The organism is Hydrogenophaga taeniospiralis CCUG 15921 (assembly GCF_001592305.1).
Taxonomy (GTDB): Bacteria; Pseudomonadota; Gammaproteobacteria; order Burkholderiales; family Burkholderiaceae_C; genus Hydrogenophaga; species Hydrogenophaga taeniospiralis.
This window is the reverse complement of sequence record NZ_BCWR01000003.1, coordinates 56,224-98,848: the sequence shown is the minus strand read 5'-3', so window position 1 is coordinate 98,848 and position 42,625 is coordinate 56,224. Positions and strand designations below refer to the sequence as shown.

General features: G+C 66.9%; 37 protein-coding genes and 1 tRNA gene. 14 read left to right on the top strand and 24 right to left on the bottom strand.

Annotated features, from left to right (window positions below):
• Nucleotides 1–180: hypothetical protein (locus tag HTA01S_RS25715; RefSeq protein WP_176579528.1), on the top strand; the 180-nt coding region annotated here is incomplete at its 5' end.
• A 167-nt stretch (nucleotides 181–347) separates the two neighbouring features.
• Here the strand turns inward: HTA01S_RS25715 and HTA01S_RS03990 are convergent.
• The 7 genes from HTA01S_RS03990 to HTA01S_RS03960 form a co-directional block, all read right to left on the bottom strand.
• Nucleotides 348–1,508 (bottom strand): ribonucleotide-diphosphate reductase subunit beta, encoded by a 1,161-nt coding sequence (locus HTA01S_RS03990; RefSeq protein WP_068167299.1) that lies wholly within the window; start codon nucleotides 1,506–1,508, stop codon nucleotides 348–350.
• Nucleotides 1,509–1,650: 142 nt separating this feature from the next.
• Nucleotides 1,651–4,566, bottom strand: coding sequence for a ribonucleoside-diphosphate reductase subunit alpha (locus tag HTA01S_RS03985; protein ID WP_068167298.1), 2,916 nt, complete (start codon nucleotides 4,564–4,566; stop codon nucleotides 1,651–1,653).
• Nucleotides 4,567–5,018: 452 nt separating this feature from the next.
• Complete coding sequence (gene ampD / locus HTA01S_RS03980) at nucleotides 5,019–5,639, bottom strand: 1,6-anhydro-N-acetylmuramyl-L-alanine amidase AmpD (protein WP_068167297.1); 621 nt, start codon at nucleotides 5,637–5,639, stop codon at nucleotides 5,019–5,021.
• Complete coding sequence (locus tag HTA01S_RS03975) at nucleotides 5,629–7,128, bottom strand: sigma-54-dependent transcriptional regulator (RefSeq protein WP_068167296.1); 1,500 nt, start codon at nucleotides 7,126–7,128, stop codon at nucleotides 5,629–5,631. Before HTA01S_RS03975 ends, ampD begins: the two co-directional genes overlap by 11 nt.
• Nucleotides 7,129–7,143: 15 nt before the next feature.
• On the bottom strand, nucleotides 7,144–8,961 hold the full coding sequence (locus HTA01S_RS03970) for a sensor histidine kinase (RefSeq protein ID WP_068167295.1): 1,818 nt from the start codon (nucleotides 8,959–8,961) through the stop codon (nucleotides 7,144–7,146).
• Nucleotides 8,962–8,982: 21 nt separating this feature from the next.
• Nucleotides 8,983–9,231, bottom strand: coding sequence for a PP0621 family protein (locus tag HTA01S_RS03965; protein WP_068167294.1), 249 nt, complete (start codon nucleotides 9,229–9,231; stop codon nucleotides 8,983–8,985).
• 13 nt (nucleotides 9,232–9,244) lie between these two features.
• Nucleotides 9,245–10,045: a cytochrome C assembly family protein gene (locus HTA01S_RS03960; protein ID WP_068167293.1), complete on the bottom strand. Its 801-nt coding sequence runs from the start codon at nucleotides 10,043–10,045 to the stop codon at nucleotides 9,245–9,247.
• 177 nt (nucleotides 10,046–10,222) lie between these two features.
• Between HTA01S_RS03960 and ffh the strand changes: the two genes are divergently transcribed.
• Together ffh and HTA01S_RS03950 are read left to right on the top strand one after the other, a co-directional pair.
• On the top strand, nucleotides 10,223–11,593 hold the full coding sequence (gene ffh / locus HTA01S_RS03955; RefSeq protein WP_068167292.1) for a signal recognition particle protein: 1,371 nt from the start codon (nucleotides 10,223–10,225) through the stop codon (nucleotides 11,591–11,593).
• Nucleotides 11,594–11,639: 46 nt separating this feature from the next.
• Nucleotides 11,640–12,266: a hypothetical protein gene (locus HTA01S_RS03950; RefSeq protein ID WP_068167291.1), complete on the top strand. Its 627-nt coding sequence runs from the start codon at nucleotides 11,640–11,642 to the stop codon at nucleotides 12,264–12,266.
• A gap of 179 nt (nucleotides 12,267–12,445) precedes the next feature.
• On the opposite strand, the gene mdoH is transcribed toward HTA01S_RS03950, so the two are convergent.
• The 12 genes from mdoH to HTA01S_RS03890 all read right to left on the bottom strand — a co-directional run bounded on the left by mdoH (nucleotide 12,446) and on the right by HTA01S_RS03890 (nucleotide 25,557).
• Nucleotides 12,446–14,410 (bottom strand): glucans biosynthesis glucosyltransferase MdoH, encoded by a 1,965-nt coding sequence (gene mdoH, locus HTA01S_RS03945; protein ID WP_084235838.1) that lies wholly within the window; start codon nucleotides 14,408–14,410, stop codon nucleotides 12,446–12,448.
• A complete protein-coding gene (locus tag HTA01S_RS03940; RefSeq protein WP_084235837.1) occupies nucleotides 14,407–15,978 on the bottom strand; it encodes a glucan biosynthesis protein G in 1,572 nt (523 codons plus the stop codon). The genes mdoH and HTA01S_RS03940 overlap by 4 nt, the downstream gene beginning before the upstream one ends.
• 191 nt (nucleotides 15,979–16,169) lie before the next feature.
• A complete protein-coding gene (locus HTA01S_RS03935) occupies nucleotides 16,170–17,591 on the bottom strand; it encodes a sigma 54-interacting transcriptional regulator (protein WP_068167289.1) in 1,422 nt (473 codons plus the stop codon).
• A 67-nt stretch (nucleotides 17,592–17,658) separates the two neighbouring features.
• Entirely contained in the window at nucleotides 17,659–18,351 is a 693-nt protein-coding gene (locus HTA01S_RS03930; RefSeq protein ID WP_157571967.1) for a hypothetical protein, read from the bottom strand.
• Entirely contained in the window at nucleotides 18,341–19,759 is a 1,419-nt protein-coding gene (locus tag HTA01S_RS03925) for a sensor histidine kinase (RefSeq protein WP_068167287.1), read from the bottom strand. The genes HTA01S_RS03930 and HTA01S_RS03925 overlap by 11 nt, the downstream gene beginning before the upstream one ends.
• 123 nt (nucleotides 19,760–19,882) lie before the next feature.
• A complete protein-coding gene (gene miaB, locus HTA01S_RS03920; RefSeq protein ID WP_068167286.1) occupies nucleotides 19,883–21,220 on the bottom strand; it encodes a tRNA (N6-isopentenyl adenosine(37)-C2)-methylthiotransferase MiaB in 1,338 nt (445 codons plus the stop codon).
• A 118-nt stretch (nucleotides 21,221–21,338) separates the two neighbouring features.
• Nucleotides 21,339–21,719: a hypothetical protein gene (locus HTA01S_RS03915; RefSeq protein WP_245637997.1), complete on the bottom strand. Its 381-nt coding sequence runs from the start codon at nucleotides 21,717–21,719 to the stop codon at nucleotides 21,339–21,341.
• A gap of 132 nt (nucleotides 21,720–21,851) precedes the next feature.
• Nucleotides 21,852–22,532, bottom strand: a complete 681-nt coding sequence (locus HTA01S_RS03910) for a class I SAM-dependent methyltransferase (RefSeq protein WP_218017303.1) — start codon at nucleotides 22,530–22,532, stop codon at nucleotides 21,852–21,854.
• 13 nt (nucleotides 22,533–22,545) lie between these two features.
• Nucleotides 22,546–23,106 carry a YaeQ family protein gene (locus tag HTA01S_RS03905; RefSeq protein ID WP_068167285.1) on the bottom strand — a complete coding sequence of 187 codons (561 nt, stop codon included), beginning with the start codon at nucleotides 23,104–23,106 and terminating at the stop codon, nucleotides 22,546–22,548.
• Nucleotides 23,107–23,174: 68 nt separating this feature from the next.
• Nucleotides 23,175–23,251 (bottom strand) — tRNA-Met (locus tag HTA01S_RS03900).
• Between the two features lie 84 nt (nucleotides 23,252–23,335).
• Nucleotides 23,336–24,772, bottom strand: coding sequence for a hypothetical protein (locus HTA01S_RS03895; protein ID WP_157571966.1), 1,437 nt, complete (start codon nucleotides 24,770–24,772; stop codon nucleotides 23,336–23,338).
• Nucleotides 24,769–25,557: an enoyl-CoA hydratase gene (locus HTA01S_RS03890; protein WP_068167283.1), complete on the bottom strand. Its 789-nt coding sequence runs from the start codon at nucleotides 25,555–25,557 to the stop codon at nucleotides 24,769–24,771. The genes HTA01S_RS03895 and HTA01S_RS03890 overlap by 4 nt, the downstream gene beginning before the upstream one ends.
• Nucleotides 25,558–25,722: 165 nt before the next feature.
• Here HTA01S_RS03890 and HTA01S_RS03885 point away from each other — a divergent pair, with 165 nt between their 5' ends.
• The 4 genes from HTA01S_RS03885 to HTA01S_RS03870 all read left to right on the top strand — a co-directional run bounded on the left by HTA01S_RS03885 (nucleotide 25,723) and on the right by HTA01S_RS03870 (nucleotide 28,941).
• Nucleotides 25,723–26,529 (top strand): enoyl-CoA hydratase-related protein, encoded by an 807-nt coding sequence (locus HTA01S_RS03885; RefSeq protein WP_084235836.1) that lies wholly within the window; start codon nucleotides 25,723–25,725, stop codon nucleotides 26,527–26,529.
• On the top strand, nucleotides 26,529–26,969 hold the full coding sequence (gene paaI / locus HTA01S_RS03880; RefSeq protein WP_068167304.1) for a hydroxyphenylacetyl-CoA thioesterase PaaI: 441 nt from the start codon (nucleotides 26,529–26,531) through the stop codon (nucleotides 26,967–26,969). Before HTA01S_RS03885 ends, paaI begins: the two co-directional genes overlap by 1 nt.
• Nucleotides 26,966–28,261, top strand: coding sequence for a phenylacetate--CoA ligase PaaK (gene paaK / locus HTA01S_RS03875; protein ID WP_068167281.1), 1,296 nt, complete (start codon nucleotides 26,966–26,968; stop codon nucleotides 28,259–28,261). The genes paaI and paaK overlap by 4 nt, the downstream gene beginning before the upstream one ends.
• Nucleotides 28,262–28,398: 137 nt before the next feature.
• Nucleotides 28,399–28,941, top strand: a complete 543-nt coding sequence (locus HTA01S_RS03870; protein WP_068167280.1) for a hypothetical protein — start codon at nucleotides 28,399–28,401, stop codon at nucleotides 28,939–28,941.
• 79 nt (nucleotides 28,942–29,020) lie between these two features.
• Here the strand turns inward: HTA01S_RS03870 and HTA01S_RS03865 are convergent, their stop codons facing one another.
• The 3 genes from HTA01S_RS03865 to HTA01S_RS03855 form a co-directional block, all read right to left on the bottom strand.
• The gene (locus tag HTA01S_RS03865) at nucleotides 29,021–30,892 is read right to left on the bottom strand and encodes a M61 family metallopeptidase (protein WP_407656090.1); all 1,872 of its coding nucleotides are present in this window, start codon (nucleotides 30,890–30,892) and stop codon (nucleotides 29,021–29,023) included.
• 119 nt (nucleotides 30,893–31,011) lie between these two features.
• Entirely contained in the window at nucleotides 31,012–31,725 is a 714-nt protein-coding gene (locus tag HTA01S_RS03860; RefSeq protein WP_068167302.1) for a DsbC family protein, read from the bottom strand.
• A gap of 54 nt (nucleotides 31,726–31,779) precedes the next feature.
• Nucleotides 31,780–32,964: an FAD-dependent monooxygenase gene (locus HTA01S_RS03855; RefSeq protein ID WP_068167279.1), complete on the bottom strand. Its 1,185-nt coding sequence runs from the start codon at nucleotides 32,962–32,964 to the stop codon at nucleotides 31,780–31,782.
• A gap of 84 nt (nucleotides 32,965–33,048) precedes the next feature.
• Between HTA01S_RS03855 and HTA01S_RS03850 the strand changes: the two genes are divergently transcribed.
• The 3 genes from HTA01S_RS03850 (at nucleotide 33,049) to HTA01S_RS03840 (ending at nucleotide 35,910) form a co-directional block, all read left to right on the top strand.
• On the top strand, nucleotides 33,049–33,942 hold the full coding sequence (locus HTA01S_RS03850) for an MOSC domain-containing protein (RefSeq protein ID WP_068167278.1): 894 nt from the start codon (nucleotides 33,049–33,051) through the stop codon (nucleotides 33,940–33,942).
• A 94-nt stretch (nucleotides 33,943–34,036) separates the two neighbouring features.
• A complete protein-coding gene (ychF, locus tag HTA01S_RS03845) occupies nucleotides 34,037–35,128 on the top strand; it encodes a redox-regulated ATPase YchF (RefSeq protein ID WP_068167277.1) in 1,092 nt (363 codons plus the stop codon).
• Between the two features lie 8 nt (nucleotides 35,129–35,136).
• On the top strand, nucleotides 35,137–35,910 hold the full coding sequence (locus HTA01S_RS03840) for an RNA pseudouridine synthase (RefSeq protein WP_068167276.1): 774 nt from the start codon (nucleotides 35,137–35,139) through the stop codon (nucleotides 35,908–35,910).
• Between the two features lie 9 nt (nucleotides 35,911–35,919).
• Here HTA01S_RS03840 and HTA01S_RS03835 read toward each other — a convergent pair whose 3' ends face one another.
• Entirely contained in the window at nucleotides 35,920–37,587 is a 1,668-nt protein-coding gene (locus HTA01S_RS03835; protein ID WP_068167275.1) for a tannase/feruloyl esterase family alpha/beta hydrolase, read from the bottom strand.
• A gap of 174 nt (nucleotides 37,588–37,761) precedes the next feature.
• Here HTA01S_RS03835 and HTA01S_RS03830 point away from each other — a divergent pair, with 174 nt between their 5' ends.
• On the top strand, nucleotides 37,762–38,568 hold the full coding sequence (locus HTA01S_RS03830) for a helix-turn-helix domain-containing protein (protein WP_068167274.1): 807 nt from the start codon (nucleotides 37,762–37,764) through the stop codon (nucleotides 38,566–38,568).
• A gap of 31 nt (nucleotides 38,569–38,599) precedes the next feature.
• Here the strand turns inward: HTA01S_RS03830 and HTA01S_RS03825 are convergent, their stop codons facing one another.
• On the bottom strand, nucleotides 38,600–39,079 hold the full coding sequence (locus tag HTA01S_RS03825) for a YqaA family protein (RefSeq protein ID WP_068167301.1): 480 nt from the start codon (nucleotides 39,077–39,079) through the stop codon (nucleotides 38,600–38,602).
• Between the two features lie 148 nt (nucleotides 39,080–39,227).
• Here HTA01S_RS03825 and dusB point away from each other — a divergent pair, with 148 nt between their 5' ends.
• The 3 genes from dusB (at nucleotide 39,228) to purH (ending at nucleotide 42,223) form a co-directional block, all read left to right on the top strand.
• Nucleotides 39,228–40,268: a tRNA dihydrouridine synthase DusB gene (dusB, locus tag HTA01S_RS03820; RefSeq protein ID WP_068167273.1), complete on the top strand. Its 1,041-nt coding sequence runs from the start codon at nucleotides 39,228–39,230 to the stop codon at nucleotides 40,266–40,268.
• Nucleotides 40,265–40,501 (top strand): helix-turn-helix domain-containing protein, encoded by a 237-nt coding sequence (locus tag HTA01S_RS03815; protein ID WP_068167272.1) that lies wholly within the window; start codon nucleotides 40,265–40,267, stop codon nucleotides 40,499–40,501. The genes dusB and HTA01S_RS03815 overlap by 4 nt, the downstream gene beginning before the upstream one ends.
• Nucleotides 40,502–40,624: 123 nt before the next feature.
• On the top strand, nucleotides 40,625–42,223 hold the full coding sequence (gene purH / locus HTA01S_RS03810) for a bifunctional phosphoribosylaminoimidazolecarboxamide formyltransferase/IMP cyclohydrolase (RefSeq protein WP_068167271.1): 1,599 nt from the start codon (nucleotides 40,625–40,627) through the stop codon (nucleotides 42,221–42,223).
• The last annotated feature ends 402 nt before the right edge of the window (nucleotides 42,224–42,625 follow it).

Genomic DNA, 42,625 nt, shown 5'->3' with positions numbered 1-42,625 from the left:
ACAGGTGCAGCCTTCTTGGCCGGAGCGGCCTTCTTCGCAGGTGCAGCCTTCTTCGCCGGTGCGGCGGCTTTCTTTGCCGGTGCGGCTTTCTTAGCCGGGGCTTTTTTCGCAGTTGCCATTGTTTTCTCCTTGATCAAGTTGCAAAGAGCACTTCATCCGATCTTGATGCCGGTGAAGTGATTCAGCGCCTTGGGGCCGTGTGGATGCATCCACGGCTGGCCCCAAGGTGTTGAATCCAGTGACAAAGCCCTCCCCGCAGTGCCGAGGCACCGAGAGGAGGGCTTTGAATGCTTGAAACGCATGTGATGGTTTGTAGGTGTGCAACGCGGCCCCGGGCCTTGGGAACATCAGTCCCAGGAGAGCGCCCCGCCGGACTGGTACTCGATCACGCGGGTCTCGAAGAAATTGCGTTCCTTCTTGAGGTCGATCATCTCGCTCATCCAGGGGAACGGATTCTCTTCGTTCGGAAACATGGGCTCCAGGCCGATCTGCGTGGCGCGCCGGTTGGCGATGTAGCGCAGGTAGCCCTTGAACATGGAAGCGTTGAGGCCCAGCACGCCGCGCGGCATGGTGTCCTCGGCGTAGCGGTATTCCAATTCCACGGCCTTGATGAACAGCGCCTTGATCTCGGCCTTGAACTCGGGCGTCCACAGCATCGGGTTCTCCAGCTTGATCGCGTTGATCAGGTCGATGCCGAAGTTGCAGTGCATGGACTCGTCGCGCAGGATGTACTGGTACTGCTCGGCGGCGCCGGTCATCTTGTTCTGCCGACCCAGCGCGAGAATCTGCGTGAACCCGACGTAGAAGAACAGGCCTTCCATGAGGCAGGCGAAAACGATCAGGCTCTTGAGCAGGGTCTGGTCGTCCTGCGGTGTGCCGGTCTTGAACGCCGGGTCCATGATCGCTTCGATGAAGGGGATCAGGAACTCGTCCTTGTCGCGGATCGACTGAACCTCGTTGTAGGCGTTGAAAATCTCGGACTCGTCCAGACCCAGCGACTCCACGATGTACTGGTAGGCGTGGGTGTGGATCGCTTCTTCAAATGCCTGGCGCAGCAGGAACTGGCGGCACTCGGGCGCGGTGATGTGGCGGTAGGTGCCCAGCACGATGTTGTTCGCGGCCAGCGAGTCGGCGGTCACGAAGAAGCCGAGGTTGCGCTTGACGATGCGGCGCTCGTCTTCGGTCAGGCCGTTGGGATCTTTCCAGAGCGCGATGTCGCGGCTCATGTTCACTTCCTGCGGCATCCAGTGGTTGGCGCAGGTGGCGAGGTACTTCTCCCAGGCCCACTTGTATTTGAACGGCACGAGCTGGTTGACGTCGGTCTTGCCGTTGATGATGCGCTTGTCGGCCACGTTGATGCGGCGCGCGCCCGGCGTGCCTGCGATCGCGGAAGAAACGGAGGAGAGGGGAGCGTCAGACAGTGACACTGGCACACCCGGCATGCTGGTTGCCAGGGGAAGAGGTGCGGGCTTCGATGAGGGAGTGACTTGTTCGTCCCAGGTCAACATATGTGTGTCCAATTCTGCGGATTATCGAAGTGTCGGCATGAAATGCAAAGGACTCATGCGCGACGGGCGTGCTTTGTGTTGCGGTGTCGCATCGAACGCGCGAGCTTCGACACCACAACACATCGGCACGGACGGGTTCTCATCACTGGCAGGCTTCACAACCGGGGTCGTCGATGGCGCAGAACTTGATGTCGGTTGCGGGTTCGACCATCGCTTCGCTGGTCGCGACCGGCGCACTCAAAGCGGCGTCGTTGCTGCCCATCGAAACGGCGTTGAGCTGACCGGTGCGCCCGGTCGACTTCTCGACCTGGGTGGCCGAGGTGGTGCGCAGGTAGTAGGTGGTCTTGAGACCACGCAACCACGCGAGCTTGTAGGTGTCGTCGAGCTTCTTGCCCGAGGCGCCGGCCATGTAGATGTTCAGACTCTGTGCCTGGTCGATCCACTTCTGGCGCCGCGCCGCGGCCTCCACCAGCCACAGTGGTTCCACTTCAAACGCGGTGGCGTAGAGCGCCTTCACTTCTTGCGGCACGCGGTCGATGGAGCGCAGCGAACCGTCGAAGTGCTTGAGGTCCATGACCATCACGTCGTCCCACAGGCCCAGGCGCTTGAGGTCCTTCACCAGGTAACTGTTGATGACGGTGAACTCGCCCGACAGGTTGGACTTGACCGAGAGGTTGCCGAAGCAGGGCTCGATGGAGGCGTCCACGCCGATGATGTTGGAGATGGTCGCGGTGGGCGCGATGGCCACGCAGTTGGAGTTGCGCATGCCGTCGGCGGCGATCTTTTTGCGCAGTGCGTCCCAGTCCAGGCTGCTGGAGCGGTCCACGTCCACATAGCCGCCACGCTCGCACGCCAGCAGGTCCAGCGTGTCGGTGGGCAGGATGCCCTGATCCCACAGCGAGCCCTTGTAGCTGGCGTAGCGGCCGCGTTCGCGGGCGAGTTCGGTGGAAGCCCAGTAGGCGTAGTAGCAAACGGCTTCCATCGAACGGTCGGCGAATTCCACCGCGTCGTTGGAGGCGTAAGGGATGCGCAGTTCGTACAGCGCGTCCTGGAAGCCCATGACACCCAGGCCCACCGGGCGGTGGCGCATGTTGGAGTCGCGCGCCTTTTTGACCGCGTAGTAGTTGATGTCGATCACGTTGTCGAGCATGCGCATCGCCGTCTTGATCGTGCGCTGCAGCTTCTCGTGGTCCAGAAGGCGGGAGCCTTCGGCGGAGCCGCTCTTGACGTGGTTGAGCAGGTTGACCGAGCCCAGGTTGCAGACGGCGGTTTCGGTGTCGCTGGTGTTGAGCGTGATCTCGGTGCAGAGGTTGGAGCTGTGCACCACGCCGACGTGCTGCTGCGGGCTGCGCACGTTGCAGGCGTCCTTGAACGTGATCCAGGGGTGGCCGGTCTCGAACAGCATCGAGAGCATCTTGCGCCACAGGTCGGTGGCGGGCAGCTTGCGGTAAGGCTTGATCTCGCCGCGCGCGGCTTTCTCTTCGTAGGCCACGTAGGCGCGCTCGAAGTCGGCGCCGAAGCGGTCGTGCAGGTCGGGCACGTCGTTGGGCGAGAACAGGCTCCACTCGCCTTTCTCCATCACGCGCTTCATGAACAGATCGGGAATCCAGTTCGCCGTGTTCATGTCGTGCGTGCGGCGGCGGTCGTCGCCGGTGTTCTTTCGCAGTTCCAGAAATTCCTCGATGTCCAGGTGCCAGGTTTCCAGGTAGGTGCAGACCGCGCCCTTGCGCTTGCCGCCCTGGTTCACCGCCACGGCGGTGTCGTTGACGACCTTGAGGAAGGGAACGACCCCTTGCGATTCGCCGTTGGTGCCCTTGATGTGGCTGCCCAGGGCGCGCACGCGGGTCCAGTCGTTGCCCAGGCCGCCGGCGAACTTGGAGAGCAGCGCGTTTTCCTTGATGGATTCGTAGATGCCATCAAGGTCGTCGGGCACGGTGGTCAGGTAGCAGCTCGAGAGCTGTGAGCGCAGCGTGCCGCTGTTGAACAGGGTGGGCGTGGACGACATGAAGTCGAACGAGGACAGCACCTCGTAGAACTCGATGGCGCGGGCCTCGCGGTCGATCTCGTTGAGCGACAGGCCCATGGCCACACGCATGAAGAAGGCCTGCGGCAGTTCGATGCGGCTCTTGCGCACGTGCAGGAAGTAGCGGTCGTACAGGGTCTGCAGGCCGAGGTAGTCGAACTGCAGGTCGCGCTCGGGCTTGAGCGCGGCACCCAGGCGGGTCAGGTCGAACTGCTGCAGCCGTTCGTCGAGCAGCTCGTTCTGCACGCCCTTCTTGATGAACTGCGGGAAGTAGTCGGCGTAGCGCGCGGCCATGTCGCTGGAGGGCACTTCTTCGCCGAGCACTTCCTTGACGATGGTGTGCAGCAGCAGGCGCGCGGTGGCGTAGGTGTAGTCGGGGTCCTTTTCGATCAGGGTGCGCGCGGCCAGGATGGAGGCCTTGTAGACCTCTTCGATCGGCACACCGTCGTACAGGTTGCGCTTGGTCTCGGCCACGATAGGGTCGGCCTTGACGTCTTTGCCAAGGCCCTTGCAGGCGTCCTCGATCAGGCCCTGCAGGCGGTTCAGGTCCAGGGGCACCCGCTGGCCGCCATCCACCACATGCAGCAGGGCTTCGGTGGGTTTGGCTTGCTCGGCCTGGTGGGCACGTTCCTGGGTGCGGCGCTCGCGGTACAGCACGTAGGCGCGGGCGACTTCGTGGTGGCCACTGCGCATGAGGCCGAGCTCCACGTGGTCCTGCACGTCTTCGATGTGGAAGGTGCCGCCGCCCGGACGCGAGCGCATCAACGCGCGCACCACCGTCTGCGTCAGCGTGTCCACGGTTTCGCGCACGCTGGCCGATGCGGCGCCTTGCGTGCCGTGCACCGCCAGGAAGGCCTTCATCAGGGCCACGGCGATCTTGCTGGGTTCGAAGGGGACGACCGCGCCATTGCGGCGAATGATCTGGTAGTTGGCAAACACCGGGCTGGCAGGAGCCTGCGCCGCGGCGCCGAAAGCGCCGGTGGCGGGCGTGGCAGAAGCGGAACTCAAAGGGGAGGGGGATTGGGCAGTCAGCATGGTTCCTCTTTCATTTGTTGTTGGTGGCCTGCCCCGGTGCCGTACGGCTGGGCAGGTGTGGGGCGGCCGGTTTTCAGGGCCGTATCGGGCGGTGTGCGGAGGCAGCGGACCGGGGGTCGGCGTGCCACGGCAGAAGGCCTGCGGTGTGAAATTCGCGGGTGCCGCGAAAGCACAGGGCACACTATATCTGGTGTGTAGGTGCCGTTCAAGCCACTACAGGTAGTGTTTGAAAAATAATGTGGATGCACCTGGATGGGGCTTTTCGGTGGGCGAAAAAACACCCATGACATCGGCTCGCATGTCGCAGGTTCCATGGCCCGGAACACACCGGATTTGCTGGAACCTTGTCGGAAAAACCCAGTGATTTCGAACCCTCTGGCCGGATTCCGGGCTGAAAGCCGCGTCGATGCAGACGATGAAGAATCGGCTGCGCTTGACGGTGCGCAGGCGGCTCAATCGTTGGCGGTGAGGACCCGGTCTGTGTCTTGGGGGAAACACCGAGGCGGCCAGCCCAGGCCCTGTCGCAGCCGCGCCCAGTCAAAGCCAGGCCCCGGGTCCTGCTTGCGTCCTGGTGCGATGTGTTCATGGCCCGCCACGTAGGCCACCGGATAGCGCGCGCGCAGGCTGGCGCACAGGCGGGTCAGCGTGAGGTATTGGGACGCTTCGAAGCTGTCACCCTCCAGGCCTTCGAGTTCGATGCCGATGGAGTCGTCGTTGCAGTTGTCGCGGCCCCGCCAGCACGATGCGCCGGCGTGCCAGGCGCGGGCATCGGCGTCGACGAACTGCACCAGTTCACCATCGCGCCGGATGAAAAAATGCGAGGACACTTCCATGCCCCGGATCTGCTCGAAATAGGGATGGGCCTGCCAGTCGAGCTGGTTGGTGAACAGCTGCTCCACCTGTGGCCCGCCATAGACGCCGGGTGGCAGGCTGATGGAATGGATGACGATCAGGTCGATGTGCGCGCCGTGTGGGCGCGGACCGAAATTGGGCGAAGGGCAATGCCGCGCCGCATCCAGCCAGCCACCACGCCAGTGCCACCGGGGGGGCGCGTGCCTGGCTTCAGCCCGCATCGTTGTCGTCCGAGGGCATGGCAATGCCGAGCCGCTGGATGCGGTAGCGCATCTGACGCAGGTTCAACCCCAGTCGGGCCGCCGCAGCGGTGCGGTTGTAGTCGGTTTCCTTGAGCGCCTGGAGCAACACCAGGCGTTCCTGCTGGTCCAGGTAGGTCTGCAGGTCCGTTGGAATGCCGGGGCTTGGCTGCGTGGGCGCGACGCAGGGGTCGACCTGTGACGGGGACTCGATGCTCGCCGGAATCGTGTCCAGTTCGGTGTCGCCGAAGTCGTCGGGCCCGATGGTGTGGCCACTGCTCAGCGCCAGGGCGCGCTGCAGCAGGTTTTCGAGTTCGCGCACATTGCCTGGCAGTTCACGCGACTGCAGCCATTGCAGTGCTGCAGCCGACAACCTGGGCACGGGTTGCCCGGTCTCGTCGCAGATGCGTTGCAGCAGCGCGTGGGTCAGCTCGGGCAGGTCTTCGCGCCGGTCGCGCAGCGCGGGGGTGCGCAGTTCGATCACGTTGAGCCGATAGAACAGGTCCTGCCGGAATTCCCCGGTCTTGACCAGGGCGGCGAGGTCGCGGTGGGTGGCACTGACCAGGCGCACGTCCACCGCCTCGTCCTGGACACCGCCGAGCGGGCGCACGCGGCGTTCCTGGATCACGCGCAGCAGCTTGGCCTGCATGGCCAGCGGGAGATCGCCGATCTCGTCGAGAAACAGGGTGCCGCCCTTGGCCGCCTGGAAGTAGCCTTCGCGGTCCTGCGTGGCGCCGGTGTAGGCGCCCTTACGCACGCCGAAGAACTCGGCCTCGATCAGGCTTTCCGGGATGGCGCCGCAGTTGACCGCGACGAGCGGGCCTGCGGCGCGGTGGCTGCACTCGTGCACCGCGCGTGCCACCAGCTCCTTGCCCGTGCCCGATTCGCCCAGGATCAGGACCGGGGCCATGCTGGTGGCCACCTTTTCGATGCGGCCCTTGATCTGCGCGATGCTGGGTGCATCGCCCACGATGCACGCCAGGGCGCGCACCCCAGCGGGCGGGGGTGGGGCGCTGCGCGGCTCGGCGGTGGGGGTGATCGTGGGGCGCGGGCCATCGGCCGCGGAGCCTGGCTGCAATGCCTCGGGCACATGGCGCTGGCTTTGTTGCGCGGCGGACACCGCGGCGCGCAGCTGTTTGAGGTCGACCGGTTTGGTCAGGTAGTCGAAGGCGCCGGTCTTGAGCGCTTCCACGGCGTTTTCGGCCGACCCGTAGGCGGTGATGACGATGCACTTTTCGGTACGCTGACTGGTGCTGAGTTCGCGCAGCAGTTCCAGGCCCAGACCGTCGGGCAGGCGCATGTCGGTGATGAGCACGTCGAACCGTCGCTGGGTCAGCCATTCGCGGGCCTGGGCCAGGTCCTGGGCCGAAACCACCTGGTGGCCTTCGCGCAGCAGCGTCAGCTCGTAGAGCGTGCGCAGATCGGGCTCGTCGTCGACGACCAGTACGGAGGCGGTGGCGGGGGTGGACATCTTGTGGCTCGGGTGTCAGCGGGGCGAACGGGGCGAACGGTGCGAACGGGGCAGATCACCCGGCAGGAGCGAGCCGGGCCGCGTGAGGCTGGGGAGCGAGTCGCCTGGGGGGTACGAGAGGCTTTGCTGGACCGGTTGGCGCGGCGCGTTGGCCGACGACGCCATGAGCACGTAGAACTCGTTGCCCTCGCGCTGGTCCAGCCGGCTGCGCTGGTAGGCGATCTGGGCGCCATACCGTTCGCACAGCTCGCGGCAGATGTAGAGGCCCAGACCGCTCGAACGGCTCTCGGAGGAGAAGAACGGCTCGAACAGGTGGCGCAGCACACCGGCCTCCAGCGGTGCGCTGTCGCTCCAGACCGACAGGCGGATGCGGTCGTTGCCGCTGGGCTGGGTGATGACCCGGATCGACGACGCGGTGCGGCTGGCGTGTTGCAGCGCGTTGTCGAGCAGGTTGATCAGCAGACGTCGCAGGTGATCGGGGTCGAAACCGACGTGGGCCGTGGGTGCGTGGGTGTGCACCCCCAATACGCGCTGGGCCTGGTTCTGCCGGATCCATTCGTGCGTGATCTGTCGCACCGTGTGGTCCAGCGGCAGCACCGGAGGGGCGGTATCGCCCTGGGTGGGCTGGACACGCGCGACGTTGAGGATGTCGTCCACGATGCGCGAAAGCCGCTGCGCGTTCTGTTCGATCATGCGGGTGAGCCGCTTCTGCCCGGCCTCCTGCACTTCTTCGTCCAGCAGGGCGTTGGCCTGGGTGATGGCCGAGAGCGGGTTGCGGATTTCGTGGGCCACGGCGGCCGACATGCGGCCCATGGAGGCCAGCTTCTCGGTGCGCACCCGGGCCTCGACTTCGCGCAGGTCTTCGAGAAACAGCACGCACAGCCCGCCGCGGCGCCCGCCTTGAGCGCTGGTCAGCTTCGTGCGGGCGAACAGCCGGTGGATGGTGAGTTCATCGAAGTCGATGCGGATTTCCGACTCCATCGGATGCCCGACCCGAAAGGTCTCGCTCACCAGCTTGGCCAGCCCTTCCCAGGCCGGTCGCGCCGAGAGCAGCAGCTTGGCCCCGTGCGGATAGTCCTCGCCCATGAGCATGAACTGGGCGGCTGGATTGGCGTTGCGCACCACACTGTGCGTGTCGACCACCAGCACACCTTCGCTCAGGCCTTCGATCACGAGTTCGTTGACCTGTGCCTGCGTGCGCGCCGCGGCCTGGCTGCTCAGGGCCAGGGCCTCCTCGCGTGCCAGGCGCAGCGCCAGCTGGTTGGCCAGCACGGCCACCAGAAAAAACCCGGTACCGGTCAGGCCCGATTGCAGAAAGCGCGGGGTGGACACCTCGCTGAGGACCGCAGCGCTCAGGGCGGCTTCGCCCAGCATGTACAGCGTGATGCTGGCGGCGGTCGCCAGCGCCAGCGTCAAAGACCCGAGAATGGCGGCCAGCAGCACGGGCAGCGCAAACAGAGGCGTGTAGTTGATGCCGCCTTGCTGAAAGTGCTGGAGCAGGGCGAAGGCCAGCAGGTCGACGCCGATGGTCAGCAGCCACTGCAACTGGAAAGGCTTGCCCAGCTCGGTGGGACGTGACCAGATCAGTACCGCCAGGGCGGCGCTCAGGTGCACGGCGCACACCATGACGAGCCAGTTGGGACCACCCGAGCCGGTGACCACCACGAAGACCTGCAGTGCCAACAGCACCGCCGCAATGAAAACCCGCGCCCGCATGAAGGCGCGCCAGAGCCTGAAGAAGGCGTGTTGCCGCTTCTCGCGGCTGCGTGCGCCGTGGCTCTCGAAGGCGGAAAGCCAGGAGGGCGCGAATTGGGAAGTGACGTCCCTGGCCATGTCAGTGGCCGGTGTGAGGCGTCACCGCGACGCCCCCTCGTGCAGTTGGCGGTGCTCGGCACTGCAATACGCGCCCAGCCGGCCGACGACCGCGTCGCTCTCGGGCAGGTGCGTGCCGCAGTGGGGGCACGCCACCATGACCATCGGGGTGCGCGAGGCTCTAGGTTTGGGCGGCGCGGGCGGTGTGCCCTGGTCCGACCCGATCTGGCGGTTGTTGCGCCAGATCCAGAAAGCCACGAGCAGCACGGCCAGAACGAGCAGGAATTTCATGGACAGATACCGTTCAGGCCCGCAGCAACACGACTTCGAGCACGAAGCGCGAGCCGACGTAGCCCAGCAGCAGCAAGCCCGCGGCTAGGTACAGCGTGCGCACGGCCATGCGGCCACGCCAGCCTAGGCTCCAGCGGCCCCACAGCAGGACACCCATGGTCAGCCAGGAGAGCACGGAGAACACGGTCTTGTGGTCCCAGGTCCAGCGGTGGTTGAGCGTCTCGGAAAACCAGCCGCCGGCCAGCAGCGTGGCGCTGAGCAGGGCAAAGCCGGCTGCCACGAAACGGAACGTCAGCCGCTCCAGCGTCAGCAGCGGCATGGGGGTTTCGGTGGCGGCGCCGCTGCGCATCGACTTTTCCGCCCGCTGCATTAGCCAGGCGTGCACCACCGCGGCACCGATCAGGCCGTAGGAGGCGATGCCCAGGGCCCAGTGCAGCGGCAGCCAGTTCGAGCGCAGCGCCGGGTACGGGGAGCCGGGGAACACCAGGGCGAGCAACACGGCCAGGGTTCCCAGCACGGCCAGCGTCCAGCGCGCACGCAGTTCGGGGTACAGGCGGCTCTCGACCAGGTAGACCGTGAGCACCAGCCAGGCCGTGACGGAGAGCGCTGGCGCAAAGCCAAAACGCACGGGTTGTTCGAGCAGGCCCGAGGCCAGCACCAGCAGGTGCAGCAGCCAGGCTGTCGCCAGCACGAAACGGGTCTGCCCGGGGCTCATGCGGGGGTGTGCCCAGGCCAGGACGGCGTACGACAGCGCCGCCACAGCCGAGAGCAGCGCAGCGGGGGGATTCGTCGCAAGGGCGGGCAGCAGGTTCATTGGGTCGGCGTCGGACGCAACGGGTGGGCGCAGGGCGCAGCTAAAATCAACACCACAGTTTAACGGCCCTGCCCGCAGCAGCCCCGAGGGGTTGCGGCCCACCCCCAGACACGCAGACCCCGCGGTACGACCCCGCAGCCTGCGCCACGGCGGCCCTTTTCACCACCCGAGCGCACCATGGCATCAGCCCTCTCCGACCGTCTCTCACGCATCGTCAAGGAAATGCGCGGCCAGGCCCGCATCACCGAGGCCAATGTCACCGACATGCTGCGCGAGGTGCGCATGGCCCTGCTGGAGGCCGACGTGGCCCTGCCCGTGGTGCGCGACTTCATCGCCCGCGTGAAGGAAAAGGCGCTGGGCCAGGAAGTGGTGGGTTCGCTCACTCCTGGCCAGGTGCTGGTGAGCGTGGTCAACCGGGAGCTCGCCGCCACCATGGGCGATGGCGTGGCCGACATCAACCTCGCGGCGCAACCGCCCGCCGTCATCCTCATGGCCGGCCTGCAGGGTGCCGGCAAAACGACCACCACCGCCAAGCTGGCCAAACACCTGATCGAGAAGCGCAAGAAGAAAGTGCTCACGGTGTCGGGCGACGTCTACCGCCCGGCCGCCATCGAGCAGCTCAAGACCGTGACCGCGCAGGCTGGGGCCGAGTGGTTCCCGAGCACGCCCGATCAGAAACCGGTGGACATCGCGCGCGCCGCGATCGACTACGCGCGCAAGCACTACTTCGACGTGCTGCTGGTGGACACGGCCGGTCGCCTGGCGATCGACGAGGCGCTGATGCGCGAGATCCAGGAGCTGCACGCGGTGCTCAAACCGGTGGAGACGCTGTTCGTGGTGGACGCGATGCAGGGCCAGGACGCGATCAACACCGCCAAGGCCTTCAGCGCCGCGTTGCCGCTGACCGGCATCGTGCTCACCAAGCTCGATGGCGACTCGCGCGGTGGTGCGGCGCTCTCGGTGCGGCAGGTGACGGGTGCGCCCATCAAATTCGCCGGCGTGTCCGAAAAGCTCGATGGCCTGGAGGTGTTCGACGCCGAGCGCCACGCCGGGCGCATCCTGGGCATGGGTGACATCCTCGCGCTGGTGGAACAGGTCACGGCCGGGGTTGACATGGCCGCGGCCCAGAAGCTGGCGGCCAAGGTCAAGAGCGGCGAGGGCTTCGATCTGAACGACTTCCTGGACCAGATCCGCCAGATGAAGCAAATGGGCGGACTCTCCAGTTTCATGGACAAACTGCCCAGCGCGATGGCGGCCAAGGCCAGCGAGGCCGATCTGAGCCGGGCCGAAAAGGACATCAAGCGCAAGGAAGGCATCATTTGCAGCATGACACTCAAGGAGCGCAGCCGCCCCGAGATCATCAAAGCCACGCGCAAGCGCCGCATCGCCGCCGGTGCGGGCGTGCATGTGCAGGAGGTCAACCGACTGCTCAAGGAGTTCGAGCAGATGCAGGGCATGATGAAAAAGATGAAGGGTGGCGGCCTCATGAAGATGATGAAGCGCATGGGCGGCATGAAAGGCATGCCCAAGTTGCCCGGCATGGGTTGATCGAAGTCAAACCCGATCATGGGTGCGCGGCCCATACTCGCGCCGCATGTTGTTCGCCCTAGAACTCTCGCTGGCCGTCCTGTCCCTGGGCGTGGCCTTGTGGCTGCGGCCCTGGCGCATGCTTCGCGGGCCCTTGCTGACGCCCGCGCTGGCCGCGGTGGCGCTGTTGCCCTGGCTCTGGCTGCTGCCGCAGAAGATGCCCCAGGGGCTGCAGGTGCAGCTCTCGGGCGCCTGCCTGCTGGTGCTCATGCTGGGTTGGCCGCTGGCGGTGCTGGTGTTGGCGCTGGTGGCGCTGGCGGTGGGCCTGCTGGGCCAGGCCGGCCCTGTCGCGGCGCTCTCACAGGGGGTCTGGATCGGACTGGTGCCGGCCACGCTCGCGCTGGGCATCGGGGCGGTGCTGCGGCGCTGGTTGCCCCCCAACCCCTTCGTCTACACCCTGGGCCGCGGTTTTCTGGGCACCGCCGCCGCCATGTTTCTGGCCGGCGTGGTGCGGGAGGTCGGTTACCGCCTGGCCGGCGGCGTGGCCCTGGAGCAGGCGCTGGTCGCGCGCTGGCTCATGGCCTGGGGCGATGCCTTCCTCACCGGCATGTTCACCGCGATCTTCGTGGCCTTTGTGCCGGGCTGGCTGGCCACCTGGTCCGATGAACGCTACCTGAAGCCTCCACAGAACTGAAGCATGGCCCCCGCGCTCGCTGCGGCTTCCAGGAGATGGCATCAGCGGCCGGGCCTGAGTCGTTCAAAGCCCGCACTGATGAACGAAGTGGTCCAGCCCAGGGCACCGCCGGGCCGGCTTTGCCGGACGGCCAGTGCCGCCCCTTGAGGGGTAGCGCGAAGCGCTGCGGGGGGAGTCCTCTACGCTGCAGCCAGCCGGCTGGCGTGGCGCCAGGCGCGGCGCAGCACCGCGGGGGACCACGACTCTTCGGGGATCAGCAGCACACCGCGCGAGCGCATCCAGGTGCCCAGGTCCACGTGGCTGGTGGCCACGGTCAGCGGCACCGACAGCAGCAGCGGCAGGGCCACGGGGGCGAGCCAGATCAGCGCCTCGACGTTGATGGCGGCGACACCCAGGGCCAGCAGGCCGATCACGGCGGTCATGGGGGCCAGACGCACCACGGCGTCGCGCCAGGTCACGCCGGACGCTTCGCGCGGAGGCGACTTCCATTCCAGCTTCAGGCCGGTGAGCGCCACCAACACGAACAGCGAATGCGCCAGCATGCGGATGGGCGCCTGCAGCAGGGCCAGCACGGTTTCCACCGTGGCGCTGCCCAGCAGGCCAGCGGTTCCGCCGAAAGACCGCTGCTCGCCTTTGAGGAACACCGCCAGCAGGCCCAGCACGCGCGGCAGGAACAGCATGGACAGCGTCCAGGCCCACAGGCCACGCAGTTCGGCCGGCACGGCGTGCCAGAGCGACGGTGCGCTGGAGTCCGACATCCACAGCGCGGTGCCGAAGGTCAGGAAGGCCAGCCACAGCGGCGCCGACAGGTAGGACATGGCGCCGATGGCGAACATGGTGCGGTGCACGCGGTGAATGCCGGGCTCGGCCATCAGACGGGAGTTCTGCAGGTTGCCCTGGCACCAGCGGCGGTCGCGCTGCAGCTCGCTCAGCAGGTCCGGCGGCTGCTGTTCGTAGCTGCCGGTCAGGTCGGAGACCAGCCACACGTGGTAGCCGGCGCGGCGCATCAGCGCAGCTTCCACGAAGTCGTGCGACATGATGCCGCCGGCCATACCGCCCTTGCCCTTGATCGGGGCCAGCGCGCAGTGCTGCATGAAGGGTTCGACGCGGATGATGGCGTTGTGGCCCCAGTAATGGGACTCGCCCAGTTGCCAGAACTGCATGCCCAGCGTGAACAGGCGGCCGGTCACGCGCGAGGCGAACTGCTGCGCCCGTGCGTGCAGGGTGGCGTGGCCGATGGCCTGCGTGGCGGTCTGCACGATGCCCGCGCGGGGGTTGGCTTCCATCAGCTTGACCATGGAAACCAGGCAACTGCCGCTCATGACGCTGTCGGCGTCGAGCACCACCATGTAGCGGTAGTCCTTGCCCCAGCGGCGGCAGAAGTCGGCCACGTTGCCGGCTTTGCGGTGGGTGCGGCGCGTGCGCAGGCGGTAGTACACCTCGATCTGCGGCAGCTCGGGCTGGGCGGCGAGCGCGGCGCGCAGGTCTTCCCAGGCGCTGCGTTCGGCCGCGGCGATGGCCGGGTCGTAGCTGTCGGAGAGCACGAACACGTCGAACTGCCGCGCGTGGCCGGTGCCGGCGAGCGATTCGCAGGTGGCGCGCAGGCCGGCGAACACGGTGGCCACATCCTCGTTGCAGATCGGCATGATGATGGCCGTGCGTGCATCGGGGTTCATGGGGTGGTGCCGCACCGAAGCGGCCGAGAGGGTGTGCGCGTCGCCGCGCAGCGAGACCCAGAAGCCCATCAGCGCGGTCACGAAGCCCGTGACCACCCAGGCCGAGAGCACCACGAACAGCACCAGCTGGCCGGTTTGCAGCCAGGTGTTTTCGTGCACGGGCTGGGCATCGGCGAACAGGCTGGCCGCCAGTACCGTGCTCAGCACGGTGAGCAGCACGAACACACCGCGGCGCAGGTTGGCCGCACGCTCCCAGGCCATGGGGGCGGGCACTTCCACGGCGGGCGTGGCGGGCGTGCGCGGGGGCAGCACGCTGCTGGCCGCGCTCAGCAGGGCGGTGCCGATGCTGTTCCAGAAACCCCGCCAGGGGCGCGGCACCATGGAGCCGCGGTTGATCGGTGGCGCGGTGACGGCGTTCGGGTGGCGTTCCTCGCGCAGCAGGCTGCGCGCCGACGGTGTGGCGCTCATTCGGGAAGCAGTAGATGTGTCCATGTTTCGCTCACGGTGTCGTTGTTGTGTTGGAGAAAGGCGCGCAGCTCGACCGGCTGGGTCGGGTCGATGCGCTGCACGCGCAGGGTCACGCGCCAGCTGCGCGTGGCGGGGTTGGGGTAGGCCACCTGTTCGAGCACCCGGCCGTTGGCGTTGCTGGTCACCACGGCGCGCACCGGCGCGTCGGCGGGCAGCGCGTCCAGGGCGGGGCCGGCGAAGTCGATCACGTATTGCGGTTGGCGGATCTGCTCGGCCTCGCTGAGCTTGGTGTAGCCATAGCCGCGGCGGGTCTGGGTGACCCAGGACGAGGGCGGACGCTGCTGCGCCTCGCCCTGCCAGTGCAGTTCATAGGCCCATTCCAGCGGCTGCCCGGGCGCGGGCAGGCGGGCCGGCACCCAGTACGCCACGATGTTGTCGTGCGTCTCGTCGGGCGTGGCCAGTTGCATCAGTTCGACCCGGCCGGGGCCCCAGTCGCCCAGGGGTTTGACCCAGGCGCTGGGGCGGCGCTCGTAGCGGGCCTCCACGTCCTGGTAGTTGGCGAAGCTGCGGTCGCGCTGCATCAGGCCGAAACCGCGCGGGTTGGTCATGGTGAAGGAGTTCACCATCGGCGACTTGGGGCGTTGCAGCGGGCGCCAGAGCCACTCGCCTTCGCCACTGACCATCATCAGGCCGTCGGAGTCGTGCACCTCGGGGCGGAAGTCGCCGGGCATGGGCTGGTTTTCGCCCGAGAGAAACATGCTGGTGAGCGGCGCCAGGCCCAGCGTGGCCACCGGGCCCGCGCCCTGACGCAGGAACGCCCGGGCGGTCACGGTGGTGACGGTTTCCGTGCCCGGGCGCACCACGAAGCGGTAGGCACCGGTGCTGCGCGGCGATTCCAGCAGCGCGTAGATGGTCAGTTCCTTGGCGTCGGGCGTGGGGCGCACCAGCCAGAACTCGGTGAAACGCGGGAATTCCTCGCCGCTGCCGCCCACCGTGTCGATGGCCAGGCCGCGGGCCGACAGGCCGTATTGCTGGCCCGCTCCCAAAGCGCGGAAGTAGCTCGCCCCCAGAAACACGATCAGTTCGTCCTTGTAGGCGGTTGAGTTCAGCGGGTAGTGCACGCGGAAGCCGGCGTGGCCGAGATCGCCCCAGGCCTTCGTGTCGAGCGTGTTGTGGCCAAAGTGGAAGTCTTCGCTGCGGTAGGGCAGGTGGCGCACCGCGCCGTCGGGCGCGATTTCGTGGATGCGCACCGGAGCGGTCTGGTACAGGCCGAGGTGGAAATACTGGGCCTCGAAGGGCAGAGCTTCGGCGCGCCAGGTTCCCCGGTCGGGCCGGAACCGGATGTCGCGCACCTGGTCGTAATCCAGGGCGGCGAGGTCGGCAGGCAGCTTGTCGCCATTTGACTGAAAGGGTTTCTGGGCGCGGGCCTGGGCCAGAGCGGTCAGGCTGTCCCAGTCCATGCGCTGGGCATGGGCGCAAGCCGCGGCCAGCATGAACAACAGGGCGCCCAGCGTGTTGTGCGCTCGCAGACGTCGGCGGGTGGGAATCGGGGAAATATCCAGGGGCATGCCTGAATAAGGGCAAACCCTGTGCCAACCTGAAAAAACCTTTTTAAATCAAAGGCTTTTTCGCTGAATGGTGTTTTTTGAGGCCTTCGCAGGTCTTCGGGGCCATGCAAACCCTTGGTTTTTGTCGCCGTTTGGCGACAGGTTCTCAGGGGTTAGGAAAAAAACGCAGGAAAAACAAGGGCTTGTGACTGTCACTCATCGGCGACAGCATCGCCGCCGGGGCTTGCCGACCCGGGCGCCGCGTCGCTCTTGAACAGGCCGGGCGTGAGCGCGTGTTTCTGCAGCAGGCGGTAGAACTCGGTGCGGTTGCGCTGGGCCAGGCGGGCCGCATCGGCCACGTTGCCGTCGGTCATCTTGAGCAGGCCCACCAGGTATTCGCGCTCGAAGCGCTGCTTGGCATCGGCAAAACTCAGCACCTCGACCGAGGGCGTGCGCAGCGCGCGCTGCACCAAGGCCAGCGAAACCAGCGGGGTGGTTGACAGGGCGCAGACCTGCTCGACCACGTTGTAGAGCTGGCGCACATTGCCCGGCCAGGCGGCCATGGTGAGCGCCTTGAGCGCCTCGGGTGCGAAGCCCGAGCTGCGCTTGCCGTATTTGGCGGCCAGCTTGGCCAGGAAATGGTTGGCCAGCAGGGCGATGTCTTCGCGCCGCTCGGCCAGCGTGGGCAGGGTCAGCGTGACCACGTTGAGGCGGTAATACAGGTCCTCGCGAAACTGGGCCGAGGCCATGGCGACCTCCAGATCGCGGTGGGTGGCCGAAATGATGCGCACGTTCACCGGCACCGACTGGCTCGACCCCAGGGGGCGCACCGCGCGCTCCTGCAGCACGCGCAGCAGCTTGACCTGCAGCGCCGGCGGCATGTCCCCGATCTCGTCGAGCAGCAGGGTGCCGCCGTCGGCGGCCTGGAACAGGCCCTTGTGGTTGGCCACGGCATCGGTGAAGGCGCCCTTGACGTGCCCGAACAGCTCGGATTCGAGCAGGGCCTCGGGAATGGCGCCGCAGTTGACCGCGATGAACGGCTTGCTCGCGCGCGGGCTGGCCCGGTGGATGGCGCGCGCCAGCATTTCCTTGCCGGTGCCCGAGTCGCCGCGCAGCAGCACGCTGGCATCGGACTGCGCGACCATGCGGGCCTCGGCCAGCAGGTCTGCCATGCGGTTGGAGCGGCTCACGATCTCGCTGCGCCAGGCCTCGTCGGCGAGCGAACTCGGGCTGGCCGGGGCGCCGAGCGCCAGGGCCTGGGCGATCTTGTCCAGCAGCTCTTTCGCGTCGTAGGGTTTGGTGAGGTAGGTGTACACGCCGCGTGCGGTGGCTTCCACCGCGTCGGGAATGGTGCCGTGCGCGGTCAGCAGGATGACCGGCAGTGAAGGGTGGCGCGCGCGGATCTCGTCGAACAGCGCCAGGCCATCGCGCCCGGGCAGGCGCACGTCGGAGAGCACCAGTTGCGGTCGCTCGATGTCGAGCTGGGCCAGCGCCGCCTCGGCCGAACCGACCGAGGTGACCTGGTAACCCGCCGATCCCAGCCGCATGGCCAGGAGCCGCAGCATGTCGGCGTCGTCGTCCACCACGAGCAGCCGCGCGCGCGGCGTGGCGTGATGACTCGGTCCCTGGCTCATTGGAGTGCCCTCCGTGCCGTGCACCGCGGGGCTGAGCACCTTTGCCTTTGAAACGGCCGGACGGCACTCATGGCGCGGCGGGGCGGCTGCCCGGCGGAGGTGGTGGGGGGCGTGTGGTCAGGCTGCGCTCGATGGCGCGCATGGCCTCCAGGCGCTCGTTGAGCTGCTCGATGCGGCGCTGGCTGTCGCGCAGATGCTGGCCCTGACGCTCCACCGTGTCCTCCAGCCGGCGCTGGTCCTGCAGGCGCGCGGCGAGCAGGCGGGCCAATGGTCTGAGCAGCGCGTTGTCGGGCGCACTCTGGTTGGCGACCCGTTGCAGCAGGCCCAGCGCCCGGGCGGTGTCCACGGCTTGGTGTGTGTGCATGAGAGCCAGGGCCAGGCGCATTTGGTGCGGAGCCGAGTTGCCCGGATCGGCCAGCGCGGCGATCTCGCCCGTCACTTCGGCGCCGCTCATGGAGCGCAGGCGTTCGGTGTAGAGCAGCAGCGAGGCCAGCGTGTCGGACTCGGAGGATGTGTTGGCGCACAGGCCTGGTTGCGAAGCCGGTGGCAATTCCACCGTGGGCGCCGCAGGGGGGGCGCAAACCGGCTCGGGGGCGCCAGTGCTCAGCTGGGGCGTGGACGTTGCAGGCACCGCATGGGGGGGCGGCGCCGTGCCGCAGGCGCCGAGACCCAGCGCGAGGGCGAAGGGCAGGCCACGGCGGCCCGCACCCGCGAGAAAACGGGGATGGCCATTCGTGGGGCGGAAACGATCAGGTGGCATGGGGAAGCTCGATGCGGAAGTGGGCGCCGTTGCGGTAGGGCAGCAATTCGATGCGACCCCCGTGGGCCAGAATGTACTCGTGCACGATGGACAGGCCGATGCCGGTGCCGCGCACGGCGTCCAGGGGCTGGCGTTCACCCCGGTAGAAGGGTTCGAAGATGCGATCCCGGTCCACCTCGGCCACGCCGGGGCCCTGGTCGGCAATGTCGATCGAGGCCCGGCCCGGCAGGTCCAGCAGCCGCAGCTGGATGCGCCCGCCATGGGGTGAATAACGGATCGCGTTGGACAGCAGGTTGCCCACCGCGGAAGCGATCTTTTCGCGGTCGATCTGCAGGAACACCGGCTGGCCTTCCACCTGCACCGTCAGTTGGTGGGCCTGCCAGTGCAGGCGCTGGGCGTCGATCTGGTCTTCCAGCAGCGCCAGCAGGTTGGTGTTTTCCCGCTTGAGCTGGCGCGCTTCGAAGGCAGCCGCGTTGAAACGCAGCAGGGCTTCGATCTGGTGCTGCAGCAACTGCGTGTTGTGCTGCAGGATGTTCACCACCTCGGCCTGGTTGGCGTTCAGCGCGCCGGCCACGCCGTCGCCCAGCACCGCCACACCCTCGTGCAGCGAGGCCAGCGGCGTCTTGAGCTCGTGGGAGATGTGGCGCAAAAAACGGGCCTTGTCGGCATCGAGTTCGGTCAGGCGCAGGCGCAGCCAGTCGAGCTGCTGGCTCACCCTGCGCACGTCCGACGGCCCCTGGATGTCGATCGGCGTGTCCAGTCGGTTCTCACCCAGGCCGACGATGGCCTTTTCCAGCCGCTGAAACGGCCGAGCCAGCCAGACGCCAAACGCCAGCGCCATCACCGCGGCCAGAGCGATGGAGCCGACCACCTGCTGGGTGAGCTGCTGGCGGCTGGTCTCGAAACCGGCCTGCAGCGCCTCGTTGCGCCCGCCGATGATGGCCTGCACCTTTTGTGCGATCACCGTGTTGTGGTCGTTGAGTTCGCGAAAGGCCAGCGCCACCTCACGCTCGCGGTCCAGCGCGGTTTCGGGTTCACCGTCGAGCAGCCCCGTGATGTGGGTGAGCTGCTCGCGCCAGGGGGTCGAGAATTCGGGCGGCAACTCGTTCTCTTCGAGTCGGTGCAGGATGTCCCGGGCGTTGCCGGCGGCTTCGTCGAAACGCTTGCGCAACTGGCTGTCGCGCAGCACCAGCGACTGGCGCGCCGCGCGCTCCATGGTCAGGCTGCGTTCGCCCAGCGACTGCGCCGCCGTGGACAGGGCGATCGCCTGCGCCGCGCTCTCGCGGCTCTGCGCCATCAGGCTTTCGAGTGAGAACAGGGCCCGCAGGGCGGCCGCACCCAGCAGGGCGCCGATCAGCAGAAAGGCCACCAGCAGCAGTTGCTGGAACGAGAAGCGCAGGGCTTTCACGGCAGTGCGTGGCCCGGGTTGAGCGGTCGCCCGGGGCGCCGCAGGCGTTTCGGGGCGCTCACTGGACCACTCTCCGTGCTGGGCACTGCGGGGCTGAGCGCCTTCGGAACGGCCGGGCGGCGCTCATGCGACCTCGCCGCGCAGCGAGTGTGGGAAGGCTTCGCTGATGCGCACGTCGATCATCTGGCCGACCAGGCGCGCGGCGTTCGGGCCGGCGTCAAAGTTCACCACCCGGTTGCACTCGGTGCGGCCCATGAACTCAGGCGCCTCGGGGGTGGATTTGCGCGAGGGGCCTTCGACCAGGATGCGTTGCACCGTGCCTTGCCGGCTGGCGCTGATGCGGCGCACGTTGTCTTCGATCGTGGCCTGCAGGTGCTGCAGGCGCTTGAGCTTCACGTCGTGTGGCGTGTCGTCGGGCAGGTTGGCCGCGGGCGTGCCCGGGCGTGGGCTGAAGATGAAGCTGAAGCTGGTGTCGAACCCCACGTCGGTGATGAGCTTCATCATCTTCTGGAAGTCGTCTTCGGTTTCGCCGGGAAAGCCGACGATGAAGTCGCTGCTCATGGCGATGTCGGGCCGGATCGCGCGCAGCTTGCGGATGGTGCTCTTGTATTCCATGGCGGTGTAGCCGCGCTTCATGGCCATGAGGATGCGGTCGCTGCCGTGCTGCACCGGCAGGTGCAGGTGGTTGGCGAGCTTGGGGATCTTGCCGTAGGCCTCGATCAGGCGCGGTGTGAACTCGTTGGGGTGGCTGGTGGTGTAGCGGATGCGCTCGATGCCCGGGATGTCGGCCACGTATTCGAGCAGCAGGGCGAAGTCGGCGATCTCGGCCGTGTCGCCCATCTTGCCGCGGTAGGCGTTGACGTTCTGACCCAGCAGGTTGACCTCGCGCACGCCCTGGTCGGCCAGGCCGGCGATCTCCACCAGCACGTCTTCGAACGGCCGGCTCACCTCGTCACCGCGCGTGTAGGGCACCACGCAGTAGCTGCAGTATTTGGAACAGCCTTCCATGATGGAGACGAAGGCAGTCGCGCCGTCCACGCGCGCGGGCGGCAGGTGGTCGAATTTCTCGATCTCGGGAAAACTGATGTCCACCTGTGGCCGCGCCTGCGCGGAGCGCTGGTTCAGCAGCTCGGGCAGGCGGTGCAGGGTCTGCGGGCCGAACACCACGTCCACATAGGGCGCGCGTTTGATGATCTCGGCGCCTTCCTGGCTGGCCACGCAACCACCCACGCCGATCAACACGCCTTTTTTCTTCAGGTGCTGCACGCGGCCGAGGTCGGAAAACACCTTTTCCTGCGCCTTCTCGCGCACCGAGCAGGTGTTGAACAGGATCAGGTCGGCTTCTTCGACGTCCTGCGTCTGCTCGTAGCCCTGGGCCGCGCCCAGCACGTCGGCCATCTTGTCCGAGTCGTACTCGTTCATCTGGCAGCCGAAGGTTTTGATGAAGACTTTTTTGCTCATGAGAATCGGGGCTCCGAAAGGGGCGTGCGGGGTCTGGCACGCCGGTCGGTGGGGAGCGGGGTGTCGGTGTGACGGCGTCGCTGGCGGGAGGGCGGGGCCGGGGGCGGACCCGCGGGCTTCAGTTCTTGAGGTCGGCGGCCGTGGGCCGTTTTTCTTCGGCTTCGGCGGCGGTCAGGATCCAGACCTCGTGCACCAGGCCGTGGGGCTCGCGCAGGTAGTTCACGGTCAGTTCCTGGTTCACCAGCGAGCCTGACATCACGAGCATGTTGTTGGTGCCCCGGATGCGCGCGCCGGGCGAGAGTTGCGCGGGCTGACCATCGAGCGTGATGACCGGCGGCTGCCCCACCACCATGACACCGCGCAGGGCCTGGGGCGGGAACGGGCGCTGCCCGGCGGTCTGCGCCTGGGCGGTGCCGGCCCAGAGGCCGAGCGTGATCAGACACAGTGCCAGTACCGTGGGGCGCCGACCGGTGGCTGGGGGAGCAATGCAGCGGTTCATGGTGTAGATCCAGAGGCTGTGAAACGGAAAAAACGGGAAGCCCAGCCGGGATTGGAAAGACGGAGCTGGGAAGGGGCGAATTGTCTCATGCGCCCGGTTGTTGCGTGCCCCTGGCGCCGTGGCCAGGACGGTTCAGGGCACCGGCTTGCGCATCAGGGCCACGTTGGGCGCTGGAATCTCGCAGGTCCAGCCGTGGTGGTCGGCCAGCCAGCGCAGCGTGGCCTCGCGGTAGAACACCACGTGCGTCGGGTCGCGCCGGTAGTGCCATTGGGCAAAACGCGTGTCATCGGTCTGAAAGCGTGTCATGAGCCCGAGCCAGCCGCCGGGCCTGAGCAGGCGGTCCAGGCGGCGGAACTCGTCGGCCGGATGGTGAAAGTGCTCGGCCACCTCGGTGCAGGTGATGAAGTCGTAGCGCTGCGTCAGAACCCCGGCATCGGGCTGGAAAAACGGGTCGTACAAAGCCACCGTGTGGCCGGCCTCGCGCAGCATGCCGGCCAGCGCCGGGCCGGGGCCGCAGCCATAGTCCAGGCCGGTTTGTTTGGGGGGCAGGCGCTGCAGCAGCGGGGTGCCCAGTTGCGCCAGATGCCGTCGGTAGCCCGGATCCTGTTCGTCGTTGTGGTGCCGCCGGTATTCGGCCAGTTCGGCCTCGGCGCTGGGCCACTGGTCCGGCTGCAGGAAGGTGCAATGGCAGCGCTCGCAGCGCCGGTAGCGCTGCCCGCCCACCGCCAGAAACGCGCGGCTGTCAGGGGTTTCGCACACCGGGCACGGCAGCATGGTCGGTTCGGTGTGATTCAGGGCTGGGGTGGCGCGCACAACCCGGAGGGTGTCACTTCCAGCGCAGCGGCTCGATGTGCACGCTGCCCTGCGTGCTGCTGAGCGTGAGCGCGCCTTCCTGCACCGTGGCCTGCAGCTGCATGCTGCGCTCGGCCATGCCCGCCAGAGCGGGTGCCACCTCGGTGGGCAGGCGCCAGACCTGCAGTTTGTCCAGCCGGGTCAGCTTGGTTTCGATGCCGCGCCACCACACGTCGGCCGCCGGGCCGAAGGCGTAGACGAACACCGCGTCGGCCTTGCTGCAGGCCTTGGACAGCGGTTTGTCCTCGGGCTGGCCCACTTCGATCCAGATGCGCTTGCGGCCGGTGAAATCGGTCAGGGACACATCCGGGTCGTCCGGGTCGGACAGCCCGGCACCAAAAGCCAGCGTGCCGTCGCCCTGGCAGGTGTCCTGCAGTTCGTGGGCGTGAATGGCCAGCGCCACCAGCCGCACCATCATGCGTTCGTCGGTCTCGCTCGGGTGGCGGGCCAGGGTGAGCGCATGGTCGGCGTAGTAGCCGTGGTCGATGTCGGCGATCTGCAGATTCGCCTTGAAGATGGTGGATTTGATGGCCATGGGCGGTGGGGAAACGGGCCGGGCAAGAAAAAAAGCGGACCTTGTTGCCAAGATCCGCTTCTTTTGTCTGGTGGCGATAGGTGGACTTGAACCACCGACATCAGCATTATGAATGCTGCGCTCTAACCAACTGAGCTATATCGCCGAAGCCCAGGATTATAGCCAAAGAATGGGCGTGTTTTCAAGTCAGGTGTGCTTCCGATGGCGTCGCAGCGAGACGGGGCAGGGTTTACAGGCTCAGTTCGTAGGTTCCGGGAGCGCCCAGCACGTGGCTTTTTTCCCGCAGAACGATGTACAGCTTGCGCGTCTGTGGGTTATAGGCAAATGCCTGCTGGGTGAAGACATCCCGCATGCCTTCGGGTGCGCTGGCGATGAAGCGGGTCAGCGCTTCGCCCGTCAGACCCTGGCGCCGCACTTCGATGGTCAGGCGGGTGGCGGCGGCGAGGTTGCGCAGATCGGCGATGCGGGTGCCGTAGAAGGTGTAGTCCGGAGGTTCTGAGCGGACCAGGTAACGGCCGAACGGGTTGCGTTCGTAGGGGCGGCACACATGCCACCAGGCGCCCATCCAGTCGCAAGGTTTGTCTGGCTCCACCGCCTGGGCCGCTTGCCCGTTGGCGGCGGCCAGCACGGCGGATCGATCGGCTTCAAATTTCTCTGTGAACCGGTTGACCGTGTCCACGGGTTCGTACACCAAGCTCTTGAACACGGGCGTCCAACCCATCTCTCGGGTGCGCTGGGTCGATTCACCAGACGTTTCAGAATGCGCTGCGCTCGACGCCAAGGTTCTGTAAGTTGTTTCCACCATTTGCCATTCGCCGATCATGGATCGGTGTACGGCCTGGGGCAAACCTTCGGCCGCAGATGCTATCTGCATCGCTTGGTTTGCCTCGGTGGCATCCAGCGTGGCGCTGGACCAGACGGCGGTTTGCAGGCTCAACAACAGCCGGGACAGCGTGGTCGTGGAGACCATGGATGCGATCAGATCGCCTTCCGCAGAGCGCATAGCGTCCTGGCCCGATGCCGACCATATCTCCAATGCCTCGCCACGCGATCCGTTGTGCCACTTCAATACCGCCACGGCCATCCGCCATTGATCGAGCATGCTCAGCGGACGTTGGTCGGCGGCGGGGCTGAAAAACACGGTACCCAGGCGACGGTCGCCTCCGTTCCAGACGGTCTGTGCCCGCACGAGCAGTGTCGGATCCGGCGTTTCCCTGCCGAGCTTCAACCAGTCTTCAAGCGCCCAGGAGGGCGCCGCCTTGGCATCGGCGACGGTGGCGGGCAGGGCCAGTGGCGGTTGACCTTTCAGGCATTTCTCCTGAAGCAGCGGGTCTTCTTCTCTTGGAGAATATTCGGCAAGATCGCCAGCCAGCGCCGCTCGCTCCCGTTCTTCGGCATCCGGGAACAGGCAGCGCCCGACATCCAGCGGATCCTCACCTTGAGGCGCCAGCAGGCCAGCCAAACGGCGACCGTTGTCGAATTGGAGCGGTCGTTGGCCGGCTTCTTTCTGGAGCCGCAGTACTTCCGCCGAAGGTTGGGCTGGAAACACCCAATAGAAGGCCTGCACCGACAGCACCGAAATCAGGAGACCCAGAGCGACGGCGCCAAGGGCGAAAGCCAGTTTGTCCAATCGGTGCCCGGACCGGGCGGGAGACAGCTTGCTCATTGGTGCTTGAACACCGCCTTGCGCTTGTTCACGAACGCGTCCATGCCTTCTTTCTGGTCTTCCGTGGCGAACAGCGCGTGGAACATCCGGCGTTCGAACATCACGCCGTCGGCCAGACCGCCTTCGAAGGCGCGGTTGACGCATTCCTTGGCGGCCATCACGCTGGGTTGCGAGTACTCGCAGATCATGAGCGCGGCGCCCAGGGCTTCGTCCATCAGCTTGTCCAGCGGCACCACGCGGCTGACCAGCCCTGCGCGTTCGGCTTCGTTGGCGTCCATCATGCGGCCGGTCAGGGCCATGTCCATGGCCTTCGATTTGCCCACCGCGCGCGGCAGGCGCTGCGTGCCGCCGGCGCCGGGAATGATGCCCAGCTTGATCTCGGGCTGGCCGAACTTGGCGTTGTCGGCGGCGATGATGAAGTCGCACATCATCGCCAGCTCGCAGCCGCCGCCCAGCGCGAAGCCGCTGACGGCCGCGATCACCGGCTTGCGCACACTGCGGATGGTTTCCCAGTTGCGGGTGATGAAGTCGCCCTTGTAGGCGTCGGCGAAGCTGTACTTGGCCATGGCGCCGATGTCGGCGCCGGCCGCGAAGGCCTTTTCGCTGCCGGTCACGATCATGCAGCCGATGGCTTCGTCGCCGTCAAAGGCCTTGAGCGCGGCGCCCAGTTCGTCCATCAACTGGTCGTTGAGCGCGTTGAGCTGCTTGGGGCGGTTCAGCGTGACGATGCCCACGCGGCCTTCGGTGCGCACGGTGATCAGTTCGGGGGTGGTGGTGTCGCTCATGGTGTTTCCTCGGGTGGATCGGTGGAGATTGACGTAAACGTCAACTATAGCCGGGTGCACCCCAGGGAAAACATTAGCCGACCGATGGGTCGGCTAATGGTAAATTGTCCGCCACAACCACCCGACGCCGACCCGATGGATCGGCCCCAGAGGAGACAAGCCCCCATGAATGCCCCCGCTGCGGGCGGCACCGTGCTCTACCTGGAGCGTGGCACCGTTGCCCTGATCACCCTGAACCGCCCCGAGGCCCTCAACAGCTTCACGCGCCAGATGCACCACGATCTGTGGGCCGCGCTGGACCGGGCGGAGGCCAACCCGCTGGTGCGCGCGCTGGTGCTCACCGGCGCCGGCCGCGGTTTTTGCGCCGGGGCCGATCTGGCCGAGTTCGACTTCGAGCCGGGGCCGGACCTCGTGAAACGTGCCGACCCTGGCCCGGTGATTCACCAGGCCTTCAACCCCACGGCGCGGCGCATCCAGTCGCTGCGCATGCCGGTGATCGCCGCGGTGAACGGCGTGGCCGCGGGGGCCGGCGCCTCGCTGGCCATGACCTGCGACATCGCGATCGCTGCGCCAGGCGCGAGCTTCATCCAGGCCTTCAGCAAGATCGGCCTGATTCCGGACGCGGGCGGCAGCTGGTTCCTGGTCGAGCGCCTGGGCCTGGCGCGGGCCATGGCGCTGGCCATGACGGGCGACAAACTGCCCGCCGCACAGGCGAAAGAGTGGGGAATGATCTGGGACGTGCAGGACGACCCGCTGGCCGCTGCGCTGGCCCTGGCCGAAAAACTGGCCGTGATGCCGACCAAGGCGCTGGTCTCCACGCGCACCCTGCTGCGCGACGCCGGCACGCGCACGCTGAACCAGCAGCTCGACGTGGAGCGCGACACCCAGTCGGCCCTGGGCGCCACCCACGACTACATCGAAGGCGTGATGGCCTTCCGCCAGAAGCGCGCGCCGCAGTTCAAGGGGGAATGATGACGCCAGAAGAACGTGCCCAACGTGTGGGCGAGGCCATGTTTGCGGTCGACGTCGCCAGCAAGGACACCATGGGCATGGAGCTGCTCACCGTCGAGCCCGGCCGGGCCGTGATCCGCATGAAGGTGCAGCCGCTGCACCTCAACGGCCACCGGATCTGCCACGGCGGCTTCATCTTCACGCTCGCCGACTCGACCTTTGCCTTCGCCTGCAACAGCCACAACCGCAACGCGGTGGCGGCGGGCTGCAGCATCGAGTTCCTCAAGCCGGCCCACGAGGGCGACGTGCTCACCTGCGAGGGCGTGGAGCAGGTACTGCAGGGCCGCCACGGCATCTACGACATGAAGGTCAGCAACCAGAAGGGTGAGGTGATTGCGATGTTCAGAGGCAAGAGCGCGGTGATTCCCGGCCAGGTGTTTCCGGAGGAGGCAGGCGCATGAACCACTTTCCGCTTGAACCCATCGAGAAGGCCAGCATCGACGAGCTGCGCGCACTGCAGCTCAAGCGTCTGCAGGCCACGCTGCGCCACGCGTACCAGAACTCGCCGGTGTACCGCGCCAAGTTCGACGCGGCCGGGGTGCACCCGGACGACTGCCGGACGCTGGCCGACCTGGCCAAGTTTCCGTTCACCACCAAAAAAGACCTGCGCGACAGCTACCCCTTCGGCATGTTCGCGGTGCCGCGCGAGCGCTGCGCGCGCATCCATGCGTCCAGCGGAACCACCGGCAAACCGACGGTGGTGGGCTACACGCTCAAGGACATTGACACCTGGTCCACCGTGGTGGCGCGCAGCATCCGCGCCAGCGGCGCGCGGCCGGGCGACATGGTGCACGTGAGCTACGGCTACGGCCTGTTCACCGGCGGTCTGGGCGCACACTACGGTGCCGAGAAACTGGGCCTGACCGTGGTGCCCTTCGGCGGCGGCCAGACCGAGCGCCAGGTGCAGCTGATGCAGGACTTCCGGCCCGACATCATCATGGTCACGCCCAGCTACATGCTGGCCATCGCCGACGAGTTCGAACGCCAGGGGCTGAACCCGCGCGAGAGCAGCCTGCGCATCGGCATCTTCGGCGCCGAGCCCTGGACCAACGACATGCGCGTGGCGATCGAAACCCGCATGGACATCGACGCGGTGGACATCTACGGCCTGTCCGAAGTGATGGGGCCGGGTGTGGCCAACGAGTGCATCGAAACCAAGGACGGCCCGACGATCTGGGAGGACCACTTCTACCCCGAGATCATCCACCCCGAGACCGGCGAGCCGGTGGCCGACGGCGAGATGGGCGAGCTGGTGTTCACCAGCCTGACCAAGGAAGCGCTGCCCATCATCCGCTACCGCACGCGCGACCTCACGCGCCTGCTGCCGGGCACGGCGCGCACCATGCGCCGCATGGAAAAAATCACCGGCCGCAGCGACGACATGATGATCGTGCGCGGCGTCAACGTGTTCCCGACCCAGATCGAGGAACTGATCCTCAAACGCCCCGAACTCAGCGCGCACTACCAGTGCGTGCTGACCCGCGAAGGCCCCATGGACAGCCTGACCGTGCGGGTGGAAACGCAGCCCGGCCTGGACCCGGCGAGCATCGAGGCGCGCGCTGCCGCCAAACGGCTGCAGCACGAGGTGAAGGTGTTCGTGGGCAGCCATGTGGAGGTCGAGCTGCGGCCCGAGGGTGGCGTGGAGCGCAGCCAGGGCAAGGCCAAGCGGGTGGTGGATTTGCGCAAGCGCTGAGCGCTGAGCGCTGAGCGCGGGCCAGGGGCTCGCGGCGCGTTCGCAACAATTCCCTTCAAATGACCGCCGATCGGGGCTAACCCGGTTGGCAGCGCGTGCGTGCGGGCCTACATTGCGCATGCAATCAATGGGAATTCATGGACAACAACACCCTGCTCGCCAAAACAGACAAAGGCCGTGAGGCCTTGGCTGCGCGCCCGCCCGAACTCGGGCCGAGGCTGCGCTCGGCGCTGATCATGGTCGATGGCAAGAAAAACGTGGCCGAACTCGTCAAGTTCGGCGGGGCGCTGGCCTCTCTCGAACAGCTGGTCGAGGCGGGCTGGGTGGTGGAGGTGGATGCCTCGGGGCAGCCGGTGCAGCGGGCCTCGTCCGACGCCGGGGCGGCGGTGGACGCGGCGGCCCCGGCCGAAGAGCCGTCCGCCGTGGCCGCAGCGCCAGCACCAGCCCCCGCACCGCAGACCTTGCCGTACTCCGAGGCCCGGCGCATGGTGGTGCGTTACATCAACGACCAGCTGGGTCCTATGGGGGAGCTGACCGCCATCCGTGTCGAGGGCTGCAAGAGCCCGGCCGATCTGCAGGCCCTGCTGCCGCGCATCCGGGACGCGCTGAGCAACTACCGCAACGCGGCCGCAGTGCAACGTTTTGACCAGGAACTGGTGCCCCTGCTGCCCAAGCACTGATACGGTCTCGCCTTCAAACGCATAACGGCGTTGGCTCGCCTTGTTCTGCGCTTGAAGGCGAAACCGTATGAGGAATTGATCAGCGCTCGAGCAAGCCGGCCACGGGTGCCAGCCACTGCGCCAGACGCGCCGCGTCGCCCACCCCCAGCCGCACGGCCTGGGTCGGGGCGGGCCACTCCAGCGGGCAGCGCAGCAGGCACTTGTCGCGAGACACCAGCGCCACCAGCTGCGTTCGCTGACCCCGCAACAGGTTCACCTCGTCGAGCTTGTGGATGCGCCAGGCTTCGGCGGCGCCGCCGCGGCGGGGCGCCGCGAACTCCACGCCCAGCCACTCGTCTCCGGCGGCCATGCCCGCGGCTTCGGCGGCGCCACCGCGCAGCACGGTCTTGAGCGTGAGGCCGCCGACCTCGCTCACGCGCAGGCCCAGCTGTTGCGCCAGCGGGGCCTTGTCCAGCGTCGGTTTGGCGCCCTGGGCCTGCAGCAGGTCGCCTGTGGGCAGGTCGTCCGTGCCGTGCACCCAGTGGGCGATCTCTTCCTTGAAGCTGCGCCGCCCCAGTTGCTGCAGCACCCGCAGCACGTCGGCCTCGCGCAGCGGGCCGCCCTCGCAGCGCGTCCAGAGTGCGCGCATCACCGCGTCCAGCGTGGTGTGGCCTTCGGCGCGCAGGGTCAGGTCCAGGCACAGCGCCACGAGCGAGCCCTTGGTGTAGTAGCTCACCGTGGCGTTGGCGGTGTTTTCGTTGACGCGGTAGTACTTCACCCAGGCGTCGAAGCTGGCCTGCGCCACGCTCTGCACCAGGCGCCCCGGCGTCTGCTGCACCTGGTTGATGGTCTTGGTGAGCAGTTGCAGGTAGGCGTTGTCGTCGATGAGTCCCGCGCGGCGCAGGATCAGGTCGTCGTAGTAGCTGGTGAAACCCTCGAAAAACCACAGCAGCTCGGTGTAGTTTTCGCCGGTGTAGTCGTAGCGCTTGAACTCGGCCGGGCGCAGGCGCTTGACGTTCCAGGTGTGGAAATACTCGTGGCTGATCAGGCCCAGCAGGGTGGTGTAGCCGTCGGTGGCCTTGAGCGCCGGGGGTTTCTCGGGAGGCGGCGTTGTGAGCCGTGGGAGATCGGCCCGCTGGCAGATCAGCGCGGTGGAGTTGCGGTGTTCCAGCCCGCCGTACCCGTCGTCGCTGGCGTGCAGCATGAACACGTAGTTCTGGAACGGCGGTGTGGGGGCATCGCCGTGCCAGAACACCATCTGTTCCTCGCAGATCCGGCGCGTGTCGTTCAGCAGGCGCGCGCCGTCCATCCAGGCGCCGGCGCCACTGACGACGAAGCGGTGGGGCACCCCATGGGCGGTGAACTCGCCGCTCCAGAACAGGCCCAGCGTCACCGGGCAGTCGGCGAGTTCGTCGTAGTTCTGCGCGCGGTAATGGCCGAATCCGGCGCTGTCAACACTGTGGGACGGCAGGCCGGTGGCCACCTGCCAGCCTGGCGTGGACGGGCTGGGCACCAGTTCCAAAGCCTGCGGCTGGTCTTCCTGGCCGAGTACCCGCAGGCACAGGCTGGTGGCGTTGAAGAAGCCCCGCGTGCTGTCCAGAAAGGCGGTGCGTACCGAGGGGTCGAAGGCGTAGACCTGGTAGCGCAGCACCAGCGCCTCGCCGGTGCGGGTCTCCACCTGCCAGCTGTGTTTGTCGAGCTGGCGCATGGGCACCGGCTCACCCCCCTGGGTCGCCTCCAGGCCCTGAAGGTGTTGCGCGAACTCGCGCACCAGATAGCTGCCCGGTATCCATGCCGGCAGGCTCAGCCGCTGCCGGGGCGCGGGGCGGTCAATGCTCAGCGTGACCGCGAACAGGTGGGCCTGGGTACTGTGCAGCTCCACCCGGTGGTGCACCTGGGGGCGGGGCTGGGCCGGTGTGCTGGCGCGCAGCGAGCGGGGGGAGGGCGTCGTGGGGGTGGTTTTTTTTCTCACAGGGCTCCTGCGCCAATGAAACAGCCGGGGGGTGCCCGCAGCACAGAGGCCATCAGCCCGGCGTGGCCCAGCGTGCGGACGAGAGGGGTGTCATGGGGTTCGTCCAGTGCGGCGCGGGGTCAGGGTTTGGCTTCTGACAGGAGCTTTTCGACGCGGTCGGCACCGATGGCGCCAGGCACCCGCGAGCCATCGGCGAAGATGATGGTGGGCGTGCCGGTGATGCGGGCCTTTTTGCCAAACTCGAAGTTGCGCGCCACGGCGGCGGCGTCGCACTTGGCCGCGGGCGGGGTCACGTCGTTGACCATCCAGTCGATGAAGGTCTTGCCCTTGTCCTTGGCGCACCAGATGTTGCGCGACTTCTCGCCCGAGTCCGCGCTCAGGATCGGGTACAGCAGCACGTGCACGGTCACGTTGTCGATCTTGAGCAGGTCGCGCTCGAAGCGCTTGCAGTAGCCGCAGTTGGGGTCCTCGAACACAGCCATCTGGCGCTTGCCGTTGCCGCGCACGACGGTGAAGGCGTCTTTGAGCGGCAGGTCCTTGAAGGCGATCGCGGTGAGTTTTTCCAGGCGCTGCTCGGTCAAGTCCACACGGGCCTTGGTGTCAATCATGGTGCCCTGGATCAGGTAGTTGCCTTCGGCGTCGGTGTAGAACAGCTCGCTGTGGTTGACCCGAACTTCGTACACGCCCTCCATCGGCGTCTTGCGGATCTCGTCGATCTTCGGCAGGTTGGGCAGACGCTCGGTCAGGTTCTTGCGGATGGCAGCTTCCTGCGCCAACGCGCCCAGCGAGAAGGTGGCGATGAGCGCGAGCAGGAGGGTCTTGATGGGTTTCATGGTGGTGCCCGTGGGCGTTGACGGTATGAAGAAAAAGAGCGGCAAGGCGGTCTGTCAGCCCGTCTGCCCCATGGCCTGGCGGGCCAGCCAGTGTTTCAGCGGGCCCAGGCGGTCCACGCCCTGCATGCCCCAGTTGCGCAGGGACCGGATGCGGCTGTCGGTCTGGGCGAACAGGCCAAACAGACCGTCGGTCACCCAGGCCATGGCGTTCACATCGGCCTGCCGCGCGCGCTCGTAGCGCCGCAGCAGCTTCAGATCGCCCAGCTCGCGCCAGTACTCGCGCTCGTGCAGCACGCGGGCCAGCTCGGCGGCGTCGGCCAGGCCGACGTTGAGCCCTTGTCCGGCCAGCGGGTGCATGGCGTGGGCCGCGTCACCGGCCAGCGCCACACTGCCCTGGGCGGTGCGGGCGATCCAGCGTCTGGCGCGGGCCAACTCCAGGGGCCAGGCCTGGGCCGGGCTTTCCAGTTGCATCTCGCCCAGGGCCTGTCCACAACGTTCCTGCACCGCCTGCGCCAGCGCTTCCGGGGCAGCCGCCAGCCAGGCATCGGCCTGCTGTGTCTCCAATGACCAGACCAGCGCCACGGAGTTCCCCTGCGCGCCACCCAGCGGCAACAAAGCCATGATTTCCCCGTTGCGGAACCACTGGCGGGCCACGCCACCGTGCGGCCGGGCGCAGCGCAGCCGGGTGGCCAGGGCCTTGTGGGGGTAGGGCCGCACCTCGAACTCCATCCCGAGTTCGGCGCGGGTCGCGCTGCGTTTGCCTTCGCAGATCACCGTGAGCGCGGCGGGCGGGGCCTCGTTCAGGCATTCGATGCCGCCCTGGAAATGCACCGCGTGGGCCAGCCGCTGCTCCAGCGCCGGCACGTCCACGATCCAGGTCAGGGCGTCCGTTCCTTGGTCCGCGGCGCCAAAACGCAGTTCGCCGCGGCCATCGCCAAACACTTCCATGCCGCTCACCGGGGTGACCGTGGGCGGGGCATCGGACGTACCGGCGCCCGCGGGTGCGAGTGTGTCTTCGGGCCAGGCGCGCACGGAGCGCAGCAGATCGCGCGCGGCGGCGTTGAGCGCATAGGCCCGCACGTCGGCGCCGCCGGTCGCTGGCCTTGGCGGAGCGTCGACCAGCGCCACCCGCAGGCGGTCGCGTGCCAGCAGCAGGGCCAGGGTGTGCCCGACCACGCCACCGCCTCGGATGGTCACGTCAAAACGCCGGTGCGTGGAACGGGGGGAAGCTTGCGACATGGCTGGATTTTAGGAGCAGGGCACAATCTGGCCCGGCGATGGCAGCGCAATGCCCTTGCCGCCCCGACAACCCTGGGTCCCGCCATGATCGACACCTCCACGCCCGCCGATGTCCAGGCCACCATCGAACAGCTCTGGATCTACCCGATCAAGTCCTGTGCCGGCATTTCGCTCACCGAGGCCGAACTCACCGAGACCGGACTGGCCTACGACCGGTCCTGGATGGTGGTGGACGCCCAGGGCGACTTCGTCTCCCAGCGCGAACTGCCGCGCATGGCGCTGATCCAGCCGTCCTTCAAACTGGGCCAGCTGGTGCTGCGCGCGCCGGGCATGCTGGCGTTGCACCTGGCGCTGGACGCGGCGGAGTCGCCGCTGCGCGTGCGGGTGTGGGACGACGCGGTGGACGCCTACGACATGGGCGACGTGGCGGCGCAGTGGTTCAGCGACTTCCTGGGGCCGGATGCGCCGGCTGGTCTGAAACGCCTGCGCCTGGCGCGTTTCGACCCCGAGGTGCGCCGCCTGTGCAGCCTGAAGTGGACCGGTGGGCGCGAGGCCGTCACGCAGTTCGCCGACGGTTTTGGCCTGCTGGTGACCAGCAGCGCTTCGCTGGCCGAGCTCAATGCCCGGCTGGCGCCAGCCGGCCACGCCCCGGTGGACGGGCGGCGCTTTCGGCCCAACATCGTGCTGGGGGGCCTGGAGGCGCACGACGAAGACCGGATCGGACCGATGCACGTTGCCACCGCCGAAGGCGTCGCGGTGATCGAAACCGTGAAGCCCTGCGCGCGTTGTCCGATCCCCAACATCGATCCCGAGACCGCCATCGCCAGCCCGGCGGTGGGGGATGCGCTGCAGACCTACCGCCAGGACCCGCGCATGAACGGCGCCGTCACTTTCGGCATGAACGCCATCGCGCTCGAAGGCGCCGGCCAGTGGCTGCGCGTGGGGCAGGTGGTGCGGGCCGACTGGCGCTTCGACTGAAGGCCTCGGCAGCCCTGCGCGCCTGGCCTGGATGGGCGCGCAGCGGTCCGCCCTTTAAAATCCCAGGTTTCCCCCAGAATCTGAAAGCCCCGCCATGAGCCTCCAATGCGGCATCGTGGGCCTGCCCAACGTCGGCAAGTCCACCCTTTTCAACGCGCTGACCAAAGCCGGCATCGCCGCTGAAAACTACCCCTTCTGCACCATCGAGCCCAACACCGGCGTGGTGGAAGTGCCCGATCCGCGGCTGGCGCAGCTGTCGGAGATCGTGAAGCCAGAGCGCGTGGTGCCGGCCATCGTCGAGTTCGTGGACATCGCCGGCCTGGTGGCCGGGGCCAGCACGGGCGAAGGCCTGGGCAACAAGTTCCTCGCGCACATCCGCGAGACCGACGCCATCGTCAACGTGGTGCGCTGCTTCGAAGACGACAACGTGATCCACGTCGCCAACAAGGTCGACCCGATCGCCGACATCGAGGTCATCCAGACCGAACTCTGCCTAGCCGACTTGGCCTCGGTGGAAAAAGCGATCCACCGCGTGAGCAAGACCGCGCGTTCGGGCGACAAGGAATCCATCAAGCAGCTCGCCATTCTGGAGAAATGCCAGACCGCGCTGAACGACACGCAACCGGTGCGCACCATCGACTTCAGCAAGGAAGAGCAGGCGCAGCTCAAGCAGTTCTTCCTGATCACGGCCAAGCCGGCCATGTTCGTGGCCAACGTGTCGGAAGACGGCTTCGAGAACAACCCCTTCCTGGACCGGCTGCGGGCCTTCGCCGCGAAACAGAACGCGCCCGTGGTCGCCATCTGCGCCAAGATCGAGGCCGAGCTGTCCGAGATGGACGACGCCGACCGGCTCGAATTCCTGAAGGAACTGGGCCAGGACGAACCGGGCCTGAACCGCCTGATCCGCGCCGCCTACAAGCTGCTGGGCCTGCAGACCTACTTCACCGCCGGCGTGAAGGAAGTGCGCGCCTGGACCATCCACGTGGGCGACACCGGCCCGCAGGCCGCTGGCGTGATCCACACCGACTTCGAGAAGGGCTACATCCGCGCCCAGACCATCGCCTTCGACGACTTCATCACCTACAAGGGCGAGCAGGGTGCCAAGGACGCGGGCAAGATGCGCGCCGAAGGCAAGGACTACGTCGTCAAGGACGGCGACGTGATGAACTTCCTGTTCTCGTCCTGAACGCACCCATGTCCGATACCGGCCGGTCCGAACCCCAACGCCTGGCCAAGTGCCTGGCGGCGCAAATCCCCTGCTCGCGCAGCGATGCCGAGCGTTACATCGCGGGGGGCTGGGTGCGGGTGGACGGCGTGGTGGTGGAAGAGCCCATGGCGCGTGTGCGCGAGGGGCAGACGGTCACGCTGGACCCCAAGGCCAAGCTGGAGCCGCTGGCCTCCATGACGCTGATCTGGCATAAGCCCGCCGGGCTGGCCCTGCCCGATGTGTCGCCGCTGCCCGACGACGTGGCGGCCGGGCTGTTCACCATGGCCAACCGCTTCAAGGGCGACCGCTCGGGCGTGCGCCCGCTCAAGGCGCACCGCCACAAGCTGCTGCCGGTGGCGGGCCTGTCCACCGCGATGAGTGGCCTGATGGTGTTCACCCAGAACCCGGGGGTGGCACGCAAGATCGGCGACGAGTCCGCCCAGCTCGAGCACGAATGGCTGGTCGAGGTGGCGGCCGATCCCGAGCTGGAAGACGAGGCCCGGCGCGACGCGGTGCTGAAGTCGATCGGCAAGGCCCTGTTTTTCGACGGCTGGAGCCTGCCCTCGGCGCGTGCGAGCTGGCAAAGCGAGCTGCGCCTGCGCCTGGCCATCAAGGGCACGCGGCCCGGTCAGGTGGAGCACCTGTGTGAGCGCGCCGGTTTGCGGGTGACGGCCATCCGGCGCCTGCGCCTGGGGCGCATCGGCCTGGCCGGTCTGCCGCTGGGCGAGTGGCGCTACCTGCTGGGTTACGAGCGCTTCTGAGGCGCGGGATCAGCTTGCGGAGCACGTAAAGCTGGTCGCCTTGTTGGGGTCACCGCTGCCGTTGTACCTGGGGAAGCTGGGGTAGGGGCACAGCGGGCGCTCAAACGGCTTGCCCTTGTCCGAGGTGCCGGTGGCCACGAGCCGGTTGGGCTCGACGTCTCTTTCCACCCAGTTCACCAGCGCGGTGATGAGGTCGGCGTTGGCGGCTCCCGGGCCGGTGAGGTCGTGACCGACACCCGGCGAGGTGACAAAGCGTGCGAAGCCATTGAATGCGGTGCCGCCGCCGTTCTGGCGCACCTGGTCCAGATAGGCCGCTGTGCGGTACACCGATACGCAGGTGTCGGCCAGGCCGTACCACACCAGTAGCTTGCCGCGTTGGGCGAACTCTGTCAGGTTGGTCTTCGGCTCCATGGTGTCCGACAGCGCTTTCCATCGGGCCGCCATCGTCAGCGGGTCGTGGCTGATGGAGTCGGCCGTTGGTGAGCCCGTCAGCGCCTGGATGACCGCGGTCGGCGCAATGTAGCTGAAGCCTTTGCGCAGGAAGTCGCCGCCGTACTCGAATCCAAAGGCATACACCTGCCAGTCGCCGGTGGCCGCTCCCCCCCGTCCATAGCGCTCGTAGCCCGTCATGCCGTTGGACAGTGTGATGGGAACGGTTTTGTCTGTGTAGTTGAGGCGGATCGCTTCGATCTGGCCGCTGGTCAGGCAAGTGTCGTCCTGGGCTCCCGCCACGTCGTCGGCGCACCGGAGGTCGGTCGGGACGTAGTTGCAGGCTTCGACGTTGCCGATGATGCCGTCCTTCAGTCCATCCAGCGTGTCGCATGCCTTGATTTCAGCGGCGGCAAACAGCGCCGATTTGCCGGGACTGATCCAGTGGGACTGTGCGGGCACGGTGCCCTTGCTCCCCTGGCCATAGATCCATCGATTGAAGTCACCCATGTTGACCTGATGGGCCTGCTGGCTGATCGCCGGTGCCAGGGCGAGCACCCCGTCGTAGTCTTTGGGGTACATGCTCGCCGCCATCAGACCCGAGCGCCCCCCGTTGGAGTGTCCGACCATGTAGCGACGGGTGGGCGCCTTGCCGTAGAACTGGCTGGCGATGTGCGTGCCCACCTGCAAGACCAGGTGGTTGGCTTCATAGGCGTGGTTTTTCAGCGCGGTTTCGTCAACGCCCCACGCAAAGTCCTCGGTATCGTGGCCCGAGTTGGAGCTGATGCGCACGAACGGCAGGGCAGATTCACCGAGCACGTACTTCACGTGCCAGGGATCGTCGGTGGGAATGAAACCGTCGAATCCACCGCCCCCCAGCGTGATGGTCTTGCCATTCCAGTCCGAACCCTCTGGCAGCTCAACGGCCCACTGGATCGTGGACCCCGGGCCTGAGACGATCGTGCCCCGCACGATGCACGCTTCTGGCAGGGTGATGGGCTCTTTGGTGCCGTAGTGGGATTCCTCAACGGTTTGTGTGGGTCGCAGTTCGGTTCTGAGGAACTTCGCGTTGGCGGGCAGGTTGCTGGGCGAAAAGCTCGCGCACGACTTGGCGAGCGGTTGGGCCGACGGAGGGGCAGGTGGTCCGTTTCCTGCGCAGGCGCCGAGCAGCAGCGCGACGACCAAGGAGCTGCCCAGGGCGGCCTTTCGGACAGGCCGGTTTGCGGGGCGGGTGACCCACCCGGCCATGGCCGGGTTTATGCTGAGTGCGTGTTTCATCAAAATGCTTCCTTGCAAGAATGTGTCTCCTCGCGCATGGCTGGCCTGCGCAATGCGGTCAGATCCGTGCGACGGGCAAGGCCCATGCTAGGAAGCGGGTGGCTCAGCGTCTTGTACGCCACGGGGAACTGAGGGAAATCACTGATGCCGGCACCCCACGCCATTTCCGGGACGGTCTATCTGGGCCGCGACTGGCTGTTGTATGCCGATCCGGAACTGGTCTTCAATCTGGCTGAAAACGTGGCACCGGCGCTGGTGTTGGGGCCGGCGGATACGCCCGCCACGCTGACATTGCGAGACGGAAGCGAGGTCTGTGCCCCCGTGCTGCTCCACGCCAGCGGTGTCTGGAGCCAACTGATCCGGCCCAGTGCGCTGGCGTTCCTCTATGTGGATCCATTGTCCGATGAGGGGAGCCGCCTGCAACGGCGCGCGCAGGGCCGTGTGCTGCCCTGGCCCGCTGCTGATTTGATGTCGCGCCACGGCATCGATCTGGCGGACCTGTGCAACGGCGAAGTGCGCGCTGAACAGCTCCAGCGCTGGGTGGCTGACGTGCTGGCCGAGGTGGCGGGATGGTCCGATGGCCTGTCGCGCATGGACCCCCGCCTGGTCGGGTTGCGCGCGCGCTTGCACCAGCGAGGCGAGGGGCGCGCAGACCCGGCGGCCATCGCCCATCAGCTTGGCTTGTCGGCGGAACATGTGCGCAAGCTTTTCCGGCAACAAGTTGGCATGACCCTGTCCAGCTACCAGTCCTGGGTCAGGTTGTATCAGGTGGCCGCCACGGCGTGCGAGGCGCAGCAGAAAGGGCAACCGCAATGCGCTACAGAACTGGTCAACGCCGGAGGTTTCTACGATGCCTCCCATGCAACGCGAGCCATCAGGCGCTATTTCGACCTGCTGCCCACCGAGATGTTGGCCCCCCGCGCATTTGTGGATTGCCGTGGAACCCCATGATGGTGCGGCTTGCCAGCGGTGGGGCCAGGGTTCAGAGTCCCCCGGGGAACACCCAGATCAGCGCGCCGGTCATGGTCAGATAGCGCGCGAACTTGCCGACCGCCATCCAGGCCAGGCACGGCCAGAACGGCAGCTTGAGCCAGCCCGCCACGGCGCACAGGGGGTCGCCGACACCAGGCAACCACGACAGCAGGCAGGCCTTGGGGCCGAAGCGTTCGAGCCAGTCCACGGCGCGCAGGTGGGTGGGGGTGCCGTGGCGTGCCTTGTCCACCACCTTGTGCGCGCCGTAACCCATCCACCAGCTCACCGCGCCGCCCAGGGTATTGCCCACCGTGGCCACCAAGATGGCGGGCCAGAACAGTTCCGGGTTGAGCTTGATGAGGGCAAACACCGCGGGTTCGGAGCCCAGCGGCAGCAGCGTGGCCGAGATGAAGGCCACCACGAAGAGGGTGCCCAGACCGACTTCGGGCAGGGCCAGCAGGTGCAGCAGGGACAGGAGCCAGTCGGGCATGAAGGGGGTGTGGAGGCGGTCGGCGCTGCGGTGGGGCGAGAGGATATCGCCTGCTGAAAAAACAGGCAGATACAATGCGCTTCCTTCCTGCCCGGAACTGTCCGGCGCGCGGGCTCCCACCGCCGTTCCACCCGATTCTCCCACCACCATGCAACTGGGTCCGTACACCCTGCCCAATGCCCTGTTCGTCGCGCCCATGGCGGGGGTGACGGACCGGCCGTTTCGCAAACTTTGCAAGCGACTCGGGGCTGGCTACGCGGTGAGTGAAATGGTGACCTCGCGCCCGGACCTGCAGGACAGCCTGAAGACGTCGCGCCGCGCCGACCACAGCGGCGAGCCCGGGCCCATCGCGGTGCAGATCGCCGGCACCGATGCAGCCATGATGGCCGACGCCGCGCGCTACAACATCGACCGCGGCGCGCAGATCATCGACATCAACATGGGCTGCCCGGCCAAGAAGGTCTGCAACAAGTGGGCTGGTTCCGCGTTGATGCAGGACGAGTCCCTGGCGCTGGAGATCATCGAAGCCGTGGTGGCCGCCGCAGTGCCGCATGGTGTGCCGGTCACGCTCAAGATGCGCACCGGTTGGAGTGCCAGCGGCAGGAACGCACCGACCATCGCACGGGCCGCCGAAGCTGCGGGGGTACAGATGCTCACCGTGCACGGCCGCACCCGCGAACAGGGCTACAAGGGCGAAGCCGAGCACGAGACCGTGGCCCACATCAAGAGCCGGGTGCGCATCCCGGTGGTGGCCAACGGCGACATCACCAGCCCGCAGAAGGCGCATGATGTGCTGCGGCGCACCGGCGCCGACGCGATCATGATCGGCCGCGCCGCGCAGGGCCGGCCCTGGATCTTCCGCGAGATCGCGCACTACCTGGCCACCGGTGAAGCGCTGCCGCCGCCCGACCTGATGGAGGTCAAGGCCTGGCTGCTCGATCACCTGGAAGACCACTACAGCCTGTACGGCGAATTCACCGGCGTGCGCAGCGCACGCAAGCACCTGGGCTGGTACGCCCAGGCGCTGCCATTGCCCAGCGGCGCGGCCGCGCTGTTCCGCGGGCACATCAACACCCTGGCGAGCGCGCAGGCGCAACTGGCCTGTGTGCGCGACAGCTTCGATGCCTGGGCCGCCACAGGAACCGACGAGACAACCCCCCAAGAAGAAAACTGGAAACTGGCCGCATGAGCAACCACAACCTGCACGACTGTGTTCGTGCCAGCCTGGAAGACTATTTCCGCGATCTCGATGGCACCGACCCCGCCGGCCTGCACGACATGCTGGTCAAGGCGGTCGAAAAGCCCTTGCTCGAAGTCGTGATGCAGCAGTCGCAGAACAACCAGTCGCGCGCCGCGCAATGGCTGGGTCTGAACCGCAACACCCTGCGCAAGAAGCTGCTTGAACACAAGTTGATCGACTGAATGTGAACACCCCCGCGGCGCTGCGCGCCACCCCCTCGAGGGGGCAACACCAGCGGCCCGGCAGAGCCGGTTCCGCGGTGTTTCTGGCCTGAAACCCCTGATCTGTAACTCTCCACTACCCCTATGCGCGCACTCATCTCTGTCTCCGACAAGACTGGCATCGTCGAACTGGCCCGGACCCTGCACGGCCTCGGCGTGTCCCTCATCTCCACTGGCGGCACCGCCAAGCTGCTGGCCGACCAGGGCCTGCCGGTCACCGAAGTGGCCGAAGTCACGGCCTTCCCCGAGATGCTGGACGGCCGCGTCAAGACTCTGCACCCCAAGGTGCACGGCGGCCTGCTGGCTCGGCGCGACGTGCCCGAACACATGGCGGCCCTGAAGGCGCACGGCATCGACACCATCGACCTGCTGATCGTCAACCTCTACCCGTTTGAAGCCACCGTGGCCAAGGCCGGCTGCACGCTGGCGGATGCGATCGAGAACATCGACATCGGCGGCCCGGCCATGGTGCGCAGCGCGGCCAAGAACTGGAAGGATGTGGGCGTGGTGACCGACGCCAGTCAGTACGCCGCCGTGGTGGCCGAGCTCAAGGCCGCCGGCAAGCTGAGCGACAAGCTGCGTTTTGAACTGTCGGTGGCGGCGTTCAACCGCATCGCCCAGTACGACGGCGCCATCAGCGACTACCTCTCCAGCGTGAAATTCGAAGAAGACAAGCTGGGCGAAACCTACGTGCCCGAGCGCGCCCTGTTCCCCGGCCAGTCCAATGGCCATTTCATCAAGGTGCAGGACCTGCGCTATGGTGAAAACAGCCACCAGCAGGCCGCGCTGTACCGCGACCTCTACCCCGCACCCGGCTCGCTGGTGACGGGCGTACAGCTGCAGGGCAAGGAACTGAGCTACAACAACATCGCCGACGCCGATGCGGCCTGGGAATGCGTCAAGAGCTTTGACGCCCCGGCCTGCGTGATCGTCAAGCATGCGAACCCCTGCGGCGTGGCCGTGGGCGCCAGTGCTTTGGAGGCCTATTCCAAGGCCTTCCAGACCGATCCCACCAGCGCCTTTGGCGGCATCATCGCCTTCAACCGCCCGGTGGACAAAGCCGCTGCCGAGGCCGTGAGCAAGCAGTTCGTGGAGGTGCTGATGGCGCCCGACTTCAGCGCCGAGGCGCTGGACATCTTCAAGGCCAAGGTCAATGTGCGTCTGATGAAGATCGCCTTGCCCACCGGTGGCAAGACCGACTGGGAGCAGGGCCGCAATGCCATCGAGTCCAAGCGCGTGGGCTCGGGCCTGTTGCTGCAGACCGCCGACAACCACGAACTGACGCTGGCCGATCTGAAGGTGGTGACCGTCAAGCAACCGACGCCCGAAGAATTGCAGGATCTGATGTTCGCCTGGAAGGTGGCGAAGTTCGTGAAGTCCAACGCCATCGTGTTCTGCAAGAACGGCATGACCATGGGCGTGGGTGCCGGCCAGATGAGCCGCCTGGACTCGGCCCGTATCGCCAGCATCAAGGCCGAACACGCCCAGTTGAGCCTGCAGGGAACAGCCGTGGCGAGCGACGCCTTCTTCCCGTTCCGCGACGGTCTGGACGTGGTGGTGGACGCGGGCGCGACCTGCGTCATCCAGCCCGGGGGCTCGATGCGCGATCAGGAAGTGATCGACGCGGCCAACGAGCGTGGCGTGGTGATGGTGTACAGCGGCGTGCGCCACTTCCGGCACTGATTTTCTGACCCCCTCTCTCCGAGGGGAGAGGGTTGGGGTGAGGGCTCTTTGGAGCCCTTTTCTTTTTCTGCGGCGGTTTCTCTCGGATGCAGTTCCTCGCCTGCATGGTGGGGGGCAGGGGGTCGGGGCATTCGTTCTCCGGCTCACCTCGCGGGCGTCTGTATGGGGCCGCTTTGATTTCTTCGTGAACCCTGAACCGGTACTCACCCTCGGTGGCCATGGAGCCTGAGTGCGAGCAACGCCGTTGACGAACCGAAGCAGGCCAACCAGAAGCAGCCGCCCGCGAGGTGAGCCGGAGCACGGCAGCTCCACCATCCGCCTGGTGCGAGGTGCTGGCGTGAAGCGCAACGTGCAGAACAAAAGCAAACGGCCGGAAGAACCGGTCGCCTGAACCCTCAAGAA

Bases quoted from the DNA above. Each gene is read 5' to 3' on its own strand.
- HTA01S_RS03990 (WP_068167299.1), bottom strand. From the start codon at position 1,508: ATGTTGACCTGGGACGAACAAGTCACTCCCTCATCGAAGCCCGCACCT.
- HTA01S_RS03985 (WP_068167298.1), bottom strand. From the start codon at position 4,566: ATGCTGACTGCCCAATCCCCCTCCCCTTTGAGTTCCGCTTCTGCCACG.
- ampD (WP_068167297.1), bottom strand. From the start codon at position 5,639: ATGCGGGCTGAAGCCAGGCACGCGCCCCCCCGGTGGCACTGGCGTGGT.
- HTA01S_RS03975 (WP_068167296.1), bottom strand. From the start codon at position 7,128: ATGTCCACCCCCGCCACCGCCTCCGTACTGGTCGTCGACGACGAGCCC.
- HTA01S_RS03970 (WP_068167295.1), bottom strand. From the start codon at position 8,961: ATGGCCAGGGACGTCACTTCCCAATTCGCGCCCTCCTGGCTTTCCGCC.
- HTA01S_RS03965 (WP_068167294.1), bottom strand. From the start codon at position 9,231: ATGAAATTCCTGCTCGTTCTGGCCGTGCTGCTCGTGGCTTTCTGGATC.
- HTA01S_RS03960 (WP_068167293.1), bottom strand. From the start codon at position 10,045: ATGAACCTGCTGCCCGCCCTTGCGACGAATCCCCCCGCTGCGCTGCTC.
- ffh (WP_068167292.1), top strand. From the start codon at position 10,223: ATGGCATCAGCCCTCTCCGACCGTCTCTCACGCATCGTCAAGGAAATG.
- HTA01S_RS03950 (WP_068167291.1), top strand. From the start codon at position 11,640: ATGTTGTTCGCCCTAGAACTCTCGCTGGCCGTCCTGTCCCTGGGCGTG.
- mdoH (WP_084235838.1), bottom strand. From the start codon at position 14,410: ATGAGCGCCACACCGTCGGCGCGCAGCCTGCTGCGCGAGGAACGCCAC.
- HTA01S_RS03940 (WP_084235837.1), bottom strand. From the start codon at position 15,978: ATGCCCCTGGATATTTCCCCGATTCCCACCCGCCGACGTCTGCGAGCG.
- HTA01S_RS03935 (WP_068167289.1), bottom strand. From the start codon at position 17,591: ATGAGCCAGGGACCGAGTCATCACGCCACGCCGCGCGCGCGGCTGCTC.
- HTA01S_RS03930 (WP_157571967.1), bottom strand. From the start codon at position 18,351: ATGCCACCTGATCGTTTCCGCCCCACGAATGGCCATCCCCGTTTTCTC.
- miaB (WP_068167286.1), bottom strand. From the start codon at position 21,220: ATGAGCAAAAAAGTCTTCATCAAAACCTTCGGCTGCCAGATGAACGAG.
- HTA01S_RS03915 (WP_245637997.1), bottom strand. From the start codon at position 21,719: ATGAACCGCTGCATTGCTCCCCCAGCCACCGGTCGGCGCCCCACGGTA.
- HTA01S_RS03905 (WP_068167285.1), bottom strand. From the start codon at position 23,106: ATGGCCATCAAATCCACCATCTTCAAGGCGAATCTGCAGATCGCCGAC.
- HTA01S_RS03895 (WP_157571966.1), bottom strand. From the start codon at position 24,772: ATGAGCAAGCTGTCTCCCGCCCGGTCCGGGCACCGATTGGACAAACTG.
- HTA01S_RS03890 (WP_068167283.1), bottom strand. From the start codon at position 25,557: ATGAGCGACACCACCACCCCCGAACTGATCACCGTGCGCACCGAAGGC.
- HTA01S_RS03885 (WP_084235836.1), top strand. From the start codon at position 25,723: ATGAATGCCCCCGCTGCGGGCGGCACCGTGCTCTACCTGGAGCGTGGC.
- paaI (WP_068167304.1), top strand. From the start codon at position 26,529: ATGACGCCAGAAGAACGTGCCCAACGTGTGGGCGAGGCCATGTTTGCG.
- paaK (WP_068167281.1), top strand. From the start codon at position 26,966: ATGAACCACTTTCCGCTTGAACCCATCGAGAAGGCCAGCATCGACGAG.
- HTA01S_RS03870 (WP_068167280.1), top strand. From the start codon at position 28,399: ATGGACAACAACACCCTGCTCGCCAAAACAGACAAAGGCCGTGAGGCC.
- HTA01S_RS03860 (WP_068167302.1), bottom strand. From the start codon at position 31,725: ATGAAACCCATCAAGACCCTCCTGCTCGCGCTCATCGCCACCTTCTCG.
- HTA01S_RS03855 (WP_068167279.1), bottom strand. From the start codon at position 32,964: ATGTCGCAAGCTTCCCCCCGTTCCACGCACCGGCGTTTTGACGTGACC.
- HTA01S_RS03850 (WP_068167278.1), top strand. From the start codon at position 33,049: ATGATCGACACCTCCACGCCCGCCGATGTCCAGGCCACCATCGAACAG.
- ychF (WP_068167277.1), top strand. From the start codon at position 34,037: ATGAGCCTCCAATGCGGCATCGTGGGCCTGCCCAACGTCGGCAAGTCC.
- HTA01S_RS03840 (WP_068167276.1), top strand. From the start codon at position 35,137: ATGTCCGATACCGGCCGGTCCGAACCCCAACGCCTGGCCAAGTGCCTG.
- HTA01S_RS03835 (WP_068167275.1), bottom strand. From the start codon at position 37,587: ATGGCCGGGTGGGTCACCCGCCCCGCAAACCGGCCTGTCCGAAAGGCC.
- HTA01S_RS03830 (WP_068167274.1), top strand. From the start codon at position 37,762: ATGCCGGCACCCCACGCCATTTCCGGGACGGTCTATCTGGGCCGCGAC.
- HTA01S_RS03825 (WP_068167301.1), bottom strand. From the start codon at position 39,079: ATGCCCGACTGGCTCCTGTCCCTGCTGCACCTGCTGGCCCTGCCCGAA.
- dusB (WP_068167273.1), top strand. From the start codon at position 39,228: ATGCAACTGGGTCCGTACACCCTGCCCAATGCCCTGTTCGTCGCGCCC.
- HTA01S_RS03815 (WP_068167272.1), top strand. From the start codon at position 40,265: ATGAGCAACCACAACCTGCACGACTGTGTTCGTGCCAGCCTGGAAGAC.
- purH (WP_068167271.1), top strand. From the start codon at position 40,625: ATGCGCGCACTCATCTCTGTCTCCGACAAGACTGGCATCGTCGAACTG.